Origin of the sequence: Sphaerochaeta sp. UBA5849, assembly GCA_002432715.1 — a bacterium.
Classification (GTDB): domain Bacteria; phylum Spirochaetota; class Spirochaetia; order Sphaerochaetales; family Sphaerochaetaceae; genus Sphaerochaeta.
Genome location: DJGJ01000049.1, coordinates 1 through 57,671 on the forward strand (window position 1 = coordinate 1; position 57,671 = coordinate 57,671).

The following is a 57,671-nucleotide window of genomic DNA, read 5'->3' on the forward strand; positions in this document are numbered from 1 at the left end:
GGTGAGGAATGTGGGTTGCAACTTTTTCCTCTTTTGGATATGGTACATGTATGCATTCCATACCATCTTCACTCGGAACCGAGCGAATCGGCAGGCTCTTGGTACGCCTATGCGTCCCTACCATTCTATCCCAGCTGATCAACGCACTTTACACCATAATAGACCGCATCTATATCGGCCACATTGCAGTGGACGGACCGCTTGCCTTAACCGGCATCGGCCTCAGCTTTCCCATCATCATGCTGCTCTCTGCATTCAGCATGCTTGTCGGCTCAGGAGGTGCCGTACACGCCTCGATCAAGCTAGGGCAGAACAAGATGGATGAGGCAAATCAGCTGCTCAACCAATCATTGGGAACACTCTTGCTGTTTTCCTGCATTCTCACCCTCTTTTTCCAGTGGCTCAAAGAACCCTTGCTGCTCCTCTTCGGAGCAAGTGCTAACACCTTGCCGTTCAGCTTGGACTATCTGGGCATCTATCTCTGGGGGACGCTGTTCGTCCTGATTTCCATGGGAATGAATCCCTTCATCACAGCCCAAGGCTTCAGCACAGTCAGCATGCTGACCATGCTGCTCGGCTCGGTGATAAACATCGTCCTCGACCCGATCTTCATCTTTGGCTTTGGCTTGGGAGTCAAGGGAGCCGCATATGCGACGGTGATAAGTCAAGCCGCCAGTGCTGTATGGGTCATATCGTTTTTGTCCTCAAAACGTTCCAGTCTCAAAATCTCACTGCCCAACCTACGGCCTACGCGAAAGATCATGCTTCCTGTCCTGGCTCTTGGCATATCTCCATTCTTCATGATGAGCACCGAAAGCCTGGTGAATATCGTGCTCAACTCCACACTCCAGCGAACCGGTGGCGACATCGCAGTGGGAGCCATGGCTATTCTCTCCTCGGTCATGATGTTCAGCCTTGCCCCGCTGCAAGGCCTCACCCAGGGGGGACAACCCATTCTTTCCTACAACTGGGGGGCGGGGAACAGCAAGCGGGTGCAACAAACCTTTACATACATCCTGCTTACGAGTGTGACTTTCACCACCATCGTATGCCTGGTGCTGGTCTTGGCTCCTGCCATGGTGGTCGGCTTGTTCACTAAAGACGAGATTCTGCTGGAAACAACAGCACGAGCGATGAGAATCTACAGTTCAGGCTTCTGGATTTTGGGGATACAGATTGCCTGCCAACAGGCATTCATTGCCTTTTCACAGGCAAAAATTTCCTTTTTCCTGGCCTTGCTGCGAAAAATCATACTCTTGATTCCCCTGGTTTTCCTGTTGGGCGGTTTGCTTGGCATGCAGGGAGTATTCATAGCTGAGCCGATCGCCGACATACTGGCAGGTCTTACAACCGCAACACTTTTCTTTTTGAACTTCAAGAAAATACTTTCCAAACACGCCGATGCCTGACAAGGAAGGACCACGCATACTGCATACAAATCTTTATGCAGGTTCTTTGCAAGCGGCTTGCGCGCTGAAGCTGGATATACTACGATGTGTCCACTATGGCTGACTATGATTTGTCTCCGAGGATGAAACGGCTGGTCTCCCTGATCAACAAGGTTGCAATTACCGATCCTGAAGGGCTGACTCCCAAACGCATCGAGGAACTGAACGATATATCGATTCCCAACAATATCCTGATACGCAAACTTCTTGGCAAGAGTGCGAGAAACATTGCGACCAAAACCTTCATCATTCCCGTCACCGATGGAATGGTTACCGGATATTTCTTTGAACGACAGGGTTCAAGAGGCATCAGCGACCTGACCCCCTTGATCATCTTCTACCATGGAGGAGGCTGGGTCTGGGGCAACATGGACCTGTACAACTTCCTCTGCGCACACCTTGCCGACATCACCGGGGCGGCGGTGCTCTCGGTCGACTACCGCCTGGCCCCGAAGTACAAGTTTCCCACTGCGGTTGAAGACTGTTATGACACCCTGCTGTGGGCTGCATCGGGCTGCAGATACTGGAAAACCAACCCCGACCGTATCTTCTTGGTGGGGGACAGCGCCGGGGGCAATCTTGCCGCCGTGGTAAGCCGACTGGCCCGAGACCGCAAGGGCCCGGCCATCGCCGGCCAGGTCCTGCTCTATCCGGTGACCGATGGACGCATGCGGACGCAGAGCTACGAGAAATACAAGGACTCCCCGACGCTGACCGACAAGCAGATGGCTTTTTTCATCAACAATTATCAACGCGAACCGAAGGACATCCTCAACCCCAGCTTCTCGCCGCTTTTGGGAAAGGACCACAGCAGGCTTCCCCAAACGCTGATCATCGGAGCGGAGTACGATCCGCTGCATGACGACGGCATGCTCTATGCCGACGCCCTTGCCTCGGCGGACACCCCGGTCAAATACCTGGAAGTGAAGAAAACCGTGCACGGTTTCATCAACTATCCCAAGGCTACAGGAACCGAGGAGACCGAGTGTGCGATCATCCAGTTCATCGGCGGCAGGCCGGTCGAGCAGGTAGCCCTTATCAGCCGAAAAGAGTGGGTGCGGGCACAAAAACGAGAACTGAAGAAAATCAAGAAACAAAGCAAGCATTTTGTGGATGCGCAGATAGGTTGAATTACTGCTGATTCTGCCTGACGAATCTTGGTAGACCGGACCCGGGCAGTCTAGTGCTTCAAAAAACCAAAGAATTTTGCTCGAGAGGCTTCTTACGCATATTCAGCGGGAATTTGCGGTTTCTCCGTATCCCCGAACACCGGGAGGATCAAGGAATACAATGCCTTTGCAAGCGAAGCGTGTCCCTCCTGGTCCATATGAAGCTGGTCGATCGGACTGCTTGTTGCCACCGTTGCAGCATCGAAGAAAAGTATATGTTGCTGTTCAGCCATGTTCCTGATGGGGTTTGCCAGACGCTTGCTCAACGCAGCGGAGCCTCTATCGAACGAAGCGAAAACGGAAGATTCAATATCGTCACCGATATGAATCGGGGAGATGACCAGAACCTGGGGAATAGGGTAACCAGGCCCGTAGGCATGGGTTTTCACCATGATAGCCAGCTTTTCCAAGCCCTTTGCTATAATGCGCTCATTGGCGCCGTTGAGGCTCTTGCAGTCATTAGTCCCCAGGCTGAGGATGACCAGGTCCAGCGGGCGGTGACTTTGCAGTGAGACCGGAAGGTACTCCAAACCGTTTTTCTTGGGTTCCAGCGGGTCGTCAAAAACCGTGGTACGGCCGCCGAGGCCTTCCTCTATGATGCGGTATGAACCGCCCAGCATTGAGCCAAGAAGACCAGTCCAGCGCTGGTCAATGTCCCACCTTCCCCCGCCGGGGTTGGTGCCGAAGGTATTGGAATCACCATAACAAAGAATTGTATGCATGATTGCAGTATAGCAAGAGACGGCTTTTAGCAGAAGTAGTTTGAATAAGTTTCCCTGATTGCCTGCACGCATACAACACAATACAGCGCACAAGAAGGCCAGTGATCGGGAACTATCACTGGCCCAAGGGAGATGTGTTGCAATCATCGTAGAAACTCCGGGTGCAATATTGGTTGCAACCAAACAAGAGGAAAACACCCATCAATGATGTAGAACAGGTATGTAGAAACCTTGGTGGGCACTGAAGTGAAGACTTCCCAATCGTGGTACCTCTTTCTTCCTCTTCATCATATCCCTTCCTAAGGGAAGGATACGCTGGATTGTCCGAAATTGTCAATAGAGCCATGACTATACTATTATCTTATATAATTTTATCGATTCATCATAGCACGATATTATTATTTTTCTTCCAGAAAGAATTACCTCTGTCAGAACAATTTATGAAAATTTTGGAAATTTTACAGGTTTTTTCATTTGTGAATAATATTGTCTATTAGCCATGTCACAACTTTTTATTCACTCTTTTTTTATCTACATATTGACGAAACAGGAAACCGACACTATAGTTGTTCTTGGCAATTATTGCCATAATTAAACATTTGGAGCCTTGCATGATCGACTTATGTGCAATCCGAAAGTTGCAGACTTCGCTTCGCAACTTCGAAGTCAAACTCAAAGAGCAGACCGGACTTTCATTCAATGATGCACTGTTGCTCTGTGCAGTCAACAAAGGAATCTTTGAACCGAGCGCCCTCGCAAAGGAGCTCGAACTCTCCCCTTCCCGCCTCACCCGCATTCTGGACAGCCTGGAAGCCAGGGCCCTCATCAAACGGACACTGAGCAGCATGGACCGAAGGAGCCTTACGGTATCCCTGACAGAAACAGGAAGAGAGATGGTCAAGGCCTATAGTTGCTCCGAACTTCATATTCCCGAAGAACTGTTATTCACCCAAGCCACCAAATAGGAGGACCTATGGCAAAATATCTCATTGTTGGAGGAGTCGCAGGAGGTGCAGGCACCGCCGCAAGACTCAGGAGAAGGGACGAGAACGCCCAAATCATCATGTTCGAGCGCGGACAGTACATCAGCTACGCGAACTGCGGACTCCCTTACTATGCGGGAAATGTCATCACCGAACGTTCCCGTCTGTTTGTGATGACTCCCGAACGCTTCATGGAATCACTGAATGTGGAAGCGAGGGTGCAAAGCGAAGTGATTTCGATCAATCGCAAGGCAAAAACCATCCGCGTGAGGGACTTGAAGAACCAGAGCGAATATGACGAGCGTTACGACACCCTCATCCTCTCTCCCGGAGCAAGTCCGGTACGTCCTCCCATCCCCGGCATCGAGCACAAGGCCATCTATTCGCTTAGATCCGTTTCAGACATCGACCAGATCAAAGAGAAAATCGACAGTCCCGCCACCAAACGCGCAGTGGTCGTCGGCGGCGGCTTCATCGGTCTGGAGATGGCCGAGAACTTGAAGGAGCGAGGACTCGAGGTAAGCGTGGTGGAAGCCCTCGAGCAGGTGATGAACATCATCGACTACGACTTGGCCGCCGAGGTGCAACAGCACCTCAGAGCGAAGGGAGTGAATCTGTACCTGAAGGACGGGGTGTCAGCCTTTGAGGACCATGACAGCATTGTCAGCGTCCGACTCTCCTCGGGCACCCTCATCGATGCAGATATCGTCATCCTCTCCATCGGTGTTCGCCCCGACACCGCCTTCCTCAAGCAATCGGGCATCGAGCTGGCCAAGAACGGGGCAATCAAGGTGGATGAGTTTTTCACCACCAACGACAAGGACATCAGGGCGGTTGGAGATGCCATCGAGTTTGCAAGCCCGCTGACAAAACTCGCCTGCACCGTTCCGTTGGCTGGTCCCGCCAACAAGCAGGCGCGCTTGTGCGCCGATGCCATCATCGACGGCAACAAGCGGCCGTATACAGGGACGATCGCCACGAGCATCGCCAAAATATTCGATATGACGGTAGCCTCAACCGGCCTCACGGAAAAGGGGCTCAAGGCTGCAGGCCTTCCCCATCGGACGGCAGTCACCCATGCAGGAAACCATGCCGGGTATTATCCCAACAGCCGTCAGCTCACCCTCAAGATTCTCTATCATCCAGAAAGCGGCAAGCTCTGGGGTGCGCAGTCGGTCGGATACGACGGAGTTGACAAGCGGATCGACGTCATCAGCGCCTTCATCGGAAAAGAAGGCACCGTCTACGATTTGGCGGAATTTGAGCAGGCTTATGCACCGCCCTTCTCCAGTGCAAAGGACCCGGTGAACATGGTCGGCTTCATCGCCGTCAACACCCTTGAGGGATTCAGTGACACCATCAATTGGGAGGAAGCGGAAGCAGGGCGCAAGAGTGGTGCTTTCATGCTCGATGTACGAACCGAGGAGGAGTATGAGCTTGGTGCAATCGAAGGGTCGGTCAATATTCCCCACACCATCCTGAGGCAGAAGCTGCTGATGGTTCCCACCGATCGGTTGGTCATCGTCTATTGCGCCATCGGCCTCAGGGGCTACCTTGCAGAACGGGTGCTCAGGCAAAACGGCTATACAAACGTACGCAACCTCACCGGTGGATACAAGACGTATGAGAGTGCGGTTCGTGAGCGATACCTGCTGGAAAACAAGGACAAGCTATCGGTCAAGGAGAGCGGTGGGGTCATCAACCACCTCAATGAGGACGGGTCGTTCCGCAAGCGGTCCGAGAACAAGATTCTCACCGTCGACGCCTGCGGCCTGCAGTGTCCCGGCCCGATCATCCGTCTCAAACGGGAGATCGACAACCTTGAGGAGGGGGACCGCATCGTCATCAAGGCCTCCGATCCCGGCTTCGGCCCCGATGTCCAGGCCTGGTGCAAGCTCACCGGCAATGAGCTGGTAAGCGTAAAGACCACCGACGGCATCATCGAGGCTGTAGTAGGCAAAGGCAATGCCAGTGTCTGCAACATGCCCGATTCAGCAGGAGAGAAACCTGCCATCTGCGATAGCGACAACGGTGCTACGATGATTGTTTTCTCCAATGACCTGGACAAGGCTCTTGCCTCATTCGTCCTTGCCAACGGGGCTGCCGCATCCGGCAAGTCGGTGACGATGTTCTTCACCTTCTGGGGGTTGTCGGTGCTTCGCAAAAAGGATGCCCCCAAAGTGAAGAAGGACTTCATGGGAACGATGTTCGGGGCCATGCTGCCCAAGGGCATGGACAACCTTGCCCTCTCTTCCATGAATATGGGAGGCATGGGGGCGAAGATGATGAAAGGCCGCATGAAAAAGAAACATGTCGACCAAGTAAAACAGATGTATGAGGATGCCCGCAAGAGCGGGGTTCGCATGGTAGCCTGCCAGATGTCCATGGATATCATGGGCATCACGGCTGAAGAACTGCTTGACGGCGTTGAAATCGGTGGCGTCGCTACCTACATGGGAGCTGCCAGCGAGAGCAAGATCAATCTGTTCATCTAATCAATAATGGGGTGGCCTCTGATCGTCGATCATGCCATCCCGATCTTCTTCGGCCAAGTCCGTTACGCGTTTTTCCAGTTTTTCCAGACGAGCGGTCAAGAGTGCGATCTCCTTGGCCTGATCTGTTACGACCTGGTCGAGAGTCACTATCGTCTCTTCTGCATAGGCTAGTTTCATCTCAAGCTTCGTAAGCCGTTCATCCATTGTTGTCGCTCCTTGTCCTGTATCTGTATCCTAGCATGAAAGAGACAGCTCGACAACTCGCCCCATTGTTGCAGAAGGTTTCTCGATTTGCACATTTAATGCTTGCCAGATACCCTTGTCGTGCTATACTGACATGTATTTTGTTGCAGAATGGTGCAAATAAGAGGAATTGTATGAAAGGTGAACGCGTTGCGCAACTGGAACTGTTGCTACATTCCCATCCAGAAGGACTCAGAAGAGCGGATATAGCACGTCGATTGGGAGTCCATCGCTCGACCATCAGCAGGTATGTGGATGAACTGAAACAATACATCGACATCTATGAGGAGAACAGCCTCATCAAGATCAAGAACCGCGAGGAGGATGAGAGCATCGCCCTCAGCGTGTATGAGAGTCTGGCCTTCAACCTCTCCGCCGAAATGCTTGCAAACAGCACCGAGTTTCAGAACCCCCACCTGGCTTCCGGCTTGAGAAAAATCGCCATGAACATGCGGTCCTACGCACCGAAGATCAGCGAGAATGTCATCGGCCTGGCCGAGCAGATCGACAAGCAGCTGCAGGAGAAGAAGGAGAGCAGCAAGTTCAATACCATTCTTGAAGTGCTCATTGACAGCTGGGTGTCGGGACGCATCGTACGCATCGTACAAAGCCTCAAAGGATTCGACCCGATCGAGACCGAACTCGCCCCTTACTTCATCGGATTTCGGGAAGAAGATAGCGGCGGCAGACACCCGATCAGTGTCACCGGACGCCTTCGGCACACCACCGAGATTGTCACCATCGATATCAGTACCATCACAAGCGCCACCATTCTCAACGAAACCTATACGATTCCCGACAACCTCAAACCTTTCAAGTTCCCCGAATCCAAGGAGCGCTATGAGAGCATCGATATGATTCCTCTCAGCCTGAAGCTCAAGGAGCGTTCCGCTATGAACGTCTTCAGGTCGGTGGTGCATGGAACTCCGGTTTTCGAAAAGCAGAACGATGGAACATTGGTCTGCAACATGGATGTCGAGAACTCCATCGAGTTGTATCTGCGCATCATCCAATGCGGAGATTCGGTGGAAATATTGGGCCCTGAGAGCTTCAGAAAGAAATTCTGCAAAATGCTTACCAAGATCCTGGCTTTGTACCAATAATATTTTTCTTGCCGCTTGGCTTGAATATCGCTATGCTTCAGATGTAGGAGGAAACGACAATGAAAGAGTATGAATGCGATCTTTGCGGGTATGTATACGACCCGACAGTTGGTGATCCCGACAACGGAATCAAACCAGGAACAGCCTTTGAAGACCTTCCAGAAGATTGGGTATGCCCTCTCTGCGGGGCTCCTAAGTCTGACTTTTCACCGCGCGACTAACAAGGGTTGCGGTTCACAAGACGGGGATGGCACGGCCTTCCCCGTTTTTTAGGTCCAAGGAGCAGCTATGCAGTTCAGGACAATGAGGAGAAGCAGGCAGCTGCTATCCAAAGAAGAAAGCGAAGCAGTACTGAAGCGGGGCAGCCATGGAGTACTTGCCTGTCTCGGAGACGGGGATTACCCCTATGCAGTTCCGCTGAACTACGTGTACTACGAGGAAAAGATTTTTCTCCACTCTGCACGGGAAGGCCATAAGGTTGATGCAATACTCCGACACCCCAAAGTATGTTTCACTGTTGTTGATGAGGACACCATTGTCGCAGCACAGTATACCTCCTACTTTCGCAGCGTGATTGTCTATGGAAAAGCAACGCCTGTCGAAGGGCTGCTTTGGGAGAAGGCCTTCCTTGCCATGGCTGACAAGTACTGCGCCTCCCAGCCGGTTGCACAGCGTATCGAGAAGACCAAAGCCTGCAGCCAGACACTAGGCATTGTCATCGAGATCGAGCATTGCACCGGAAAAGAAGCCATCGAGTTCGTACAGGCCAAGACTGATACTGCTTTGGTACCCTAGTCAGAAGGCTTTTCAGACAAAGAATTCAAAGCACACAAGAGAGCCCCTCTTTTTCACACGATTGCAAAACTTCGTGGTACATTGACCTCATAATGGAGGAAACACCAAGCTATGTTGCGAGCAATTGAAGAAAGAAGAGCGTATCGAGCCCTCGATACAAAACCCATTGAAAAAGAAGTGCTGGTACGTCTCGCCGAGGCTGCCCATACCGCCCCTTCATCCATGAACAACCAACCTTGGCGGTACATCACCGTAACCGACCAGGCAATCCTTTCCAAGGTCAAGGAGACCCTGTCTCCGGGCAACTACTGGGCGAAGAAGGCCCCCGCCATCGTGGCGGTGGTCACCAACAATGCTTGGGGCATGTCCCTGGGCGACCGCCATTATGCCCCTTTCGAACTGGGCATGGCCACCATGGCGTATCAGATCCAAGCCGTCAGTGAAGGCCTATACGTCCACCCCATAGCCGGCTTCAATGCCGACGAGGCGAAGAAGGTGCTGGGAATCGCTGAAGGCGATACGCTTATGATCATGCTGGTACTCGGCTATCCGGGATCGGACTTTGAACTGAGTGCAAAGCACAAAGAGAGCGAGAAGTGCGATCGGATCCGCATGGATTTGGACAAGGTGCATGCGTTCAACACCTGGAACGAAAGCCTGCGGCCACAGGCAAAGTAGGGAGTATCGACGGTTACTGCAGATGGACGATTTCCTGCTCTATGACCTCTTTCAGCCGCTCTTCCTCGGTTACAATCATCTCACTTTCCTTCAGGAAGCTGCTTCCGATCATGGAAGCAGCCAACAAGGCTGCAAGGGTTGAGAGGACCATCGGGGAGTACTCATCCGTTGCCACCAGACTGATGAGCAGGATTACGGCACAAGAGGCCTGGCTGAAGAGCAGGAGCAAACCTTGGATGACCTCTTCGCTGATGCCGATGCCCAGCTCTGCAGCATACTGGCTGCCGATGGGTATGGAAGCAAGGAGCGACAGGCCTACGATGGAAGCCCCGATCAGGGCGATGGCCTCGCTGGAAAGCAGGACAGCACCGATTTGCTGGCAGAAAACCAGCAAGAGGATTCCGGGAATCGAGCAAACGTTGCAAAACACAAAGAACAGCTTCCGCTTTCGATAGCGGTCCGAGAGGGCCGGCAGTACTATGGCTCCCACCATGCCGCCTGCAAACATGGCGATTCCCAAGAAACCGGAGGAGTCGTCAAACCCCAGCAGCGCACTGATCTCGTCGACCTTGATGAAGAGTGTCATAAGAACACCCCACCCGATGGAGAAGATGATCATCAAGCCCCTGAGTGAGGAGTTCTGGTTCATAATCTTGAACGAGGTCCGAAAGCTCTGACTCTTCGGCACCTGCAGGGTGGAGGACGGCGTCGGGGGATTATCCTTGATCAGGAATGCCGGAATCAGGGCGAGGACCGAGCTTGCAACAGCATAGATGCTCATCATCCGCTCAAAGCCCTGTCCCCAGGCCGGATCATTTGCACGGGTCACCACCAGCATGGGGGAGACTATCATCACGACTGCCAGCGAAAGGTATTGGCTTGCTGATGTGATGCCGACAGCCATGCCTCGTTCCCGGATGGGAAACCAACGCGCGACAATTTCCGTGATGCTGGTAAGTACCAAGGCCTGGCCCAGGGCCAGAAAGAACTGGCCGAACAGGACTGCCGAAAGACTTGCAACGTAGAGCCATTTCGTCATTGATCCAAAGACAATGAGGCCGCTTGCAATCCAGACGGCCCAGCGCGGGCCCAATTTGTGCAACAGATAGGAGGAGGGAATGCTCGCCACCACGAAGACCAGTAGATAGGTCAGGGAGAGCAAGTCCACCGGAGAAGCATACCGCAATGACAGCTGTCCTTGATAGTAGCGGTTGGCGACCCTGCCAACCGGTGCAAGGTTCAACCACTGTATCTCGACTGAGAAAATCAGCAGCACGAGACACAGAAGAATCAAGTATCGATATCGGTAGGCTTTCACACTCTTCATAGTTACAGGATATACGATACACAGTGATTTGTATATCTTCTCTGGAAGAAGAGCGGACTTTGTCCTATACTCCACGCATGCATGAAACCTTACAGCTCTTGAACAATCGTCGATCGGTACGCAGCTTTGAGGACCGAATAATCGAACCGGAAGCCGTCATCCAGCTCAAGGAAGCGACCTTGCGTGCCCCCACCGCCGGCAATATGGCCCTCTATTCCATAGTCGAGGTCCATGATTCTTCCAAGAAAGAGAAGCTTGCCAAAATCTGCGACGAGCAGAGCATGATCGAGAAAGCACCCTTGGTCTGGGTTTTCCTTGCCGACATGCAGAAGTGGGTCAATTACTTCTACGAAAGCGGCGCAGTAGACAGGGCTGCGAAGGCAAACCTCGCCTCCTTCAGGAAGCCCGGACTGGGAGATCTGCACCTCTGCCTGCAGGATGCCGTCATCGCAGCCCAGAATGCCGTGGTTGCCGCCGAGGCCCTGGGTATCGGCTCCTGTTACATCGGTGATGTCATCGAGCATTTTGAACAACTGAGGGAACTGCTTGAGCTCAAGCAGTACACCATTCCCGCCTGCATGCTCATTTTCGGATACCCCAAGGCCAAAGGTCCGGTCAGGCTGACCCCCCGATGTCCCCAGGACACCATATTCATGCAGGACCGCTACATGGAGCCCCACCTCGAGCAAATGGAAAGAGCCTACAGTGTCCATGAAGAGGATCGGCGCAGAAGCCAATCCCTGCCCTACCAGAATACCGGCACCCTTGCCGACTACTACTATCTGAGAAAACATACCTCCTCCTTTATGGAGGAGATGAACCGCTCTACCACGGTTATGTTTGATTGGTGGTGCAAAGGGTAATTTTCTTGCGTCCTTGAGCCTTTGCCACTACCATATACCCTATGCCGTATACGATTCTTTTGGTTGATGATGAGACAGCAGTACGTGAAGGGATTCGCAGCCGCACCCCGTGGGAGCGGTATGGCTTTTGCGTAGTGGGTGAAGCCGGCAACGGCATCGAAGCCTTGGAGATGGTAGAGGAGCTGCATCCCGATGTCGTAATCACCGATATCAGGATGCCTTACCTCGATGGAATCGAGTTGATCCAGAAAATCCGCCTCACGCATCCGACCACAACCTTGGTCATACTCAGCGGGTATGACGAATTCACCTATGCCCAGCAGGCGATGCGCTACGATGTCAGTGAATATGTACTCAAGCCGGTTTCGGTGGAAGACTTGTGCAATCTGCTCAAGCGCCTGGGAAAGCATCTGGATGAGGAGATCAAGCGCATCCAGGACCAGGACAGGCTTAATCAGGCGTACCAGCAGGCCCTTCCGCTCATCAGGGAGAAGTTCCTGGTATCGCTGCTGACTGCAGTGCACCCTGCCTCCGATGCTGCCTTGCTTGCAAAAGCGGCGGAGTACGGCTTCAATCTGAACAAGGATGAATTCATGGTTGCCGTTATCGAGACCGATCATGTGATGGATGACCCCTTGCAATCGATGGCCATGTTTGAGATTGTTGAACAGGTAGTGAAAAAGGACGACGGAGTGTTGCTCTTCCAATTCGAAAACCAGATTGTCATTATTTTCAGCTCCCAAAGCCATGGCCAGGATCATTACGATTCAGTGTTCCGCAAACAGACATACCGCAAAGCCGAGCAGCTGCAGGCATACCTGCAGAAGTACTCCTTCCAGGCTGTCCTCGGAGTAGGAAACCTCGTACACTCCCCTTCGGCCATCAAGCAGTCATATCATCAGGCGCTGACAGCCCTCAACTATAGTTCCTGTTACCCTGAGCAATCGCTCCTGTTCATCAGTGACTTGGAGAAGCTGCCGGTCGAGGAGCATCAACAACAATTGGAGGAGTTGAAGGCAAATGTACTGGTTGCTGTGAAGATGGGCAGTGAGGAGCAGGTGACCGAGGCGGTGAATCAACTGCTCGGCGAGCAGCTTGCCTCCCTGAACCTGGAACAACTGCAGACATTGCTGTTGGAACTGGCTTTTCTCCTTCAAGACCTTACCCATTCATACGGGCATACCCTCTTTTCTGTGGTTGATGGAGAGGGAAGAAACCTCTTCTCCGAGCTTGCAACCCTCTCAACGTTGGGGAAGGCCAGGCGTTACTTCATCCGCCTTTGCCTTCTGGTGCGGCAATTGATTGCCGGACAGAGGGCTCAGTCGCATATCCAATTCATCGGTCAGGCCAAGGCCTTGATCGCAAAGCACTTCACTGAATCCGGATTTGGACTGGAAGAAATTTGTGAAATGATTGGGGTAAGCCCTTCATATTTCAGTTCCACCTTCAAGAAGGAGGTTGGCGTCAGCTTTGTACAGTACTTGACGGCTCTGAGAATGGACAGGGCGAAGGATCTGCTCATCAAGACCGAGGGCAAGACCTACGAGATCGCACAGGCGGTCGGGTTTGCAGAGCCGAACTACTTCAGCTTCTGTTTCAAGCGGCATGTCGGCCTCTCTCCCTCCCAATTCAGACAGAGAAACCGATGAGAAAGCCGGATCACCCCCACTCCATCAAAACCATTCTCACCTTTGCCATCGCGTTCGTCTCCCTCTCCGTCACCTTGCTTATCTCGGCAATCCTGTACAGCCAGTTTTCTTCCACCATCCGGGAGAACGCCACCGTCTCAACAAGGGAAATCGTCAGACAGGTAAACGCCAACCTCAACTACTATACCAACGATATTCTTACCATCGCCGGCTACGCCCGCGACCTTGCCAAGCAGACCAACGAACTCTCTCGAACCGAAATCGAGAAGAGGCTCTCCTCGATCGTCGACAGCCGCCAGGATATCGTCTGTCTGCTTCTGTTTGACTTGGAGGGCAATGTACTGCTCTCCACCACCGATGCCCCGAGAAGGGAGGCGACTGAGATAGCAAAGCAGACATGGTTCACCAGGGCTTTGGGTGGTGAGGGTAACTTCTATTTCACCGGCCCGCATGTCCAGCAGCTCTTCACTTCAAGCTATCCGTGGGTCATCACATACAGCCAGCAGATCAGCTACACCAATGAGGAGGGGGAGCTGAGCCAAGGTCTTTTGCTGATCGACATGAACTTCAGGACGGTCAGTGAACTGAGCCAAAGCGCGAAGCTTGGGGCGACAGGGTACGTATATTTCATCGACAACAACGGCAAGATCGTGTACCACCCGTACCAGCAATTGATCAACTCCGATTTGTTCAACGAGGACCTCGACTCCGCCCAGGAGTATATTTTCGGTACGTTCACCAACACCTTCGAGGGAAGGCAGCGACTTGTCATCATCGATACGGTCAACAACGCACGTTGGCGAATTGTCGGGGTGGCATTCATGGACGAGCTGATGGCCGGTCTCGATCAGTACACCACCATCATGCTTATCGTCCTGGGATTCTGCATTGTCATCACCATTGTTCTGGCACGTATGGTTTCGGCGTACATAAGCCGACCGATCAGGGAGCTCGACCGATTGATGAACAGCGTGGAACGCGGAGACTTCTCCGCTCCGCCGACAGTGGGAGGCAACCAAGAGGTTGCTGCCTTGTCCCAGACCTTTGCAGTGATGGTCAAACGCATCCGGCAGCTGATGGATGATATTGTCACCAGCCAGGAGATGAAACGCAAGTTCGAACTTGATGCACTGCAGGCAAAAATCAACCCACACTTCCTGTACAACACCCTCGATTCCGTTGTCTGGATGGCAGAGCAGAACGATACCGAGGGAGTGATCAGGATGATCACCGCCCTGGCAAAGCTCTTCCGCATCTCCATCAGCAAGGGTCGGGACATCATCACCCTTGCCGAGGAGCTTGAGCATGTCCGCAACTACTTGATCATCCAGCAGATCCGCTACCAGGACAAGTTTGAGTTCTCCATCACCTTGGAAGAGGGTATGGAGAATCTGCCGACGATCAAGCTCATCATCCAGCCGATTGTGGAGAATGCAATCTACCACGGGATCAAGTATCTGCAGGAGATGGGTCATATCGATATCAAGGTGTTCAGGAGAAAACCCGGGGCCGTGGTCATCGAGGTGCGTGACAACGGGGTGGGGATGGATGAACAGAAACTGGCCACCATCCTCAGCTTCGACGGACAACACCCCAAGGGTGCGGGAATCGGGGTGAGGAACGTCCATCAGCGCATCCAGCTCTATTACGGTTCCGATTATGGCCTGGAACTTTCCAGTGAGCTCGATGTTGGGACGCTGGTCCGGCTGGTTATCCCCGAACAGAGTCCAATCCAACCGATCAAGGTGGTGCAATCATGAAGAAAGGCATCCTGATTCTCCTACTGCTATCCCTTCTCGCAGGCTGCTCGAACAAGAAGAGTGAAGCCACTACCTCCTATCGGATCGCCGTCATCACCATGATGCAGGGAGGCGAATTCTGGGGGTCCCTGAAGAACGGTGCCCGTAGTGCCCGCAGCTCCACCGGCGCGGTCCTTGAGTTCCTTGCTCCGGTGAATGAATCCGACTACGAGGGACAAATCAGTGCCGTCCAAAGGGCCATAGACCAGCGTTTTGATGCGATAGTACTCTCACCAAGCCATTATTCACGGCTCGAGGATGTGGTTGCCAAAGCACGGAGCGCAGGCATCAAGGTGGTGCTCGCCGATACCGCACTACGCAACCAGACCGCGGATTTTTTGATCACCACCGATTACAGACAGATCGGCAAGGCGATGGCCGAACATGCCTTCACCCATTTTTCCGAGGGTGAGCCGATCAATGCCCTGGTCATCGGGTCCATGCCGAACACCACCAGCATGACCAATCTGGTGGAGTCCCTGGTGCAAACCTTCTCAGAGCGGACCAATGCAAGAATTGTGAGTGCAACCTACAGTTTCACCAATGAGACAATCGCTCGTGATATTACGCGCAATGCTTTGGAAAGCGATCCTTCAATCAATTTGGTCTTTGCCTTGGAAGAGTATACCGCCCATGGGGTGGCCAATGCACTGGGAGACTCGTCGGATATCCATTTCATTGCATTTGGAACAACACAGTTTGAAATCCAGCTTTTGGAGAAGGGAGTAATCGATGCCTTGGTGGTGGTAAACTCCTTCAACCTCGGCTATCGCTCGGTGATGGCTGCCATCGATCTGCTCAACGGCAACAAGCCCGTCCAAAAACTTGTTGACTTCGACCTGGTAACCAAAGAATCGATGTTCAGCGAGGAGCATCAGAGGTTGTTGTTCCAGACGTTCCAGTGAAATCGAGGCAGAATCAAGAGCTGCTGCCCTGCAAAGCCGGGCTCGATGCTTATGACACTCTGGGATGGATACCGCTTTTCATGCCGCTCCTTTAGATCACCTCCAGGGGCCTGATAACAAAGGGTGTATTGTCTGTATGAAAACTGAGGTATTCGGCCCCGGCATCGACCAGCTCCTGGACATTGTCCTTCAGTTCCAACAGGTTGCAGTTTGCCAAGGAAGGCGAATTAATGACGATGGGTTTCACAAGTACTCCGTTCGTTGTCCAATAGTTGGTCCATGATACGGTTGATATTTGCCAGAGTGACATAGGTCGCAAAAAAGAGGCAGGATCGCTCCTGCCTCACATGCGTGGAAGAGAAACGAGACTACTTCTTCTGGACGTACTTGCGGATATCGAACGATACCGCCGATACGATGATCACACCCTTGATGATGTTCTGCCAATAGGGGTTCACCCCGATGAACGTAAGGCCGTAGTTGATGAAACTAAAGATGATGACACCGGCGATGACTCCACTCACCGTTCCCACACCACCGGTGGTGGAAACTCCACCAACGACGCAGGAGGCGATGGCATCGAGCTCGTATCCGTTTCCGTAGTTGTTGGTTGCTCCTCCCGTACGGGCGGCTTCCAGAACACCGGAGAGGGAGATGAGAAATCCACAGACACCGAACAGGCCTACCAGCGTCTTGGTGATATTGATACCGGAGACTGCTGCAGCCTCAGGGTTGCCACCGACTGCATATACGTTCTTGCCGAACACAGTCTTGTTCAATACAAACCAGACTATAATTGAAACAATGACGGCGAAGATGACAATGACCGGGACAAAACCGATGGAACCTGAACCCAGGAAGGTGAAATCGGCCCTGAGTCCGCCGATGGGCTGGCTGTTGTTGGGAGCCATGTTGAAGTAGATGGAGTTGATACCATAAATAATCAACATGGAAGAGAGGGTGGCAATGAAGGCAGGAACCTTGAATTTTGCCACAATCAGGCCGTTCATCATTCCAAACAGCGTTCCAACAAACACCGCGAGCAGTATCGGGAGGAGGATGGGAATTTGTCCCATATCCGGATAAAACCGCCTGACGTAATCGGCAGTCTGCAGCATGGAGGCGGAAACAACAGCCGCCATACCAACCAAACGACCTCCACCAAGGTCTACACCACCGGTAAGAATGACAAACATCATGCCCAAGGCCATAATGATCTTCGTCGAACTCATCATCAAAATGTCCCGAAGTACCTGCAGACGCAGAATGCGTGGGTTGATGATGGCGATTACGACCACCAACAGCAACAGAACAAGGAAGATTGCCTTGTCCATGACAAACTGTTTTAGACTTTTTTTACTCATTATTGATTTCCCAATGCCTTGCATGCTTTCCCCCTACCCAACGTACTTAGTCGCCAGTTCCATAATCTCTTCCTGGCTTGTCTTCTTGCTGTCCACGATACCTGCTACACGACCTTCACTCATGACAACGATTCGATCGGTCATTCCCAAAAGCTCCGGCATCTCACTGCTGATCATGATCACACCCTTGCCCTGGGCCGCAAGCTCACGCATGATGACATAAATCTCATACTTGGCCCCGACGTCGATACCCCGCGTCGGTTCGTCCAGAATGAGAATTTCAGGAGTAGTGAGCAACCAACGGGCGAAGAGTACTTTCTGTTGGTTTCCTCCGCTGAGGCTCTTGATCAGGGTTCTCGCCGACGGCGTCTTGATATCCAAATCCTTGATGCTCTTCTTGGTGTCTTCAGCCATCTTTGCTGCATTGAGGAGCCCGCTCTTGTTCACATATGAGGTTATGTTGGCAATGACCAGATTCTCCTGTACGGAAAGAACCGGGAATATTCCCGTCGCTCTCCGTTCCTCGGTGAGCAGGGCCATTCCTAGTTTTTTGGCCTCGTAGGCACTGTTGCAATGCACCTGCCTGCCTTTCACATACAAGCTGCCTTTGCTGTGAAGTCTGAGCCCGAATACTGCCTCCATGACTTCAGTGCGCTGGGCTCCGACCAATCCTCCGATTCCCAGAATCTCACCCTTATGCAGGGTGAAGGAGACATCCTTGAAACTTCTGGGGTTCGGCGATGTATACTCTTCGACTCTGAGCAGCTCGCTGCCGATGTTGCTCTCAGCCGATGGAAAGCGATGGGTAAGATCGCGGCCTACCATTCGCTTGATGATGACGGCGGTGGTCAGTTCACTGGAAGGCCAGGTCCCCACATACTTACCGTCACGCATGATGGTTACTTCATCGGAGATTTTGAGAATCTCCTCCATTTTATGGGAAATGTAGATGATCGCAACCCCACGGGCCTTCAACGAGCGGATGATGGTGAACAAGTGTTCAACCTCATTCTCCGTCAGAGAGGAGCTGGGCTCATCCATGATGATGATTTTTGATTCATAGGAGACAGCCTTTGCAATCTCGACGCTCTGAGCCTTGGAGACTGAGAGGGTGCGCAGCAAATCGGTCGGCTGTATAGTGGTGAGATTGAGATCCTTCAACAAGGAAGCTGTCATCTCATACATTCTCTTGTGGTCCACGACAGGACTCTTGGGCCCACCGATGCGTGGATAACGGCCAAGCCATATATTCTCCATCACCGACCGGTAGGGGATGAGATGGAGTTCCTGGTGAATCATGGAGATTCCCAGGCTGAGTGCCTCTTTGACACTGGTAATCTTGACGGGTTGTCCATTGAAGGAAATCTCCCCCTCATCCATGGAGTACAAGCCGAACAGACATTTCATCAACGTGGACTTGCCTGCCCCATTTTCACCCATCAAGGCATGCACTGTTCCCGGCTTTACTTTCAAGCTTACGTCGTCCAGCGCTTTTACGCCCGGGAACGACTTGGAAACATGGTTCATTTCTAATACATACATGACTTCCCTCGCCTCCCCGGCTTTCCCGGGGTATAGTCCCTTCAAAAAACCCTCCGGATCATCGAACAACCCGGAGGGGGAATTTCTACAATTCAAACCTTATTTGAACTGCTTGTAGTTCTCCTTGGTGACCTTCTGGTAGGGAACCCATACGTACTTGCCATCAGTAATCTTGTAGCCGATGGAAGCTTCGGTGGGGGTGATGCCCCTTGCCAAATCATATGAGAGCTTGAACGTTGCGCGGCCCTGGTTGACGGCGTCGTTGAGGACGGTGCCAAGCAGAGTGCCTTCTTCGAGAGCCTGGAGAGCGGGAGCGGTGGCGTCAACACCAACGACGGGCATGAACTTGCCGTCCTTGAAGTAACCAGCAGCCTTGAGGGCTTCGATTGCACCAAGAGCCATATCATCGTTGTTTGCGAAGACTGCTTCAATCTTATCGCCCTGGCTGGCGATGAAAGCGGCCATTTTCTCCTGTCCCTTTACACGATCCCACATGCCGGTGTCTTCAGCAAGCTTCTGCACCTTGATTCCGTTGTCCTGCAGATTCTTGATGGAGTACTCAGTGCGCAGTTCTGCGTCCTGGTGGCCGGGTTCGCCCTTGAGCATGACATACTGCAGAACGCCGTCGCCATTCTTGTCCATGGACTTGTTGGCTTTCCAGTAGTCGGCAATGATCTGGCCGCTCATGGTACCGGACTCTTCAGCACGGGCGCCAACGTAGTAGACCTTGTCCCACTTTGCCATATCTTCAGCAAGCGGCTCGCGGTTGAAGAATACTACGGGAATGTTGGCTTTCTTCGCCTTGTCGATGATGACACCGGCTGCGGTGCGGTCGACAGGGTTGATCTGCATGGCTTTCATGCCCTTGGTGATGAACAAATCGACCTTCTCATTCTGTGTGGCCTGGATGTTCATGGAGTCGACGACCTCAACCTTTGCATCGGTTTCGGCTGCGGCAGCTATGATTGCGTTGCGGACACCGGTCATGAAGGTGTCGTCAAACTTGTAGATTGCGCATCCGATTTCAACACCTTTGCTCTCACCTTGCCCTTGGGCGAAGACGGGAGTTGCGAGGACGAGTGCCAAGCACATAACGACCATTAATTTTTTCATAGATCCCTCCTGATGAATTTTCTCTGTATCCAGTTTTGCACGGTACTGGAAGGCCGTACATGCAATTTTTTGCTGACAATCTTGGTTTTTTTTCGATTTACATAAAAAACTTCTATACAAGATTCACAATCCACCAAGAAGACATGCTTTGCTTATTCCTAATCAGATAGGCATCTATGCTGGTTTCGGTTTTACCTATTCAGCATCGTTTTGAGCAGATCCACCTCATGCGTGGTTATTGAATCAACTCCCATGCCAATGAGTTCTTTCATCCTGACAGGATCATCGACCGTCCATACAAATATCGGAATCCTCCTGTCCTTGCAGGATTTCACCAAAAGCGGCATGACATCTTCGTGGCAGATATTCAATCCGTAAGCTTTTGTCATGACAGTACGATCCAACATCTGCGCTGCAAACTCAGCATAGGGTTGTTCTCTCTTGTACCTGTCTGCATTGAAGAGCACCTTGCAGCCGGGAAGAAGGCGGTGGATGTCCGAAATCTCATCTTCCTGACAACCGCTGAATATGACTTGGTTCCTGTATTTATGAAAGGCCGGCAACCTATAAACCGATTCGATCGCTTCGCTTGTCTTGATATCGAGATTCACCTGGATTCCCGCATTGCTGCACATCGCAAGTACCGTCTGAAGCGAAAGAAGTGACGGATGGGCAGCCTGTATTGCATCATACGCAAGATCTTTGATAGGAAGCACACTCTGTGGTAGATGCTCATCATGCCAAAGAACAATCTTTCCATCCCTTGAGGAGCGCACATCCACCTCAAGGATATCAGGCAGCTGCAGGCAAGCTTGTTCAAGATACTCGATACTGTTCGATTTTCCGGTGCTTCCACCACTATGTACGGTCACCAATATCCTTGATCGCATTGTCTTTCCTCCACCCGCCCTTACAGCTGTTCATCATCGGATGCATGGGTGCAAAAGTCAAACTGCAGGGGTATCGAATCGAGAGCATTGATGGAAAGAGGGCTGCCTTTCGGCAGCCCCCGTAACAAACATTGTGGTGATGAAGCTTACATCAAAGGCCCAAGTTTCTCGAAGAAACTCCAGCGCTTGTGTGCATCTTCCTCAGCCTTTGCAAACAAGTCCTCGGCATTCTCAGGGTTGGTCTTGTACAGGGAAGTGTAGCGAACCTCACCCTTGATGAAGTCCTGGAAGGAGCCGGAAATCGGCTTGGCATCCCAGCTGAATCTCTTGCCTTCCTCGAGTGCGGGGTTGAAGCGGTAGAGCGGCCAGTAACCGGCTTCCACTGCCTTCTTCTCCTCAACCTGGCTGAAACGCATGTTCATGCCGTGGTTGATGCACGGGGAGTAACAGAAGATGATCGAGGGGCCCTTCCAAGCTATCGCTTCCTGCAGAGCCTTCTGGGCATGCAGGCGGTTGGAGCCGAGAGCAATGGATGCAACATAGGCGTGGCCATAGGTCATGCACATGAAGCCCATGTTCTTCTTGCCGATCTCCTTGCCGGCGTTTGCAAACTTTGCAACTGCGGCAATCGGAGTGGACTTGGAAGCCTGGCCACCGGTATTGGAGTACACCTCGGTATCGAGTACCAGGATGTTGACGTTTCTGCCGGAAGCAATAACGTGGTCAACACCACCGTAACCGATATCATAGGCCCATCCGTCACCACCGATGATGAAGACGACCTTGTCGGCGAAGTAGTCCTTCAGCTCGTCAATCTTGACAAGCACTGCCTTCTGTTCGGCATTGGCAACAGCCATTGCCTCTACAAGGGCGGCCTGGACAGCCTTCTGGGCTGCATTGGCAGCTTCGGAGGACTCTTCCCATAGCTCGAGGGACTTCTCGATTGCACTCTTCAGGGCCTCGGTGGTACCAAGGGCAAAGAGCTGGTCGATGTAGATGCGAAGCTGTTTGCGGTTGGAATCTACGGCAAGGCGCATGCCCAGACCATACTCGGCGTTGTCCTCGAAGAGGCTGTTGCCCCAAGCCGGACCATGGCCGTCACTCTGCCTGACAGTGTAGGGAGTGGTCGGGAAGGTACCGCTGTAGATGGAGGAACAACCGGTCGCGTTGGCAACAATCATGCGGTCGCCGCAGATCTGGCTTACCATCTTTACATACGGAGTCTCACCACAACCTGCACAGGCACCGGAGAACTCAAAGAGCGGCTGCTTGAACTGCAGGCCCTTGATCGAGGTCTCGGGAGCACCATCGAGTACGTCGTAAGGCAGCGCCTCGAAGAACTCGGCATTGGCGATCTCGCCGGCTTCACGCTCGGTGGCAATCGGGCTGAACTCGAGGGACTTGACCTTGGAAGGACAGGTTTCGATACACACACCACAACCCTGGCAGTCCTCGGTATAGATTTGAATCTTGAACTGGAGGTTACGGGTGTTCTTGGTGTTTGACTTCAAGGTCTTGAAGGTTTCTGGAGCGCCCTCGAGGTCCTTCGGATCGATCTGTTTTGCACGAATGGCTGCGTGCGGGCAGGACTGTACACACTGGTTGCACTGGATGCAGTTCTCAGCAATCCAATGAGGTACGAAGGGAGCAACACCGCGCTTCTCAAACTTGGCGGTACCGGTCGGCAGGGTTCCATCGAACGACATCTTGGAAACAGGAATATCATTGCCCTTCAGGTGCATGATGGGTTCCATGATATCCTTTGCAAAGTCATCGGCATCGGCAGGAATCAAGCGGGCGGGCTCGTAGCTCTTGGTAATCTTCGCAGGAATGACAACCTGGTGCAGAGCATCGCTTGCGCCGTCGATTGCAGCCCAGTTCTGCTTGACGATATCCTCGCCCTTCTTGAGGAAGGTCTTCTTGACATACTGCTTGACCAAGTCAATGGCCTCAGCCTCGGGAAGAACCTCGCTGATCTTGAAGAAGGCAGCCTGCATAACGGTATTGATGCGGCTTCCAAGCCCGGCCTTCTCGGAAATCTCGAGAGCGTTGATGTTGTAGAAGCGGATCTTCTTCTCGATGATCTGCTCCTGCATCTCACGGGTCAGGTGCTCAAATACTTCGTCGGAAGGAATCTGGCTGTTGAGCAAAAATACACCACCCTTCTTGAGCGGGCCGAGCATGTCGTAGCGACCGATGTATGCGGGGTTGTGACAAGCGACGAAGTCGGCATGGTCGATCAACCACGGCATCTCGAGAGAGCTCTTGCCGAAGCGCAGGTGACTTACTGTGATACCACCACTCTTCTTGGAGTCGTAGGAGAAATAAGCCTGTGCGTTGAGGTCGGTATTGTCGCCGATGATCTTGATGGAGTTCTTGTTTGCACCAACGGTACCGTCGGAGCCAAGACCCCAGAACATGCAGGACACAACATCCTTGGGGGAGACGTTGATGGTCTCGTTGACGGGGATGGAGCGATTGTTGACGTCATCGTTGATGCCAACGGTGAAGTTGTTGAAAGCCTTGCCTGCAAGGTGGTCATACACAGCCTTGGCGTGGCTGGGGGTGAAGTCCTTGCTGGACAGACCGAAGCGTCCGCCGATTACCTTCATGTCGGTTCTGCCCATCTGGCTGAGGGCGGTGACGACATCCTGGTAGAGGGGCTCGCCGAGGGAACCGGGTTCCTTGGTGCGGTCGAGTACGGCGATTCTCTTCACCGAGGCGGGAATTGCCTGTACAAAGTGTTTTGCACTGAACGGGCGATAAAGGCGCACCTTCAAAACACCGGTCTTTCCACCCTTCTCGTTCAGGTAGTCACTGGCCCATTCAAAGGTATCGGCACCGCTTCCCATGACAATGACAATATCGGTTGCATTGGGATCGCCGACATAGTCAAAGAGGTGGTAGGCACGGCCGGTAAGCGCGGCAACCTGATCCATGTACTTCTGCACCATCTCAGGAAGTGCTTCATAATACGGGTTTACGGTCTCACGACCCTGGAAGTATACGTCCTCGTTCTGGGCGGCGACTTTCAACTTCGGGTGCTCGGGGCGCATGGCACGCTCGCGGAAGCGGCGGACATACTCTTCGTTTACCAACGGCTTGAGATCTTCATAGGTAATCTCCTCGACCTTCTGAAGCTCATGGGATGTCCTGAAACCATCGAAGAAGCTGAGGAACGGAACCTGTGCCTCGAGTGTGGCCAGATGGGCAACCACGGACAGGTCCATGGTCTCTTGAACGTTGTTTGCACAGGTCATGGCAAAGCCGGTGTTACGGCAGGACATGACGTCGGAGTGATCTCCGAAAATTGAGAGAGACTGTGCAGCAAGCGATCTTGCAGACACGTGGAAAACGGTAGGAATCATTTCGCCAGCAATCTTATGCATGTTGGGGATCATTAAAAGCAATCCCTGACTAGCAGTGAATGTGGTGGTCAAAGCACCAGCAGACAGGGCACCATGAACGGCACCTGCCGCACCAGCCTCGGACTGCATTTCCATGATCTCCACCTTCTTACCCCAGAGGTTCTTCCGGCCGGTGCTGGCCCAAGAATCAGCAAACTCTCCCATCGGGGAGGAGGGGGTGATCGGATAGATTGCGGCTACTTCGCTGAAGGCATATGCAATATGCGCTGCAGCGGTGTTTCCGTCAATAGTAACCCTTTTTTTGTTACCCATTTTGACACTCCATAAAACAGTATTTGATGCGACCTTGAAGAGGTCACCCTATGCACACACAAAAAAAAATCCTCGCAGATTTTCCCGTGAATCATCATAAACCAATAAGGAATCGATTGCAACCTTGTCCAGATTGAATTCCTTGATTAGCAGTCCTTTAGAAGTATATCAACTCTTCAGGTATTTATTTAGTGCAATATAACCGCACCCAAGCAGGAAGCAGATCCCGCAGGCAAGCAACCACAGCTGACGATAGCCGGTGTCCAGCAGCACCAAGCCCCCCAAGGCGGGAGCCAACGAGTGTCCCAGGCTTGAAAACACATGCATCCAGGCATTGCACTGCGAGCGGATACGCTCATGTGCATAGACATTGAGAAACACGTTGGAATTGGTCGCCATCAGGATCTCTCCGAGGGTCCAGATGCAGGTGGCCACCAAAAACAAGCTGAAAGACGAGCAGAAGGCGTAGACCAAATAGCCGGCAACGTACAGAAACAAAGCCACTGCCATCGAAACCAATTGGCCCAACCGATGAGTCCAGGCAGTGAGCAGCGTGGTGCACACCAGAACCACCACTGCATTGACCATCATCAGCTTTGCATAGCGGCTCGCGCCCAAAACATCGCCGTACAGCGAGTTGAACTGCAGCGGCAGGGTAAAGGAATTTTGGCCGTAGGTGAGGGTATACAAGGCGTTGAAGACGAAAAAAAGCCAGAGGATGGGAGGAATGTGCACCCTTGCCTGCTGCATCTCCTTGCTTGGCCGTTCTGGTGCATGCCTGTTGGGCACCGTCATAAGCAACAGGAGGGTGGATAAGGAAAGCAGTACGGCCGAGATTGCAAACAACAGCAAAAGCGAGCGGGCAAACAACAGCGATGCAACCATCGGGCCGAGCGCCACCCCGATATTGGTCCCCAGATACAGCAGGCTGAAGGAGTGGGAAAGCCTTCCTTGCGGGCTGAATTCGGCAACCATGGTATTGGTCAACGGAGCGGTTCCCCCGCGAAACGGACTGGCTGCCAGAATGATGTAGGGGATCAGATTCGGACGGACCACCACCAAAAGGGCGCAGAAGAGATAGGAAAGACTGACCATCACCTGACAAAGAACCAGCAGCGGCTTCTTTCCCCACTTGTCGGCAGCCATGCCGATGGACATCTGCCCCAGCATGGTGGCGATAATGCTCGCTGAGACAAATATCCCTGCATCCTTGGGAGAAAGACCGAGCCTGACAGTCAAAATCAGGACCAGGAGCAGCTGCACGAAGTCCCCGAATCGATTGATGACCCGGATTGCAAACAGCGCATAGATGCTGGACCCCAAGCCCTTGTAGACGGAAAACCCCGTCAACAAAGGACGGGGTTGTCGTATAGTGTTCATACCACCCTACCCAAAACAGAGGGTACGGATAGTCTTGGTCTTGGTCAACACTCGCTATGCCCGCAAGAGAAACATTTCTTGCAGCCTTCGATGTTGACAAAGGAGACATTGCCGCAGATCGGGCAGATATCGGGCTTTACGCTGGCCGTGGAAGAAGGAAGCCCCAAATCAAGCTGACCGCCATCCTCATCCTCATCCTCCTCATCGGGAAGGCGTGAAGCTTCGCGTTCACTGTCGGATGAGCCGATATGCTGCTGCAACACCTGGGCTACAGCATCAGGAAGACTCATGACACGATTCTTGCCGAAGCCCATCGACCGACCGCTGCCGATCCCCGAAAGCTGACCGATGATCGCCTGCGCCCGCTGGTCCGGAGTCAAAGGTGAAGGCATGCGCAGGATCAAGCTGATCAACCTGCCAAGCCCCTCTGCATCAGCGGCTACATCGGAACCCACCTTGGCCACATTGATGAAAACTTCAAAAATATCGCTGGGATTCGGTCCATCGCAGTTGACCGTAATGTACGCAGTCCCGATCGGCGTAGCCTTGCGATAGGTAGTTCCCTGCAAAACGGTGGAGCGCACCCGCGGCTTGGGCTCGGTGGAGCGGGAAACCACCGGTTTCTCCTCCTTCGGCTCTTCCTTCTTGGCCGTCAATACCTGGGTGTCACGCGAACCATCGCGGTAGGTCGTACCACCCTTGCAACCCAGATCATAGAGCAGCTCGTAGAGCTTGCCGGTCTGCTCCACGGTATACTCCTTGGGAGTGTTGCCCGTCTTGGAAATCGAAGAGTCAACCCACCTCTGGATGGCGGCCTGCACCTTCACATGCCCTTCCGGGGCTAGATCCATGGCCGACACAAAGTAGGAAGGCTTCTTTTGGCCGGGATGGGCCTTCACCCAATCATCGTAGACTTTCACCCGTTCGATGTTTGTTCCCATGCGACCGGTTCTTTCCCACTCCCAGAAGTAGTAGGGCTCGATACCGGTGGAAGTATTGACCATGGTGCCGGTGGTGCCGGTGGGGGCCTGGGTCAGCAGCGTGACGTTCCTGAGGCCCTGCTTGCGCACCTTCTCCCTGAGCTCTTGGGGCATCTGCAGCATGAAGCCGCTCTGCAGCAGCTTCTCAGCATCAAAATAGGGGAAACTTCCCTTCTCTTGAGCAAGGTCGCTGCTTTCATTGTACGCCTCAATGCAGATGAACTTGTACAGCTCATCGATGAAAGCAAGAGACTCGTCACTGCCGTAGGGAAGTTCCATCTTGATCAGCATGTCTGCAAGACCCATGGTCCCCAGCCCGATCCTCCGCTCGGAAAGCTGCTGCTTCTTGTTTTCCTCGAAGAAGTAGGGAGTGTCGTCGATGACATTGTCCAGGAATCGAACTGCGTTGCGCACAGCACGGCCCAAGTCCTCGTACAGGACCTTCTTGTCCTCTACAAACCGGCTGAGGTTGATCGACCCAAGGTTGCAGACACCCCAAGGAGGAAGTCCCTGCTCACCGCATGGGTTGGTGCTCTGGATGGTGGAATAGTACCAAGAGTTCGACATCTTGTTGTAGCGGTCGATGAAGAATACACCGGGTTCTGCACTCGCCCACGCACTCTCGACAATCGCATCCCAGATTTTCTTGGCCTTTTGTGTCTGGTAGACCACAACCTTATGACCGTTTGCCTTCCACTTGGCGATATCGCCATCCCATTCAGCGTTGTAGGCAGGGTCGGAAGTATCGGGGAAGCAGGTCTGCCAGTCGGCGTCCTTGCGAACCGCCTCCATGAAGTCATCGGTGATGCCGACGCTGATATTGGCATTGGTGATCTTGCCCATCTCCCGCTTGGAGTTGATGAAGTCAATAATGTCCGGATGCCAGACATTGAGAATCAACATCAAAGCCCCACGGCGTGAACCGCCCTGCTCAATCAGCCCGGTGACGAAGCTGAAGAGCCCGCCCCAGCTTACCGACCCACTGGAACGACCATTGACGCCTTTGACGTAGCTGTGACGGGGCCTGAGGGAGGAGATGTTCATCCCTACTCCGCCACCTCGGCTCATAATCTCGGTCATCTGTCCCAGTGAAGCAATGATGCCACCACGACTGTCCTTCGGGGAAGGGATCACATAACAATTGAAATAGGTCAGATTCTGATCCGTTCCGGCACCGGTAAGAATCCTGCCTCCAGGGACGAACTTCCAATCCTCCAGGAGCCAATTGAACTCTGCTTCCCATTTCGTTCGAACCTCCTGCTTCTCGATTGAAGCAATACCTTTCGCTACACGGGCCAGCATCTGTGCGGGTTCAATCTCAAGCGGCTTGTCCACATCCTCACGCTTGACGTGCAGGACCATGCCATCATCGAGCTTGACGGTGATCCCATCGGCTGCTTTCAGTTCGGTGACCACACCGATTTCACGCTGTCCGGTCTTGGGATTGCTCACGGCAACCACGACGTCCCCGACTTTCAGCGTCTCTTTCTTCACATCCTTCAACGCATACCGGTCAAGAAAAATCTTGCGACCCAATGCACTCAATTCATTCTTTGCTGAGCTCATGTAATCCCTCTATATATTGAATTTACGCAATTAAATATTCTCGATTCTCCACCCCGTTTTCCGAGGCCAAGCCAAAGGGTCGACCAGCGTCGACCCTCATTTACCATAGCATGGAGAAGTAAGATTGGCAAGGCATGATTACAATATTTATAGCGCTATGGAAAGTTGAATAACGCTATATATAGTGTTATATTGGTTTAATAGCACTTAGGTATCGTCTCTTGAAAAAAGTGTATCGGAAAGGACGGAAAGGGTCAAATATGAAAAAGAAAATTTGCATCAATTCCTTGCAAGTTATACCCAAGACACTTCACACCCGGCACATTGTTTCTTTCGCTGCCGGTCGGCTTCACCACAGAAAAACCCTTTGCAAAGAGACCGACAACACAACGATTTTGTCTTGGCTCTAGTGCCAAAAAGAGAGCCTTCCAAACTGGAAGACTCTCTTGATACACGATCCCGAAACAATTTTCTTTACTAGTAGCCTAGTTGCACCATGGTATCGGCAACCTTCTTGAACCCTGCAATGTTTGCACCCTTCACATAGTTGATATACCCATCAGCTTCCCTGCCCTCGGTGACACATGCCTGATGGATCTTGACCATGATGGAGTACAGCCTCTCATCGACCTCCTCGGCGCTCCAAGAGAGGTGCATGGCATTCTGGCTCATCTCAAGCCCGGAGACCGCTACACCACCGGCATTGGCAGCCTTGCCTGGTGCGAAGGGGATGCGGTTTTGGATGAAATAGTTCACCGCATCGGCTGTACAGCCCATGTTGGAAGTCTCCACCACATACTTGACGCCGTTGGCGACAAGCGTCTTTGCATCCTCAAGGCTCAGCTCATTTTGGATGGCGCAGGGGAACGCAAGATCCACAGGCACCTCCCAGGGCTTCCTGCCGGCAACAAACTGGGCACCGAATTTCTTCGCATAGGGGGCAACCACATCGTTGTTCGAAGTGCGCAGGTAGTTCATATATGCCCACTTTTCCGGAGTACCCACCCCGTCCTTGTCATAGATATAACCATCCGGACCGCTGATGGTCACCACCTTCGCACCAAGCTGGGTTGCCTTCACTGCAGCACCCCAGGCAACATTGCCGAAGCCGCTGACCGAAACTGTCTTGCCTTCCATGTTGTCGCCTTTGGCCTCAAGCATGGCCTTGGCAAAATACATCGTCCCATAGCCGGTGGCCTCGGGGCGAACCAAGGAACCTCCGAAGCCAAGGCCCTTTCCGGTCAACACGCCGGTATTCTCCCCCTTGATGCGCTTGTACTGCCCGTACAAAAAGCCGATCTCCCTCGCCCCCACCCCGATGTCGCCGGCGGGAACGTCGGTATCGGGACCGATGTACTTTTGCAGTTCGGTCATGAAGGAACGGCAGAAACGCAGAATTTCTGCGTCACTTTTCCCACGGGGGTTGAAATCACTCCCACCCTTGCCGCCGCCCATCGGAAGGGTGGTGAGGCTGTTTTTCAGGGTCTGTTCAAAACCAAGGAACTTGAGCGACCCAAGGGTTACGCTGGAGTGGAACCTCAAGCCGCCCTTGTACGGCCCGATGGCATTGTTGAACTGTACCCGGTAGCCTCTGTTCACTTGCAGGTTGCCCTCATCGTCCTCCCACTCAACGCGGAACGTATAGATGCGGTCAGGCTCGGTCATTCTCTCCAGAATCCGGTGCTTCTCATACACAGGATTGTCATTGACCACGTCGATGACACTCTCCAAAACCTCTTTTACCGCCTGAATGAACTCAGGTTGGGCAGGATTCTTTCGTTCCAGTTCTTCCATCAAGGCATCAACGCTATACATACTTGGGTTTATCTCCTTCATCTCAGCTACAATTCGTGTTGCTTGTCTAAAAAGACTAAACCCGCCATTTCAATCTGTCAATGTTTAAATTGAGCTAAACGTTAGTATTTATTTTATTATTACTCGATTGTTCAAATTATTGTATATATTTTGAATTTTTTATCAATATTCTACGCACTTTGAAATTCTATTCAAAATCAGCCGCTCATGCTACACTACGTTTTATGTACACCCTCGATCCAACCTGGCTGCCCTTCAGCAACCTGATGCTGAAACACATTTACAACGTATTGCTGATCTGCAATGACTACGACCGCTTTCTGCTCGAGGAAGACGGGCGGGTGGAAGAAGAGCTGTATCTGGAGTACACCCAGCTCGGATTGAACAACCCACCGAAAATCACCCACACAAGCAGTGGGGAGGAAGCCCTCAAACTCATCGGCGAACGCAAGTTCGAGCTTGTCATCACCATGCTCGACCTCGGACCGGAATCGGTGGAGCAGCTGGCCTCCTCCATCAAGGCCCTGGACCAGGACATGCCGGTCATAGCCCTCTCCCCCTCTTCCAGCCACCGGCGCAACAAGCTGATCAAAGGTTCGGACTGCCAGGACATCGACTACTTCTTCTATTGGCAGGGCGACCCGACCATATTCCTTGCCATGATCAAGTTGGTGGAAGACCGGATGAACCTCGACCACGACACCAAGGAAGCCGATGTACAGGTGATCATCCTGGTTGAGGACTCGATTCGTTTCTACTCATCCTACCTTCCCATGATGTACACCTGCCTCATCCAGCAGAACCGCTCTGCAATCCTGGAGGCGCTGAACAACTGGGGTAAAACACTGAGGATGCGCGGACGGCCCAAGATTGTGCTTGCAAGGACGTACGAAGAGGCAATGCAGCTGTACACCACCTACCGGCATAATATTTTAGGAGTCATAACCGACATGTCCTACCTGCGAGGCGGAGAGCAAGACAAGTATGCCGGACTCGCCCTCACCCAACAGATCCTCCAACAGGATCCGGAGATACCGGTGTTGGTGCAGAGCAGCGATGCAAACGCCCGTGACATGGCACAGGACAACGGCGCCCACTTCATCTGGAAAAACAGCTCTTCGCTGTTGTTCGAACTGAACAGGTTCATGACCAGCCATTACGGCTTCGGCCCGTTCATCTTCCGCAATCCAGAGAATATGGAAGAAATCGCCCGGGCCGAGACGATGCGCGACCTGCAGCGAATCCTCCCCTCCATTCCCGAGGAAAGCTTTGATTTCCACTGTCGCCGCAATGAGTTCTCCCGTTGGCTCAGGGCCCAGAGCCTCTATACCCTGGCGGCAAGAATCAAGGGTTTGCAAATACCGCAACAGGGAAGTGCCAAAGAGGTGCAGAGGGAGCTCATTGAGATCATCAGGACCTATCGAAGCGAGCGGACCAAGGGTGTCATCGCCCAGTTCAGCAGAAACAATTACGATGAAACACTCTTCTTCAGCCGCATCGGCGGAGGCTCGCTCGGCGGCAAGGGCCGGGGCCTTGCGTTCATCGACATGGTTCTCAGGGCGGCGAAGCTGCAGGACAAATACCCCGAGGTCTACCTCTCCATCCCCCGTACCGTTGTGGTGACCACCGATCAGTTCACCCAATTCATCGATGAGAACAACCTCAAGGACATCACCACAGCCGACCTGCCGGATGAGACACTGTTAAAGATTTTCCTCTCAAAACCGTTGCAATCCGATTTGGTGCTCAACCTTGCAGAAATCATCCAGGTCATCCACCAACCGATTTGTGTACGCTCTTCCAGCCTGCTCGAGGACTCCCACTACCAACCCTTTGCCGGAGTCTATGAGACTTGCATGCTCCCCAATCGAGGCGACGACCAGCGGCGACTGGAAGAGCTGTGCGATGCAGTACGAGCGGTATGGGCCTCCACCTACTTCAGGAGTGCAAAGGAGTATCTGAAGGCCACCGAGCATATGCTGGAGGATGAGAAAATGGCGATCATCATCCAGCAGGTCATCGGCAGCGAGCACGGCTCGTACTGGTACCCCAACATCAGCGGAGTCGCACGGTCGTTGAACTACTACCCGCTCGGCGGAGAGAGGCCCGAGGACGGGGTGGGGATGCTCAGCTTCGGCTTCGGCAAATCGGTGGTGGACAACGGATCGGCCCTGCGGTTCTCACCCACCCATCCCAAGCGCCCGGCCCAGTTCCTCGGGGGAGACCAGACAAGCAGCCAGCATATGTTCTATGCGCTGAACCTGGAACATGGCTATCATCCCTTGGAAGAGGGAGGGCTGGAGAATCTTGAGCTCCTGGATCTCGATGAGGCCCTCAAGCATCCAGAGTCGCTGAAGTTCATCGCAAGCACCTTCGACCTGCAAAGCGGGACACTCAGCGAATCGGTACGGGCCGAGGGACAGAAAGTCATCACCTTCAACGGGGTGCTCAAGTACGACGCATTTCCTTTGGCAAGCATCGTCAAGGATGTCCTGACCCTGGGGACCCAGGCGATGGGCAAACCCGTTGAGATTGAGTTTGCCGTAAACCTCAACCGTAAAGCCCCCAAGAAACAGGAGTTCAGCCTCCTGCAAATCAGACCCATCGCAGCAGGAAACGAAGAGAGCGACGTCGCAATCTCCGTTGAGGAGAAAGAGGCGGCAGCCATCTACTCAACCGTCGTGATGGGAAACGGAAAAATCGAGGACATTCAGGATATCATCTATTTGAAGGTAGACAGTTTCGATGCCTCACACATGAAGGATATGGCAAAGGAGTTGGACAAGCTCAACGCCCAGATGGTGCTTGCCGAGAAGGACTATGCCTTGCTGGTTGCAGGCAGGCTCGGGTCCTGCGACCCGTGGCTCGGAATCCCCGTCACCTGGTCGCAGATATCACGATCGAAGGTGATCATTGAAACCGGGCTCAAGGGTTTTCAGGTCGAACCAAGCCAAGGAACGCACTTCTTCCAGAACATGACCAGCCTGGGGTGCATGTACCTGACCATAAACCCCGACCGCCGTTCAGGGAGGCTTGATCTTGAGAAACTGAAACAGCTGGAGATCTATGACGAGACCGAGCATTTCGTGCATGCCCGCACCAGCGGGAATCTCACCATAAAGGTGAATGGATTCAAGGGAGAAGGAGTGGTGCTGCTGCCTTAGCCGACGTTGTGTGCCGCCTGATAGCCTGAAATCCAGATTGCGGTATGCTCCCTGACTGCTTCGACCGCTTTGTCGGCATCCCGATCCATGATCGCCTGATGCAGCCTCTGGTGCACCTCGGCTACCCCGACATGGATGGGGTTGATCGTCTTGGTGAAGAGCTCGATGACAAAGTTGTAAATATTCTCCACGATGCTGTTGTGTGAGAAACGGGCGAGCAGCCGATGATAGCGCAAGTCCAAGGAGCCGGCATGCTGGGCCGAGGCATCGGGTTTTGCCAACTCGGCCTGAAACTTCTGCATCGTCTGGTCGAGCAGGGCAAGTTCGTCGTCGCTGACACTCTCGATGACAAGCTTCACAATGCCTTCCTCAAGCAGCTGCCTGACCTGGGTGAGGGACTTGTAGTCCCTGTCCTGGACCAGGATCTGAAAGAGCTGAGGGTCGAACAGGCGTTTGTTGGAAGCGCTGGAGACGTAGGTCCCATACCCCTGCTTGATCTCCACCACCCCGTACGCTGAAAGAATCTTCAGTGCCTCACGCACCGTACCCCTTCCAACCTTCAGGCTCTCTGCAAGGGAAATCTCATTGGGAATCATATCCCCAGGGGTGAGTTTTTGTTCGATCAACAGGGCCTTGATCTTCTCAATCACCCCTTCAACCGCAGAAGGCCGGGCCTCGCGGACTGCGAATATGTCTTCCATGAGAAAGCACCCCCCTAAAGATTAGCACACCTATCATACCAACACCTTCGCTCGAAAGCAAGAAAGGCCGGGCTCAGTCCTTGTAATCATCCCGCGAGGGAGCAAAACATTCAATCAGCTCGGTATCCTCAAGGATATCCGAACCATGGGGATCGTTGGAGGCGAAGTAGTAGGCATCACCGGCATGCAAGTCCAAAATCTCCCCGTCTCCTTTGATGAAGTGGATATGACCCTTTATCACAATACCGCTTTGGCTCTGGACATGGGTGTGAAGTTCAAGCTTCGAACCCTTTTCGAGGTAGAAGTAACACATCATAGTGTCCTTGTCATAAGTAAGGGTGACCCGATCAATCCCCTTCGCCCTGCTGACCCGTGTATCCGTAGAAAGACTTCCCCGATGTTTCTTTTCCAGCATCATGCATTTCTCCTGCGTTCGGCGATCAGGGCGAGCAGCTCATTCCAGCCTTTCTGGAAGGAAGTCCTGAACAACTCAACCCCGCCGTAGTCGTAGTACTCATCCACCTGCATCCCGTCGACCTCCAAGGCCCGCCCATAATCGGGAAGCCGATCTTTGAGAATCTGTATCTCCTCTTCACTCAAATTGTCTTCGATGCGGCTGACTACCAGGCCATCCGCCTCGATAAGCGTATCGGCTGTTCCCTTCCAGTTGATGGTGATATGCAGGTCCCCGCCGACCAGTTCGGTGAAGTCCTCCAGCTTGCGGGCGCCTCCTCCGATCATGATACCGGGGTAGTTTCGGCTCTTCAGCAGTTCATACTCTTTCTTCGCAATGGAAAGACCGGCATATTTGACCAGTTTCTCATCGAGCTTAAGATTGTTCGCCTTGATGACCCGCTTGAAGTGGTCGTCCAGGATACCGGTGATGTGGGTGACAAAAAACGGAGGGGTGTTGCCGCTCTCGCTGCTCGCCTTCTGATACTCCTCGCAAATGGAGACAGCCTGGGAGAGACCCATCACCTCGGTGGCCATGGTGGGAATATTTTTTTCAACCATCGCCCGTATGGCTTCGATCCCCCAGGTAGTCACCGGAATCTTGATGCAGACATTCTCACCGATCTTCCGGTTCTCCAGTCCCTCCTCAACAATGAGGGCGGTATCGGTTTCTGCAAACGGATCTCCTTGGATGGTCACCAAGCCTTCCCTGCCCCCGCTTTTCTCATACAACGGCAAAAACAAGTCTGCAAGGCGGGCAACCATCATCTGCTGCACCTTCGAAGCTACAATCGAGTCATTCTTCTCATAGGGCAGCAGCAGGTCTATCGCCCTGTTCACCACTCGCAAATCCTCTTCACTGCCGAAGAGCTTGGAGACATAGCTTGGGTTGGTGGTACACCCTATCGCCCCCGCCTCGATGGCGAGCCTGGCTTGCTCAAGGGTGGGATTGTTGATCCAGAACCTCGTCGGAGTCTGCTCATGCACACGGTGAAAATAGGTTTTCTTCATTTGTTACCTCGAAGCAAATACAAGATTGGGAAGCCACAGGGAAATCTGCGGAACATACGTGAGGACGATCAGGGCGACCAGCAGCGATGCCAGATAGGGAAGTACTGCCTTGAAGACTTTTCCTACAGGCAACCCAACGATGGGACTGAGCATGTATATGCTCATTCCCACCGGCGGGGTGATCATGCCGATCATCAGGTTGAACACCATCACCAGACCGAAGTGGACAGGATCCACCCCTGCAGCCACCAGGGGTGGCAGGAGAATCGGTGTCAGGATCATGATGGCGGCGGTAGATTCCAAGAACATGCCGGCTACCAAGAGAATTACGTTGGAAAGCATCAGAAGGATGACGGGGTTGTCCGAGATACCGAGCATGAGGGCGGAGACCTGCTGGGGCATCTGTTCGACGGTGAGCACCCAGGCAAAGATGGCCGCCGAGGCGACAATGAAGAGGACACTCGCCGTTGATTTCAATGTCTCAATACACGTCTTGAAGAAGGAAGAGAGTGTCAGTTCCTTGTATGCCAAGCTCAGTACGATGGCATAGGCCACCGCGATGGCTGCCACTTCGGTCGGACTGAACCAACCAGAGAGCATGCCGCCCATCATGATGACGGGCATCAACATGGAAGGAAGGCCGCGCTTGGTGATTGCTTGTATCTCAGAGAAGGAAAACTTGCGGTCCACTCCACGGGGGTAGTTGAACTTTCGGGCGAAGAATCCCACCTGCACCATCAATGCCATGGCGATGACCAGAGCGGGAAGAATTCCGGCGATGAGCAGGCGCATCGAGGACGTCTCGGCGGCCGCCCCATAGATGATCAGGGGGATGGATGGGGGGAAAATCGGACCGATTACTGCAGAGGCTGCCGTAATGGCCGCCGAGTGGGTGCGGGGATAGTTCTGCTTGTCCATCGCTTCAATCTCGATGTTTCCAAGCCCGCCTACGTCGGCAAGAGCCGCACCGCTGATACCGCTGAAGATCAAGGAAGCGACAATGTTGACCTGGGCCAAGCCTCCTTTCATTCTTCCCACCAACAGCTTGGCAAACTCAAACAGTCGTTCGGTGATCCCCGAGCTGTTCATCAAGCCGGCGGCAAGAATGAACAAGGGGACGGCAAGCATCGGGAAGGAGTTGAGGCTGGTCACCATGCGCTGAATCAGCTGGCTGGGCGGGATGTTTGCCATCATCAGATAGAGAGCCGAGGGGATGCCCATGCTCACGGCGATGGGAAGCCCGGTTGCCAGCAAAAAGAGAAAGAGAATAATCACCAATGAACCGCTCATACCGCCTCCTCCTTTCCACACAAGGTATTCCAGACTCCCAACAGGGAGAGGACGGTCATGGCAAGAATTCCCAAGGTGATGGGGATGTAGAACACGATGTTGGGCATATTCAAGGCTGGAGTTCTGACACTCCAGTTGCGCTCCATGATGGTGGCAATCGCCCACAGGACATAGATGCCGAAGCACATGACCAGAAGCTGGGTGACCACAGAAACCCATTTCTTTGCTTGTTTGGGCAGGTAGAGGAGCACGATATCGACGATGATGTGTTTCTTCTCATAGGTGAGGACGGGAATCATGAGGAAGACCAAAGAGACCAACGAAACCCGGGCAAGTTCCTCCAGCTGAATAGAGCCTGCATGGAAAACGTTGCGCATGATAATCTGGATGAAGACCGAAAGAAACAGCACCAGCAGAAAGACCACCGCCACTGCCTGATATCCCTTGGTCACCTTTTTTGCGAGGTTGTTCATAGGATTGTTCCTTGCTCATTGAAATCTGAGTGGATGGAAAGAATCTTTCCATCCACATGAAACCATACACAGCTATTTGATTGCGTTGATCATCTCATAGTACTTGCCCCAGGCAGCACCGAAGCGATCATTGACAACCTTGGAAACAGAGGCGCGGAACTCATCAACTTTCAGCCCATCCTCCTTGGTGATGATCTTCATGCCCTTGTCCTTGAGCGTCTGCACATCCTTGGCCTCACTTTGCAACACATAGTTGGAAGCCCAGTCACGGGTTTCGCGTGCCACTTCGGTAAAGATCTTCTTGTGTTCGTCACTCAAGGCCTGCCAAACCTTCTCATTGATGACAACAGGCTCGGAACCCATGATATGGTCGGTCATCATGGCATACTTCTGCACTTCGTAGATGTTGCTGGTGACCAGGGTGCTTACCGGGTTCTCCTGCCCGTCGGCTACGCCGGTGGAAAGAGCCACGGGTACTTCAGCCCAGTCGATGGGAACAGCGACTGCACCCATGCCTTCAACTGCTGCCAGATAGATCGGGGAAGGAATGGCACGGATTTTCTTGCCTGCCAGATCCTTGGGGGAGTACACAGGGAAGTTGGCGGTAAGCTCGCGGGTACCGAAGTAGAAGGAGTAGAGAATCCTGACGCCTCTGGTGTCGATGAGCTTCTGGTTCAGTTCCTTCAGCGCCGGAGAAGTTTCGGGATCGGTTGCCTTCAGAAGGTGGTCGACGTCGCGATACAGATACGGGGTGTCGAACAGGCCCAAGTCGTTGAGCAGGGGCTGAAGGCCTCCGTAGGTGTTGTGATGCATGGCGATCGATCCCATCGAGACGGCCTCGGCCATTTCAGAAATGGAACCAAGCTGGCTTGCAGGATACACCTCGATCTTGATGGCACCGCCGGTTTTCTCGGCAATCTTATCAGCAAAGTAGGTTGCCTGCAGTCCGTTCGGGCTGGAAGCGGGGTTCATGTGTGCATACCGAAGGACCAAAGGCTTGGCGGCGGTAGGACCGCTGGCTTCAGCCTGCCCGGCGGCAAACAGGAAACCGGCCAAGGAAACAACGAGCAGCAATGCGATAATCCTTTTTTTCATACAATGTTCTCCTTTTTATTCTACGAACTCCGGATGATCCGGAAACCGTTACAGTTTTTTATGCGCCACAGCCTTTTTGGCTGCACTGACAATGTCTTCAATGCGCATGCCGTACGCATCAAGCAACTCTTCAGGGAAACCCGACTCCCCATAGACATCCTGCAGCCCGAGACGAATCAGGTGCGCAGGAACGTTCTCAGCGATCACCTCGGCTACGGCACTGCCCAACCCATTGATGATCGTATGGTCCTCCACGGTTACAGCACAACCTGTAGCTCGCAATACTGCGACGAGCCCTTCCCTGTCCAGCGGCTTGATGGTAGCCACTTCCACCACCTTTGCCTTGATTCCCTCCGCCTTCAGTCTCTTGGCGGCCTCAATGACACGCCCCAGCACAAACCCATGGGCAAGCAGGGCGACATCATCGCCCTCATCGCTGAGTATGCGGATTTTACCCAAGGGAAACGGAGTTCCATCAGGGAACACCTTGTCCTCGCGGCCGCTGCCGATACGGATGTAGACCGGACCTTCAACATCCACACTTGCCAGCATGGCTTCATAGACCTGACCACCGTCGGCGGGACAGAGGATGGTGAAGTTCGGCATGCCCCTGAGAATTCCGACGTCCTCGATGAACTGGTGGGAGACCCCCTCTCGGTTGCCCCCGTGCAAGCCCCCGTTCGCTCCGACAAACCGGACCTTGAGGTTCGGATAAGAGACGAAGGTGCGCATCTGCTCGCAGGCCCTCATCGTCAAGAATCCTGCATAGGTACATATATAAGGAAGGAGTCCGCTTGCTGCAAGACCGCTGCAGACGCCCACCCCGTTCTGCTCGGAAATTCCTAGCTCCACCACCCGGTCGGGGAACCGTTCCAGGAAAGGCTCGCCTTTGACGACCTTCAAGGAGTCGGTGGAGACAAAGACCACATCCTCGCGCTCGCCGGCCAATTTCAGGAGGGCATCGCGGAATCCTATTCGTGTGCTGTCAACGGTGCTCATACTGCTCCTCCCAACTCTTTGATGGCCTGTTTGTACTCTTCTTCGGTATAGACACGCTTGTGCCACGAGTTTTCTCCCACCATGAAGGAGACTCCGTTTCCCTTGACGGTTTTGCAGACTATGGCACAGGGCTGGTCGACAACTTGATGGGCATTCTCCACAGCCTTCAGAATCTGGGCGATATCGTGCCCGTCGACGGTCTGGACATGCCAGCCGAAAGCCTGCCACTTATCCTCGATCGGATAGGGACCGGATATTTCACCTACGGTTCCACCGCTCTGGTAGTTGTTGTTGTCGATGAAAACAGTCAGGTTGCCTACCTTGTGATGGCTGGCGGCCATCGCTGCCTCCCAAATCATGCCCTCCCCCAGTTCCCCGTCTCCGGTGATGGCATAGACTTGGTATGCTTTCTTGCGAATCCTGGCAGCCAAGGCCATCCCCAGACCGATGGATACTCCGTTGCCCAATGAGCCGGTGGTTGCATCCAAGCCCTTGGTCTTGGGTGCATAGGGGTGCCCCTGCAGGTGGCTGTTGAGGTACCGCAGAGTGAACAACTCTTCTCGGGGAAAGTATCCCTTTTTAGCCAGTGCGGCATATAAGACGGGGCAGCTGTGACCCTTGGAGAGGACAAAGCGGTCCCGGTCCTCCCAATCAGGGTTGGATGGGTCCAGACGCATGACTTCAAAGTAGAGGGCTGTGATGATATCGGCAACCGAGAAGCTGGGGCTGGGATGCCCGTCCTTGGTCCGATAGACCATCTCAACCACATCGCGGCGAAGGGAACGGGAAATTTCCTGTAATGCCTGAATATCCATCACTTTGCCTCCCCCAGCATGTCCCTGACCATCAGTGCACCCAGCCGGGGGCTTGAGAGCACCGTCTTGCCGGTAAGCCTTGCAAGCGGTTCTTCCATCCTGGCCATCGAGCCTTGGGCAAGCAGAATGACTTCACAGCGGTCGGAGACCTGTTTTGCAGTCTCGGCAATGAGACGATCGTGTGTCTGGGCATCACCGGAGGTAATGGCGCTGAAGGCTCCATCGGCCAGGGCGCTGATGGTGCGGATCGACTTGCCCATCTCCGAAGCACAGCGTTCGAGCAGGCGGATGGTAGGATCGAGGGTGGTGGAAAGGGTTGCCAGCACAGCGATGGAATCGGTGAGCTCGATCGCCCGCCTGGCCATCGGCTCGTCGATGCGCACGATGGGAATGGGGAAGAATTCCCTCGCCCCATAGACTGCATCCCCGATTGACGAGCAGGTATTGAGAATCAATTCGGCACCGGAGGCACAGGCAATCTCATAGTAGCCGTACAGCCTGCGCTTCACCGCCTTGGTAAGGTACCCTGTCTCGATGATCTCGGCGATCATGCTGTCGTCAAGGATGTTCATCACCTTGTACCCAGGCAGCGTTTCCTTCAGCAAATCGGAAAGCGGTTTTACCAAAGCAGCTCCAGTATATATTGCGGCAATTTTATGTTCAGCCATGTTATGCACCCCCGTGTTCTATATCATCATACATCATACATATGAAGAATGAGGCACATTTTGCAATCTGTCAAGGAAAAACAATCCACCCTGTTTGGATGGATGGTTGATGGCAAGAGACGCCTTAATGAAAATTATTGCCGATTTCGTCAGGAATTTTCATTGACCTCTTTTCAAACGGATGTATACTACCATTGAATTTTATTGCCGATAACGGCATTTATTTTAAATGAGGTTGTTCATGGAAATACAAAGAGACATCTACCTGCAAGCGCTCATCAACAGAATGAACAACGGTATGATCAAGGTCATTACCGGTATGAGAAGGTGTGGAAAGTCATATCTCGTATTTCACCTATTTTATGACTATCTCATCTCTATTGGTATTCCTGACGATCATATCATCCAGTTAGCCCTCGATATTCCTGAGAACAGGGAATATCGAGATGCCTACAAAATCTACGAGTATGTCCTTTCAAGAATCAAAGACAAGAATGAACCCTATGTTGTCCTACTCGATGAAGTTCAATATGCGATTACGGCAGAAGAAATCAAGCAACCGGATAAACCTATTGCTTTGTATGATGTCCTGAATGGGCTCCTCCACAAAGGGAATATAGACACCTATGTAACCGGGAGCAATTCCAAATTTTTATCGCATGATGTTATGACAGAGTTCCGGGGACGAGGTGATGAGGTCCAACTCCATCCTTTGACGTTCAGCGAATTCATGCAGGTCTATCGTGGAGACAGACACCAAGGATGGTCGGATTACTTGATGTATGGAGGCTTGCCTTTAGTTTGCACCATGCAAAATGCTGATCAAAAAGTCACATATCTGACCAATTTGTTTGAAGAAACATATCTGAAGGATATCATCAACCGCTATCAATTACAGAAAAATGTTGAGCTTGGAGACCTTATAACAATCCTTGCTTCAAGCATTGGGTCTTTGACAAATGCTTATAGAATTGAAGCGACATTTAAAAGTGTTGCCCGCTCAAAAATCAGCATCAATACCATCTATCAATACATCCAATACCTGAAAGAAGCATTCATTATCAACGAAGCAAATCGTTACGATGTTAAGGGAAGACATTATATCGGTACTCCCATGAAGTACTACTTTGAGGATGTAGGCTTGCGAAATGCAAGGCTTGGTTTCAGACAGGTCGAAGAAAACCACATCATGGAAAATGTCATCTATAATGAATTGAGGGTTCGAGGATTCTCTGTTGATGTCGGAGTCGTAGAGACACGAGTGAAAGATGCTGAAGGAGTAGAAACAAGAAAACAACTGGAAGTGGATTTTGTAGCGAATCTAGGGAGCAAGAGATATTATATTCAATCCGCCTTCTCTCTCGGTACGAAAGAAAAAATCATGCAGGAACAACGTAGCCTTATGAATATTCCAGATTCATTCAAAAAGATACTTGTAGTTAATCATGAATCCAATCCCTGGCACACGCAGGAGGGAACCTTGGTCATTGGGGTTCAACAATTCCTTTTAGAGCCTAATAGTCTGGAATTGTGAAACTTTTTTATCACTGAAAATAATTGCCGCTTTCGGCAGGAATTTTCAGTGTCTATCTGAAACGAAGGCATTCCACAGCGCATCATCAGGCGGAGCTGCCGTGATGGTGATTTGTTGTTTTTTCACCGGATGGGTGAAGGAAATGGAGCGCGCATGCAGGCAGATGCCGCCATCGGGATTGGACCGGGCGGCTCCATACTTGAGATCTCCCTTGATGTGCAGACCGATGGCTGCAAACTGCGCCCTGATCTGGTGATGACGTCCGGTATGCAGATTCACTTCCACAAGGAAGTAGTTCTTGGAGGCTGCAATCATCTGGTAATCGAGTTTGGCAAGCTTGCCGCCATTTTTCTCCACCGAGAGCGCCACACTCTTGTTTGTCTTGGTATCGCGAACGATATAGTGGACCAACGTACCTTCGGTTTGGTTGGGCATACGATCTACAATCGCCCAGTAGGTCTTCTTCACCGAACTGCCCTTGAACAGCTCATTGAGACGGATCAAGGCCTTCTCGGTCTTGGCATAGACAACGATGCCGCTGGTGGGGCGGTCCAAACGATGGGGGATGCCCAGATACACGTTGCCCTGCTTGGCGTAAGTCACCCTCAGGTACTCCTTGACCTGATCGGCCAACGTTTCGTCCCCGGTTGCATCCCCTTGCACCAACTCACCGCACAGCTTGTTGATGATGATCAGATGATTATCCTCATAGAGAATCCTATCCTTGACAGCCATCATTCCTCCTGATTCTCATCATCGAACAGGGTAGGCTCCGCAGTATTGGCATGCACCACTTCCTTCACCGATCTCAGTTTCAAGGAAGCGACTTCCTTCACAGAAATCCTCACCCCGTTCGCCTTCACGCTCTTCACCAGGTAATCGGAGAAATAAAACTTCTCCTCAAGAATCCTCAGGCCCGGCTTGGGTTTGTACGTGAGCGTCAGCTCGGCGTTTTCATAGGTGCTGAGCTTGACCAGTTTGAAGTTGCCTTCAGGCAGCAAGGGATAAACCTTTTTCAATTGGTAACTGACAATCTGGCAACGCTTGAGGAAGAGATACTTGTACGTTTTCTCCTGATAGATGACCGAGAACACAAGCTTTGCAAGCTCACTCTTGTCTGCATATCCGCAGTAGAGCAGCCCCTTGCCGACAAATTCCTTCTCTGGTGCATCGATGACCTGATAGGTCCCGTCCTTGCGGATAATCAGGACACGGTCGAAGGTGCTCACCTCCAAAAGGGTATTTCCCTGCTTGACCGCGTAGCCGAGGTAGCCGTTGGCAGGGTCGTACTTGACCGCCAAGTTGCGCTCGGCCACCTCCTTGACATCAACCAACTCAAACGTCTTGATTGTGGTCTTTCGCTGATGTTCCTTGATACCGAGCATCGTCTTCAGCTCGGCAATATAGGCGAGGGCGTAGCCGACCAAGTCGGCAAGCTTGCGCTCGATCTCGGCAAGACTTGCGTTGATCTGGTCAATGTCCTCCCTGTTCTTCTCAATATCGAAAAGGCTGATGCGTCTGATGGGAATCTTCAATAGTCGTTCAACATCCTCAAGCACCACCTCCCTGAGCAGCTGCTCCTTGAAAGGCTTGAAACCGGTGATGACAGCATTGTTCACATCCTCGGCGCTCTTCTTCTGCTCGATTCGCTTGTAGATGCGCTCTTCGATGAAAATGCGCTCAAGGGTCCTGGCATGCAGCTTGTCCAGCAGATGGCCTTTCTCCAACTCAAGCTCAGCCTTCAGCACCACCACCAGATGACGGGCATGCCAATCCAGGATCTCATGGATTCCCATGATGGTCGGGACATTGTCCCGGATCACCAGCGGGTTGATGGAAAGCTTTGTCTCGCAATCCGTGTAGGCATACAGGGCGTCGACAATCTCCTGGGCGTAGGTATTGCGGGCCAGATTGATCTCGATGTTCACCTTTTCTGCGGTATAGTCGTTGATCGAGCTGATCTTCAACTTGCCCTTCTTGGCAGCTTCCTCCACCGAGCGAATCATCGCCTCGCTGGTCGTACCATAGGGAAGCTCCTCAATGATAATACGCTTCGGATCGGAGGTGTTCAGCTTGGCGCGAACGGAAACCGAACCCTTGCCATCACGGTAATCCTCAACGTCAACGATACCCCCGCCGAGGAAATCAGGATACAATTGATAGCTCTCCCCCTTCAAGGAGGCTGCCATTGCATCAAGTACTTCCAAGGGGTTGTGGGGAAGAATGTAGGTGCTCATCCCTACGGCGATACCGCTGACGCCCTGGATCAGGACGACGGGAATCTTGGCCGGGAAGGTCACCGGCTCCTTGTTTCTTCCGTCATAGGAGTCAACAAATTCAGTCAGCTCCGGGTTGTACAATACCTTTTTTGCAAAGGGAAGCAAGCGGCACTCGATGTACCTTGCAGCCGCGGCACTGTCACCGGTAAGCGTATTGCCGAAGTTGCCCTGCCTTTCAATGAACAGGTCGCAGTTTGCCAGGTTGACCAAGGCCTCATAGATTGATGAGTCCCCATGCGGGTGATAGCGCATCGCCCAACCCACAACGTTTGCAACCTTGTGAAATTTGCCGTCATCCATCTCAAACAGGGTGTGGATGATGCGCCTCTGTACCGGCTTGAATCCATCGACAAGGTCGGGTATGGCCCGCTCCTTAATGACATAGCTGGCATATTCAAGAAAGTTTTGTTTGAAAATTGAGTGTGCCTGGGTCATTAGATTAGGTTCTCCATGATGAATTCGCGCCTATCGGGAGTATTGCTGCCCATATAGAACTCCATGGTCTTATGCATCTCATTCATCCCGGCGATCGAGACGGGAATGAGGCGCATATCCTCACCGATGAATTGGCCGAACTCCTTGGGGTCGATTTCCCCGAGGCCCTTGAAGCGGGTCACCTCGCTGTTCTTGATTTGCGCAATGGCATCATCGCGCTGGCGCTCGCTGTAGCAGTACACCGTCTGGTTCTTGTTGCGCACCCGAAAAAGCGGGGTTTCCAGAATGTAGAGTCGGCCCGCCAAAACCAAATCTTCAAAGTACGTCAAAAAGTATGTCATCAGCAGATTGCGGATATGAAAGCCATCGGTATCGGCATCGGTTGCGATGATGACCTTGCCGTACCTGAGCCCCTCCACCCCGTTCTCAATGCCCAAGGCTACCATCATGTTGTACAGCTCGGCATTCTTGTAGATTTCCGTCTTCTTCTTGCCGTAGACATTCACAATCTTGCCCCTGAGGCTGAACACCGCCTGGGTCATAACATCACGCGTCTTGGTGATGGTCCCCGAAGCACTATCGCCCTCGGTCAGGAAGATCATGGATTGTTCACACTCCTCCTGATGGGTGGTACTTTGGCCTAGATGGTACTTGCAGTCCTTGAGCTTGGGAATATTCAACGAAACCTTCTTCGCCGACTCCCTCGCCCCCTTTTTTACCTCATTGAGCTCCTTGCGCAGTGCCTCGTTGTTGATGATCTTCTGATATATCTTCTGGGCATCCTCGGCATTCTTGAGCAGGAAGTCTACGATGGCGTCCCGCACCTCGTTCACGATCCAGGTACGGATTTCGGTATTGGAGAGCTTGTTCTTCGTCTGTGACTCGAACACCGGTTCCTTCACCTTCACCGCAACGGCTCCCACAACCCCCTCGCGGACGTCCTGGGGCGCCCAATTCTTCTTAAAGTGTTCGTTGATGCCCTTGAGAATTCCCTCCTTGAAGGCGCTCTGATGCGTCCCCCCATCGGTGGTATGCTGGCCGTTCACATACGAAAAATAGTTTTCTCCGTAGGAACCCGCCACATGAGTAAGCGAGAACTCCAGCTGCTTCGCCTGATAATGGATGATGGTGTAGAGGTTTTCACTCCCCACTTCTTTTTCCAACAGGTCGAGCAAGCCGTGAGCCGACTTGTAAATCTTATTGTTGTAGTCGAGCGTGAGACCGGTGTTCAGATAGGCATAACTCCACAACCTGGAGATGATGAAGTCTTCGTTGTAGGCATAGTCGCCGAACAATTCGGGATCGGGGACGAAGGACACCTCGGTACCGTCGGCTTCCTTGGTAGACCCGGTCTCCTCGTTCACCAGGATTCCCTGGGAGAAGGTGGCACTGTGGAAGGTTCCGTCCCTGAAGCTTGTGACCATGAAGTGGGACGAAAGTGCATTCACAGCCTTGGTTCCCACCCCGTTCAAGCCGACGGAAAACTGAAATACATCGTCGCTGTATTTTGCACCGGTGTTGATGATCGAAACACACTCGACCACCTTGCCAAGCGGTATGCCGCGGCCGTAGTCGCGCACCCGCACTTCGCACTCCTTGCGACGGATGACAACCTTATTGCCAAAGCCCATGATGAATTCATCGATGCTGTTGTCCACCACCTCCTTGAGCAGGATGTAGATGCCGTCATCGACATGCGTACCATTTCCCAACCGCCCGATATACATGCCTGGACGCTTTCGTATATGCTCCAGCGCACTAAGCGTTTGGATTTTTGATTCATCATAGGTATTTGCCATATCTCGCGATTATAGCAGAATTCAGCAATGATGGCAAAATAGTCTCACATTTCTCCCTTGCGCTGGAGAACCCGCTCCAGTACCCTGCACGTATGGATACGATACTCATACTGTATATAGCATTGGCACTGCTCCATCTAAATCTGAGAGCGGAAGGTTTGAATCGCCTCGGCTCATTGGTCAAGGTTCTTTTGATGCCGACGCTCATGGTGTACGTACTGAAAAACGGTGCACAGCCTTTCTTGCTTATCTCATTGTCATTTGCAACGTTGGGCGATTACTTTCTCACCGACAGCTCCAGAAAACCTTACTTCATCCTGGGCATGGTCAGCTTCGCATTAGCCCACCTGCTCTATTCCGCTCATCTGTTGCTGCGTCCGCTCCAATGGCCCCGCCTTTTGATCGGGGCGCTGCTGATGCTCATCCCCATGACCTATCTTCTTCTGCTTCTTAAAACATCCCCCGTCAAACTGCGATATGCCCTCTATGGTCTCAACCTGTTCATCATGACAGCCTTGTGCTTTGGCAGTGGTTCACCTCTTGCATCGCTTGGAGCCTTGGCTTTCATCATCTCCGACGGTATGATTGGCATGGAGGCTTTGCATCGGCGCCGATTCAGCGTCATCACCGAGATGGCCGTCTACATTCTGGCCCAACTGTTGTTGGTGCTGGGTTTTGTGAATTTGTAGGAGAACGCATGCACGAAAAGAAAGTATCGCTGCCCTATGCGCACAAGAAGAAAGAAGGGCTTGCAGCAGGAAGTCTCATCTACGTCGGAGACACCCAGCCCCAACAGACATCCATCCGCACACACATCTACCATGCAGGATCGTATCGGGTGGAGCAAGGATACACACGTGCTGACAAACAGCATGTCCTGTGGGTGGAAATCACCGGGCTGGAAGATATCCAGGCCATCGTACAGATTGCCAAAGAGTTCCAGATTGCCAATCTCAGTCTTGAGGATGTGTTTTCCACCGACCAGCGTTTGAAACTGGATCAGTACGATTCCTACCTTTCGGTAACCTTGAGAATCCTGGCTCATCAAGGGACACAGGAGCAGCAGCTCACCCTCTTTTTAGGCGATGGGTGGGTGCTCTCGATTGCAGAGTACAACCACCAGAGCTTCGATGCGGTAATCCGTCAGCTGTCCTCGGCAACCAGACTGCAGGGTGCCGGTTCCAGCGCCCTGCTGCACGCACTCATCGACCGGGTGGTCGACCAGTATCTGGTCGAGGCCGATGAGCTGGAATTGAAAACCGAGAATCTGGAGGAGCTGGTCATTACCAATCCCCAAGAAACATCCGCTTCGGTCATCCATCAGCAAAAGACTGATATTCTTACGTTGAGAAGAATGACAAACCCGCTGAGGGAAATCCTTACCACCCTCATACGGACGGAAAATCCATTTCTGGACCGAAATACGACGTTTTTACTACGGGACGTCTACGACCACGCCCTCTGGCTTGCCGAGGAGTGTGATATGATGCGTGAGACGGTGTCGGGTATCATGGAAGTCTACCTCTCAAGCCTCGATATAAAGATGAACGCCATCATGAAGGTGTTGACCATCATCTCAACCATATTCATCCCGCTCACATTTTTGACCGGCTTATATGGCATGAACTTCTCCTATATGCCGCTGACAGATGCGTATTGGGGTTTCTTTGCAATCCTGGTCTGCTGTATTTTGGTTGTCTGCGGCATGGCCATCTATTTCAGGAGAAAAAAATGGTGGTGACAAACACGCTCAAACATACGGACATGGAGGATCTCCTTCCTGTTTTCAATGAAGCTTTCAGCGATTACGATATACCGATTTCCATGACAGCTGAGGCGTTCGCCTCCCATTTGGAAAGTCTCTCCTACAGCAAGGATGACTCGGTTGGCTTGTTCGACAAACGACGGCTGGTAGGCTTTTTGCTGATCGGCCGTCGAGGCAGCGTCGCCTACGACGCAGGAACCGGCATCATCCCTTCCTATCGGGGAAGGGGTCTCTCACACACACTCATCGATGCTGCAGCCGCCCTTCTTGCTGCAAGAGGCTGCACCACCTTCGTCCTGGAAGTCCTCGATACCAATACCAAGGCAAAGAACCTCTATCAAAGCCATGGATTTGCCATCAGGCGCAACTTGTTGTGCTTTTCAGCCAAGCAAGACGAACTTGTTGGGCAGTCCGATCTTTTGCTGGAGCCCTACGAGGATGGATACCGCGTCCCATCATGCTATGAAAGCAGCTACCAGAACAATGACCAGTCGGTTGTGGAGGGGTTGTATACGTGTTCCGACATCGTCGAAAAGGGAACAAGAAAAGGAGTCGCCTGGTACCACCATACCCGTGGTTCGATAGCCCAAATCAACATAGAGCCTCAGTATAGAGATGAAAACTTTATGAAAGAGGCTATCATTTCCTGTGCCAGAGCGTGTACTACGCAAACAGTGCGCATTCTCAATGTCGATGAGGCGGACACGGTAGTCATCAACGCCCTGCAAGCTGCAGGTTTCACCAAATTCACCACGCAAAGTGAAATGGTTCTCATCCTTGAAGAGCAGAAACAATGAGCACATACTCCATTTCAGTCATGAAAAAAGAGCAGGAAGCCGAGACAAGAGAGCTCATGCAGCGATGCTTTGACAAAAGTCTTGCCTCGATCTTCTTTCTTCATCCCGACACCACGCTGGTCGTCATCCATGAAGACAGGATCGTTGCCGGTTTGAATCTCGATGTCTACCAGGTAAACAAGCAGGTGAAAATGGGATATCTGGGATGGCTTTACACCGATAAGGAACACCGGGGCAAGGGTCTTGCAGGCAAGCTCCTGTCCGAAGCTCTGGTCTTCCTTAGGAGCTTGGGCTGCACCGATGTTGCGGGGTGCGTGGAGGGGGACAATCCAGCATCCTTCAAGCAACTTGAAAACAAGGGTTTTTCCCGTCTCTCGCTGCTTGGCCAGGTAAGGCGCTTTCGCTTCGGGCTTTTCCGGGTTTGGAAGCATGCCTCCCGATTCTTCGATATGGGATACTTTTTTTGGCATTTGAGCCTCGACGATACCCGTACGCAATCCTATCCGGAAAACCTCAAAGCCTTTCTGTTGGGAGTTGTTGCAAACACCCTGCTGTTCATCCCGGTCCTCTTTGGCTGGAACCTGGTCTCTCTTCTCAACTTCTCCTGGATGCAGTTCTCCCACGAGACCGGATCGCTCCTCTTCGCACTCCCCCTGGTGAGTTTGCTCGTACGCACCCTGCCTTCCCTTGTGTTTGCACACATACAGAAAATACGGCTCGTCTACAGACAGTGGGATACTGCGTATTTCACAGCCCTTCTGCTGCCGCTTCTCGTGGGTCTGCCGTTCCCTGTACCCGGAAACCTCTATATACAAGGAAGCAACTGGTCATTGAAAACCCATGCAAAAGACCTAGCGCGCATGAGCCTGATCTCAAATACCTCGCTCGCCCTGCTCTTCATCCTGCTTCCCAATCCCTATACGTTGTTCCTGTTGACGCTTGATACGTTTTTTTTCTTCTATCCATTCTGTGGATTCAACTCCTCACGTATCAAACGGGAAGGTTGGAATTACCGCCTCTTCAGTTATGTTCTTACCCTTGCCTGCTACGCATTTCTCTTGGTATACTGATTGCATTATGGATGACCCGTTACCTAGTAAAGGGTGTTCAGGCGAACACTCGTTTTTTTCGTTTGTGGCCGGGAGGTGTACATGCAAGTACAACTGACCGCCATCGTTATTCTGCTGTTGTTCTCTGCTGTCTTCTCAGCAACGGAAACAGCCTATACCTCCCTCTCATTCGTGCAGCTCAAGACCTTGGAGAACCGCAAGAAGCGCTCAAGCAGGCTTGCCTACAAGCTCAGCCAGAACCGCGATGCCCTGCTTACAACAGTACTTGTCGGCAACAATGTGGTGAACATCTCCGTCTCCGCCTTGGTGACCACCTTCGCCATTGAATATTTCTCAAGCCAGGCGGTAGGCTATGCCACCGGCATCCTTACGCTGGTGATCCTGATCTTCGGTGAGATAACCCCCAAACAGCTTGCACTGACGCACAATATGAAGATAGCCGTCTTCATGGCCTATCCGATTCGATTCTTCTCCATCGTTCTGTTCCCCGTCGTGTGGCTGCTCAGACAATTCTCCTCCTTGATCACCCGCCTGTTCGCCTCCCATGCGGACCCGGCCATCACGACCGAGGGGGTGATGCACATGGTGGATGCCGCCGAGAATGAAGGGTTGGTGGACCAATACGAATCCGATTTGATGCAGAGGGCCATCCACTTCAGTGAAACCCAGGTCCGCACCATCATGACCCACCGCACCAATGTGTTTTGCATCAGTGACGAGCTGACAATCCGTGACGCATTCCCTTCCATCGTGAAGTCGGGCTTCAGTCGTGTTCCAGTCTTCCACGGCAGCGCCGAGAATATCATAGGGATTGTGCTGGTCCGTGACATCCTGCGGGCCCAACTGGAGAAGCGGATGGACAAGAGCATCTCCACCATTCTCAGGAAGCCTATCTTTGTGCCGGAGCAGATGCACCTTGACGATGTCTTCTTCCTGTTCAAGAAGGACAAGTTGCAACAAGCCATCGTGCTGGATGAATACGGCGGTTTCAGCGGAGTGGTCACGATGGAAGATGTGGCTGAGCAACTGTTCGGCGAGCTCTATGACGAGCACGAGCGAAGGTTCCCCGACCGAATCGTCGAGCGTGAGCAGATGCCTGGAACCTTCCTGGTCATGGCGGACACACCGTTCCAGCAGTTTGTCGATGAACTGGATCTTTCGGCCGACTGTCAGAAGCAGAGGACTTCCACGGTTGCCGCCTATGTATTGGAGTTGACCGGAGACATCCCCCAGGAGGGGGAAGTCGTCCAGTCTCCTTTAGGAACCTTTCGCATCATTTCCATGAAGGGAAACAGGATGGAGGCAGTGGAATTTTCTCCGACCATCGATGATGGAACCCTTCTGTAGCGTTGACTGAAGCGTGATGCGAAGGTATGATGGCTCCCATGAGCAAATATCCCTTCCATGAAATAGAGACGAAATGGCAACGGTACTGGGACGAGCATCAGAGTTTTGCCGTCACCGAGGATCCAAGCATCCCCAAGGACAAGCGGATGTATGTCCTGGATATGTTCCCGTATCCTTCAGGGGCTGGACTGCATGTCGGCCATCCTGAAGGATATACCGCCACCGATATCTACTGCAGATTCCTCAGGATGAACGGATACAACGTCCTCCATCCGATGGGCTTCGATTCTTTCGGCCTGCCGGCGGAGAACTATGCCATCAAGACCGGCACCCATCCACGGACGACCACCGAAAAGAATATCGAGAACTTCCGCAAACAGATCAAGAGCCTGGGCTTCAGCTACGACTGGAATCGTGAGATTTCCACCCACAGAAGCGATTATTACCGCTGGACCCAGTGGATATTCATCCAGCTCTTCAACAAGGGGCTTGCCTATGAGTCACACACCCCGATCAACTGGTGCGAGGCATGCAAAACAGGCTTGGCCAACGAGGAAGTGAAGGAAGGGAAGTGCGAACGGTGCGGAACCACGGTGGTTCGCAAGAACATCCGCCAGTGGGTGCTGAAGATCACCGAATACGCAGACAAGCTGCTTGCCGACCTGGACAGCGTGGACTGGCCGGAGTCGGTGAAGCTCATGCAGCGCAACTGGATCGGCCGCAGTGAAGGTGCCTCCGTCTCCTTCAAGGTCGATGGGATGGACGCCCAGCTGGAAGTGTACACCACCCGTGCCGATACGCTCTTCGGGGCAACGTACATGGTCGTCGCTCCTGAGCACCCGTTGGTTGCCCAACTGACCAAGGCTGAGCAGAAAGAGGCCGTTGAGGCATATCTTGAGTCAAGCGCACGCAAGAGCGATCTTGAGAGAACGGATCTTGCCAAAGAAAAGACCGGTGTCTTCAGCGGCAGCTATGCGATCAACCCGGTAAACGGCAAGCGCATTCCCATTTGGGTTGCCGACTATGTCTTGATCAGTTACGGTACCGGCGCAATTATGGCGGTTCCCGCCCACGATACCCGCGACTGGGAGTTCGCCAAGAAGTTCGGCCTGCCCATCGTCGAGGTACTCAAGAGCGAAGTCGACGTACAGAAGCAGGCTTGGACCGAGGATGGAGTGCATGTGAACAGCGACTTCCTCGACGGTCTGAACAAGGAAGATGCCATCAAGACAATGCTCGATTGGCTTGAGGAGCACAAGCTTGGTTCGAAAGCGGTCAATTACAAGCTTCGCGACTGGATATTCAGCCGACAGCGCTACTGGGGCGAGCCCATCCCCCTGGTGCACTGTCCCACCTGCGGCACGGTTGCCGTTCCCGAGGACCAGCTGCCGCTGCTGCTTCCCGAGGTGTCCAGCTATGAGCCCAGCGGTACCGGTGAAAGTCCGTTGGCAAAAATTGAGGAGTGGGTCAATTGCTCCTGCCCGGTTTGCGGGGGAAAAGCAAAACGGGAGACCAATACCATGCCACAGTGGGCGGGTTCCTGCTGGTACTACCTGCGCTATCTCGATCCAAAGAATGACAAGCAGTTTGTTTCAGCCGAGAAGGAAGCATACTGGATGCCCGTCGACCTCTATGTCGGAGGCGCCGAGCACGCAGTGCTCCACCTGCTGTACGCCCGTTTCTGGCACAAGGTTCTCTTCGACCTCGGCCTGGTTTCCACCTCCGAGCCCTTCAAGCGATTGGTCAACCAGGGCATGATCACCAGCTATGCGTTCCAACGCAAGGACAAGAGCCTGGTCCCCACCGATATGGTCGAGGAGAAAGAGACCAATGTCTTTGTCGAGAAAGCAACCGGAGAGATCCTTGAGCGGGTCATCGCGAAAATGTCCAAGAGCTTGAAGAACGTCATCAATCCCGATGAGATCATCAGCGAGTACGGCGCCGACTCGATGCGCATGTATGAGATGTTCATGGGGCCGCTTGAAGTTTCCAAGCCTTGGGCTACGACCGGTTTGGTCGGTGTATATCGTTTCCTCGACCGCATCTACAGGCTCTTTGATGAGCGGACCATCACCGATGAACAGCCTTCGGATGAGTTGAACAGGACGCTGCACAAGACAATCAAGAAGGTGACCTATGATACCAATACCCTGAACTTCAATACGGCGATCAGCCAGATGATGGTATTGGTCAACGAGCTGTACAAGGTCGAAACCCTGCCCAGGGTGGTGGCCGAGACTTTGGTCAAGCTGCTCGGCCCGTACGTTCCCCACCTTGCTGAAGAGCTGTGGGAGCGCCTTGGCCATAGTGGAGGTCTCTCAACCGTAGCATGGCCGCAGTTTGTTGAGGAGTTGACGGTCGACAACCAGATTGAGATGGTCTTCCAGGTCAATGGAAAGGTTCGTTCCAAGGTGATGGTTTCCAAAGGACTTGGCAAGGATGAAGTCCTGGCAATGGCAAAGAAGGACGAGAAGCTTGCGAGCTGGCTCGAGGGCAGGACGATTGTCAAGGAGATTGTCGTTGCCGACAAGCTGGTGAATATCGTTGTAAAATAACGAATCATGCATCACCACGCGAGAGGGAGCTCACGCGTGGTTTTTTTTCTGTTCATTTCTCCAATACCAGATTCAACCTGAGCGTGCTGCTGTACTGCTGTGCATCACCCTTGAAAGGCTTGATCAAACGCGCCCAGAGCCGGCCGATGGAAACCTCCTCGTGCAGGGCTCCCTGTACATAATAGAGAAAGGGTTCAGAGCGTTCGAAATCCAATCCATTCTCCGATACCAACTGGTACATGACCATTTCCAACGGACTGGACAAGGGGGTGTGTTCAATATACACCCTGCCAAAGCCCGGGTGCTTGGCAACCAAGGAAACATCGCAAATCGGGATAAGAAGGGAAGCATCCAAAGTATTGAAAGGAAGGGGTTCTATGACAATGACCACATCGGTTGAAGGAGTCTGAAGGGAGATTGCCGCTCGAAGATCAGAGGGAACCAAAAGACACAACAAACACAAAAGAAAACCGCCATAGGCTGCCTTGCATAGCTGAATCCGCCTCCATGTCCTTGATATATGTTCCATACGCTCTTAGTACAGTATCTTAGGTAAAAAACCTGTGTCAAGTGTTTACCTATACGCTCAAAGCAATTCCTTGAAGAAATCATAATCACCAGAGAGTTATTTGTAAAGACAATCAAATTACATATACTATTTGTTTCTTGTATAGTGAAATAATATGGTATCTTCAAAACACCATTCTTATGACACAGCAAAGCCTAGCCGAGCACCTTTGCCAGACCACCCTTGCTTGTCTCCCGATAGAGGGATGGAAGTGCTTGCCCTGTTTCCATCATGACTTCGATGACACTGTCAAAGCTTACCTTGTGACGGCCGTCACCAAGCAGGGCATAGGAACAGTGGTCGAGCGAGCGCATGGCCGCCAAGGCATTGCGTTCTATGCAGGGAATCTGGACCAGACCCCGCATCGGATCGCAGGTAAGCCCCAGATGATGCTCAAGGCCCATCTCCGCCGCATACTCGATCTGATGGATACTGCCTCCCAGAAGATGGGTGGCGGCAGCACCAGCCATTGCGCAGGCGACACCGATCTCACCCTGGCACCCCACCTCGGCACCGCTGATCGATCCATTGGTCTTCACTACATTGCCGATGATACCGGCGGTGAGGAGAGCCCTGAGGATTTTCACCTTGGGCAGCTTGTACTGCTTTGCCAAAAAGTAAAGGACCCCGGGGAGAACCCCGCAACTTCCACAGGTGGGTGCGGTGACGATCAAGCCGCCCCCGGCGTTCTCTTCGCTCACAGCCAAGGCATAGCTGAGAGCCAAAGCGGTACTCCCGAGCGGGCCGGAAAACTCGGTTGCCTTGGAGTTGTACTGGCTTGCCTTGCGTGCCAGCTTGAGTCCGCCGGGAAGAACGCCCTCGGCATCCAAACCGCGTTCAACGGCACTGCTCATGACATTCCAGACTTCCTCCATGTAGGTGAGAATTTGTGGACCCTCCCATTGGACGGCGAACTCCCACAGCTGAAGTCCTTCCTCGGAGCAATATTCGAGTATCTGCTTCATCCTGGAATACTCTTTGGGATAGACACGCTTGGAAGCCTCTTCCTCGACCCCTTCAATAATGATCTTCCCGCCGCCCACACTATAGTAGGTCTGCTCATGGGTCACATTTCCTTGTGCATCATAGGAGCGGATGGACAAGGCATTGGGATGAAAGGGCTTCTCGATATCGGGATACCAAACGATCTCAACTTCGCTGCCCTCCTTGGCAAAGACCTCCCGCAGAGCCTTGTCGGTCAGGTGGCCTTTTCCCGTGGCGGCAAGGCTGCCGTACAAATCCGCCTCATACCGCGCCTGATGAGGATGCAATGAAAGAAAATGAGCCCCCGCAGAGCGCGGTCCCATGGTATGACTGCTGGAGGGGCCATAGCCGATCCGGAAAAGTTCGCGAAGGGATTCCATAGCCGAACTCTATCGGTTTATCCATAAAAAGGGAAGGTGTTTTCTACCAGAGGGGGGCTTTGGAAAGCGAGGTGGAGAAGGTGCCCTCAACCAGGTCCGCGTAGAGAGTCAGGCAAAGCTGCATCTCCTGATTCCACCAACGCTCGACAAGTCCTTCAGCTTCCACCTCGATGGCATCGTTCCAGAGAAAATAGAAGGATCGCTGGTCGCTTCTCTCGTTGATCCAGTACCCTGCAGGAAGATCGGCAAGCGTGATTGCGAGCTTAGGCAGAAGAATCAGGCTCTCTTGGTCCACAGTACCATTGAGCAGGTCAACCAAGAATTTCGAGGTGTCCAACAGAGCAACATCACAGGCCATTGCGACCAATGCCTCGCCATTGAGATTCTCTATTGCCTGGGCATTGTGGGGGTAGGCATCCAAGAGGAGACTGGCAAGCCGTCCCTGCTTCTGGTCCAGGACGATCGGCGTCCTGCACCCCGGATAGAAAAATCCTCCATAGGGAAACAGGCTTGAGAGAGGATAGGCGCAGAAAACAGTGAGCCGATCCCGCCTGACGGCGATGGTCGCCTTCGTTGTCCCGCCTTCCAAGTGCACATGCTTTAGATCCCCTGAGGCGTCATAATAGACGAGGGTATGCCACAGCGGACGATGGCTGACTTTCTTCCAAGGATGCTCTTCGGTGATGACAATCTCCACCTGCCTCTCAGAGAGAGGGTTGAACTCACAACTGATGCAAAGAGCCAGAAGAGCAAAGCATACAAACCATTTCACACCACCTTAGGTGCAAAGACCGCCTTCCTGCTTCAACTGCTGCCGGTAATCATCCCTGAATTGTTCAAACAACGTTCTCACCCCTTCACTTTGGTAATCGGCATAGGTCCACTTCAAGCCATGGAACGCGTGGTTTTCATAGTGCAGCGTCACTTCGGCGTATATGCCGTCACTGAGGGGGATGCGATGACTGCGATTCTTCGTGGTG

General features: G+C 52.7%; 48 protein-coding genes (1 of these 48 running past the window's edge). 20 read left to right on the forward strand and 28 right to left on the reverse strand.

Annotated features, from left to right (window positions below; translation table 11 throughout):
* The first annotated feature begins 50 nt into the window (after positions 1–50).
* Together B3K89_RS08450 and B3K89_RS08455 are read left to right on the forward strand one after the other, a co-directional pair.
* Positions 51–1,409: an MATE family efflux transporter gene (locus tag B3K89_RS08450; RefSeq protein ID WP_293892346.1), complete on the forward strand. Its 1,359-nt coding sequence runs from the start codon at positions 51–53 to the stop codon at positions 1,407–1,409.
* A 95-nt stretch (positions 1,410–1,504) separates the two neighbouring features.
* Complete coding sequence (locus B3K89_RS08455) at positions 1,505–2,578, forward strand: alpha/beta hydrolase (RefSeq protein ID WP_293892343.1); 1,074 nt, start codon at positions 1,505–1,507, stop codon at positions 2,576–2,578.
* Positions 2,579–2,670: 92 nt separating this feature from the next.
* Here the strand turns inward: B3K89_RS08455 and B3K89_RS08460 are convergent, their stop codons facing one another.
* Positions 2,671–3,339, reverse strand: a complete 669-nt coding sequence (locus tag B3K89_RS08460) for an SGNH/GDSL hydrolase family protein (RefSeq protein ID WP_345907278.1) — start codon at positions 3,337–3,339, stop codon at positions 2,671–2,673.
* Between the two features lie 611 nt (positions 3,340–3,950).
* Between B3K89_RS08460 and B3K89_RS08465 the strand changes: the two genes are divergently transcribed.
* Positions 3,951–4,304, forward strand: a complete 354-nt coding sequence (locus tag B3K89_RS08465) for a MarR family winged helix-turn-helix transcriptional regulator (protein WP_293895865.1) — start codon at positions 3,951–3,953, stop codon at positions 4,302–4,304.
* Between the two features lie 8 nt (positions 4,305–4,312).
* Positions 4,313–6,817, forward strand: a complete 2,505-nt coding sequence (locus B3K89_RS08470; RefSeq protein ID WP_293895862.1) for an FAD-dependent oxidoreductase — start codon at positions 4,313–4,315, stop codon at positions 6,815–6,817.
* Here the strand turns inward: B3K89_RS08470 and B3K89_RS08475 are convergent, their stop codons facing one another.
* The gene (locus tag B3K89_RS08475; RefSeq protein WP_293895859.1) at positions 6,818–7,021 is read right to left on the reverse strand and encodes a SlyX family protein; all 204 of its coding nucleotides are present in this window, start codon (positions 7,019–7,021) and stop codon (positions 6,818–6,820) included.
* A 173-nt stretch (positions 7,022–7,194) separates the two neighbouring features.
* On the opposite strand from B3K89_RS08475, the gene B3K89_RS08480 reads away from it, so the two are divergent.
* The 4 genes from B3K89_RS08480 (at position 7,195) to B3K89_RS08495 (ending at position 9,636) form a co-directional block, all read left to right on the forward strand.
* Positions 7,195–8,163 (forward strand): helix-turn-helix transcriptional regulator, encoded by a 969-nt coding sequence (locus B3K89_RS08480; protein ID WP_293895856.1) that lies wholly within the window; start codon positions 7,195–7,197, stop codon positions 8,161–8,163.
* Positions 8,164–8,222: 59 nt separating this feature from the next.
* Complete coding sequence (rd, locus tag B3K89_RS08485; RefSeq protein WP_013605781.1) at positions 8,223–8,384, forward strand: rubredoxin; 162 nt, start codon at positions 8,223–8,225, stop codon at positions 8,382–8,384.
* Positions 8,385–8,451: 67 nt separating this feature from the next.
* Positions 8,452–8,958 (forward strand): pyridoxamine 5'-phosphate oxidase family protein, encoded by a 507-nt coding sequence (locus B3K89_RS08490; protein ID WP_293895848.1) that lies wholly within the window; start codon positions 8,452–8,454, stop codon positions 8,956–8,958.
* A gap of 111 nt (positions 8,959–9,069) precedes the next feature.
* The gene (locus B3K89_RS08495; protein WP_293895845.1) at positions 9,070–9,636 is read left to right on the forward strand and encodes a nitroreductase family protein; all 567 of its coding nucleotides are present in this window, start codon (positions 9,070–9,072) and stop codon (positions 9,634–9,636) included.
* 13 nt (positions 9,637–9,649) lie between these two features.
* On the opposite strand, the gene B3K89_RS08500 is transcribed toward B3K89_RS08495, so the two are convergent.
* Positions 9,650–10,963 (reverse strand): MFS transporter, encoded by a 1,314-nt coding sequence (locus B3K89_RS08500; RefSeq protein WP_293895842.1) that lies wholly within the window; start codon positions 10,961–10,963, stop codon positions 9,650–9,652.
* A 77-nt stretch (positions 10,964–11,040) separates the two neighbouring features.
* Here B3K89_RS08500 and B3K89_RS08505 point away from each other — a divergent pair, with 77 nt between their 5' ends.
* From B3K89_RS08505 to B3K89_RS08520, 4 genes are read left to right on the forward strand one after another with little or no spacing between them, the layout of a single operon-like run.
* Positions 11,041–11,826 carry a nitroreductase family protein gene (locus B3K89_RS08505; RefSeq protein ID WP_293895839.1) on the forward strand — a complete coding sequence of 262 codons (786 nt, stop codon included), beginning with the start codon at positions 11,041–11,043 and terminating at the stop codon, positions 11,824–11,826.
* Between the two features lie 41 nt (positions 11,827–11,867).
* Positions 11,868–13,475, forward strand: a complete 1,608-nt coding sequence (locus B3K89_RS08510; RefSeq protein WP_293895836.1) for a response regulator — start codon at positions 11,868–11,870, stop codon at positions 13,473–13,475.
* The gene (locus tag B3K89_RS08515) at positions 13,472–15,235 is read left to right on the forward strand and encodes a cache domain-containing sensor histidine kinase (protein WP_293895833.1); all 1,764 of its coding nucleotides are present in this window, start codon (positions 13,472–13,474) and stop codon (positions 15,233–15,235) included. Before B3K89_RS08510 ends, B3K89_RS08515 begins: the two co-directional genes overlap by 4 nt.
* Positions 15,232–16,179: a substrate-binding domain-containing protein gene (locus tag B3K89_RS08520; RefSeq protein ID WP_293895830.1), complete on the forward strand. Its 948-nt coding sequence runs from the start codon at positions 15,232–15,234 to the stop codon at positions 16,177–16,179. The genes B3K89_RS08515 and B3K89_RS08520 overlap by 4 nt, the downstream gene beginning before the upstream one ends.
* Before the next feature lie 91 nt (positions 16,180–16,270).
* Here the strand turns inward: B3K89_RS08520 and B3K89_RS08525 are convergent, their stop codons facing one another.
* The 9 genes from B3K89_RS08525 to gdhA form a co-directional block, all read right to left on the reverse strand.
* Entirely contained in the window at positions 16,271–16,426 is a 156-nt protein-coding gene (locus tag B3K89_RS08525) for a hypothetical protein (protein ID WP_293895827.1), read from the reverse strand.
* 121 nt (positions 16,427–16,547) lie between these two features.
* Positions 16,548–17,543 (reverse strand): galactose/methyl galactoside ABC transporter permease MglC, encoded by a 996-nt coding sequence (gene mglC / locus B3K89_RS08530; RefSeq protein ID WP_345907279.1) that lies wholly within the window; start codon positions 17,541–17,543, stop codon positions 16,548–16,550.
* 33 nt (positions 17,544–17,576) lie between these two features.
* Complete coding sequence (locus tag B3K89_RS08535) at positions 17,577–19,085, reverse strand: sugar ABC transporter ATP-binding protein (protein ID WP_293895821.1); 1,509 nt, start codon at positions 19,083–19,085, stop codon at positions 17,577–17,579.
* A gap of 99 nt (positions 19,086–19,184) precedes the next feature.
* The gene (locus B3K89_RS08540; RefSeq protein WP_293895818.1) at positions 19,185–20,198 is read right to left on the reverse strand and encodes a galactose ABC transporter substrate-binding protein; all 1,014 of its coding nucleotides are present in this window, start codon (positions 20,196–20,198) and stop codon (positions 19,185–19,187) included.
* Positions 20,199–20,389: 191 nt separating this feature from the next.
* Complete coding sequence (locus tag B3K89_RS08545; protein ID WP_293895815.1) at positions 20,390–21,088, reverse strand: glycerophosphodiester phosphodiesterase; 699 nt, start codon at positions 21,086–21,088, stop codon at positions 20,390–20,392.
* 146 nt (positions 21,089–21,234) lie between these two features.
* On the reverse strand, positions 21,235–24,768 hold the full coding sequence (gene nifJ / locus B3K89_RS08550) for a pyruvate:ferredoxin (flavodoxin) oxidoreductase (protein ID WP_293894313.1): 3,534 nt from the start codon (positions 24,766–24,768) through the stop codon (positions 21,235–21,237).
* 168 nt (positions 24,769–24,936) lie between these two features.
* On the reverse strand, positions 24,937–26,148 hold the full coding sequence (locus B3K89_RS08555) for an MFS transporter (RefSeq protein ID WP_293894311.1): 1,212 nt from the start codon (positions 26,146–26,148) through the stop codon (positions 24,937–24,939).
* A 44-nt stretch (positions 26,149–26,192) separates the two neighbouring features.
* Positions 26,193–28,694 carry an adenosylcobalamin-dependent ribonucleoside-diphosphate reductase gene (locus B3K89_RS08560; RefSeq protein ID WP_293894309.1) on the reverse strand — a complete coding sequence of 834 codons (2,502 nt, stop codon included), beginning with the start codon at positions 28,692–28,694 and terminating at the stop codon, positions 26,193–26,195.
* 477 nt (positions 28,695–29,171) lie between these two features.
* Complete coding sequence (gdhA, locus tag B3K89_RS08565; protein ID WP_293894307.1) at positions 29,172–30,509, reverse strand: NADP-specific glutamate dehydrogenase; 1,338 nt, start codon at positions 30,507–30,509, stop codon at positions 29,172–29,174.
* 224 nt (positions 30,510–30,733) lie between these two features.
* Between gdhA and B3K89_RS08570 the strand changes: the two genes are divergently transcribed.
* Positions 30,734–33,673 (forward strand): PEP/pyruvate-binding domain-containing protein, encoded by a 2,940-nt coding sequence (locus tag B3K89_RS08570; protein ID WP_293908563.1) that lies wholly within the window; start codon positions 30,734–30,736, stop codon positions 33,671–33,673.
* Here the strand turns inward: B3K89_RS08570 and B3K89_RS08575 are convergent.
* The 9 genes from B3K89_RS08575 to B3K89_RS08615 all read right to left on the reverse strand — a co-directional run bounded on the left by B3K89_RS08575 (position 33,670) and on the right by B3K89_RS08615 (position 41,178).
* A complete protein-coding gene (locus tag B3K89_RS08575) occupies positions 33,670–34,374 on the reverse strand; it encodes a FadR/GntR family transcriptional regulator (RefSeq protein ID WP_293894303.1) in 705 nt (234 codons plus the stop codon). The genes B3K89_RS08570 and B3K89_RS08575 overlap by 4 nt on opposite strands.
* A 73-nt stretch (positions 34,375–34,447) precedes the next feature.
* The gene (locus tag B3K89_RS08580) at positions 34,448–34,792 is read right to left on the reverse strand and encodes a cupin domain-containing protein (protein ID WP_293894301.1); all 345 of its coding nucleotides are present in this window, start codon (positions 34,790–34,792) and stop codon (positions 34,448–34,450) included.
* The gene (locus B3K89_RS08585) at positions 34,789–35,838 is read right to left on the reverse strand and encodes a transaldolase family protein (protein ID WP_293894299.1); all 1,050 of its coding nucleotides are present in this window, start codon (positions 35,836–35,838) and stop codon (positions 34,789–34,791) included. The genes B3K89_RS08580 and B3K89_RS08585 overlap by 4 nt, the downstream gene beginning before the upstream one ends.
* A 3-nt stretch (positions 35,839–35,841) precedes the next feature.
* Positions 35,842–37,128, reverse strand: a complete 1,287-nt coding sequence (locus tag B3K89_RS08590; protein WP_345907280.1) for a TRAP transporter large permease — start codon at positions 37,126–37,128, stop codon at positions 35,842–35,844.
* A complete protein-coding gene (locus B3K89_RS08595) occupies positions 37,125–37,601 on the reverse strand; it encodes a TRAP transporter small permease (protein ID WP_293894295.1) in 477 nt (158 codons plus the stop codon). The genes B3K89_RS08590 and B3K89_RS08595 overlap by 4 nt, the downstream gene beginning before the upstream one ends.
* Positions 37,602–37,673: 72 nt before the next feature.
* On the reverse strand, positions 37,674–38,696 hold the full coding sequence (locus B3K89_RS08600) for a TRAP transporter substrate-binding protein (RefSeq protein WP_293894292.1): 1,023 nt from the start codon (positions 38,694–38,696) through the stop codon (positions 37,674–37,676).
* Positions 38,697–38,744: 48 nt separating this feature from the next.
* The gene (locus B3K89_RS08605) at positions 38,745–39,695 is read right to left on the reverse strand and encodes a transketolase family protein (RefSeq protein ID WP_293894289.1); all 951 of its coding nucleotides are present in this window, start codon (positions 39,693–39,695) and stop codon (positions 38,745–38,747) included.
* Positions 39,692–40,510 carry a transketolase gene (locus B3K89_RS08610; protein WP_293894286.1) on the reverse strand — a complete coding sequence of 273 codons (819 nt, stop codon included), beginning with the start codon at positions 40,508–40,510 and terminating at the stop codon, positions 39,692–39,694. The genes B3K89_RS08605 and B3K89_RS08610 overlap by 4 nt, the downstream gene beginning before the upstream one ends.
* A complete protein-coding gene (locus B3K89_RS08615) occupies positions 40,510–41,178 on the reverse strand; it encodes an aspartate/glutamate racemase family protein (RefSeq protein ID WP_293894283.1) in 669 nt (222 codons plus the stop codon). Before B3K89_RS08615 ends, B3K89_RS08610 begins: the two co-directional genes overlap by 1 nt.
* Positions 41,179–41,419: 241 nt before the next feature.
* Between B3K89_RS08615 and B3K89_RS08620 the strand changes: the two genes are divergently transcribed.
* Positions 41,420–42,712 carry an ATP-binding protein gene (locus B3K89_RS08620; protein WP_293894280.1) on the forward strand — a complete coding sequence of 431 codons (1,293 nt, stop codon included), beginning with the start codon at positions 41,420–41,422 and terminating at the stop codon, positions 42,710–42,712.
* Positions 42,713–42,757: 45 nt separating this feature from the next.
* On the opposite strand, the gene B3K89_RS08625 is transcribed toward B3K89_RS08620, so the two are convergent.
* Genes B3K89_RS08625 through B3K89_RS08635 form a run of 3 tightly spaced genes read right to left on the reverse strand, consistent with a single transcriptional unit; the run spans position 42,758 to position 47,225 of the window.
* The gene (locus B3K89_RS08625) at positions 42,758–43,447 is read right to left on the reverse strand and encodes an RluA family pseudouridine synthase (protein WP_293894277.1); all 690 of its coding nucleotides are present in this window, start codon (positions 43,445–43,447) and stop codon (positions 42,758–42,760) included.
* Positions 43,447–45,426, reverse strand: a complete 1,980-nt coding sequence (locus B3K89_RS08630) for a DNA topoisomerase IV subunit A (RefSeq protein ID WP_293894273.1) — start codon at positions 45,424–45,426, stop codon at positions 43,447–43,449. The genes B3K89_RS08625 and B3K89_RS08630 overlap by 1 nt, the downstream gene beginning before the upstream one ends.
* Entirely contained in the window at positions 45,426–47,225 is a 1,800-nt protein-coding gene (locus B3K89_RS08635; RefSeq protein WP_293894270.1) for a DNA topoisomerase IV subunit B, read from the reverse strand. Before B3K89_RS08635 ends, B3K89_RS08630 begins: the two co-directional genes overlap by 1 nt.
* Before the next feature lie 92 nt (positions 47,226–47,317).
* On the opposite strand from B3K89_RS08635, the gene B3K89_RS08640 reads away from it, so the two are divergent.
* The 6 genes from B3K89_RS08640 to leuS all read left to right on the forward strand — a co-directional run bounded on the left by B3K89_RS08640 (position 47,318) and on the right by leuS (position 54,759).
* Positions 47,318–47,914 carry a lysoplasmalogenase gene (locus B3K89_RS08640; RefSeq protein WP_293894268.1) on the forward strand — a complete coding sequence of 199 codons (597 nt, stop codon included), beginning with the start codon at positions 47,318–47,320 and terminating at the stop codon, positions 47,912–47,914.
* 8 nt (positions 47,915–47,922) lie between these two features.
* Positions 47,923–48,966, forward strand: a complete 1,044-nt coding sequence (corA, locus tag B3K89_RS08645) for a magnesium/cobalt transporter CorA (protein ID WP_293894265.1) — start codon at positions 47,923–47,925, stop codon at positions 48,964–48,966.
* The gene (locus B3K89_RS08650) at positions 48,957–49,787 is read left to right on the forward strand and encodes a GNAT family N-acetyltransferase (RefSeq protein ID WP_345907281.1); all 831 of its coding nucleotides are present in this window, start codon (positions 48,957–48,959) and stop codon (positions 49,785–49,787) included. Before corA ends, B3K89_RS08650 begins: the two co-directional genes overlap by 10 nt.
* A 20-nt stretch (positions 49,788–49,807) precedes the next feature.
* The gene (locus B3K89_RS08655; RefSeq protein ID WP_293894258.1) at positions 49,808–50,857 is read left to right on the forward strand and encodes a GNAT family N-acetyltransferase; all 1,050 of its coding nucleotides are present in this window, start codon (positions 49,808–49,810) and stop codon (positions 50,855–50,857) included.
* Positions 50,858–50,938: 81 nt separating this feature from the next.
* The gene (locus tag B3K89_RS08660; protein WP_293894255.1) at positions 50,939–52,204 is read left to right on the forward strand and encodes a hemolysin family protein; all 1,266 of its coding nucleotides are present in this window, start codon (positions 50,939–50,941) and stop codon (positions 52,202–52,204) included.
* A 38-nt stretch (positions 52,205–52,242) separates the two neighbouring features.
* On the forward strand, positions 52,243–54,759 hold the full coding sequence (gene leuS / locus B3K89_RS08665) for a leucine--tRNA ligase (RefSeq protein WP_414712346.1): 2,517 nt from the start codon (positions 52,243–52,245) through the stop codon (positions 54,757–54,759).
* A gap of 52 nt (positions 54,760–54,811) precedes the next feature.
* On the opposite strand, the gene B3K89_RS08670 is transcribed toward leuS, so the two are convergent.
* The 4 genes from B3K89_RS08670 to B3K89_RS08685 form a co-directional block, all read right to left on the reverse strand.
* On the reverse strand, positions 54,812–55,288 hold the full coding sequence (locus B3K89_RS08670) for a hypothetical protein (protein WP_345907283.1): 477 nt from the start codon (positions 55,286–55,288) through the stop codon (positions 54,812–54,814).
* A 194-nt stretch (positions 55,289–55,482) separates the two neighbouring features.
* Positions 55,483–56,691 carry an L-serine ammonia-lyase gene (locus B3K89_RS08675; protein ID WP_293895070.1) on the reverse strand — a complete coding sequence of 403 codons (1,209 nt, stop codon included), beginning with the start codon at positions 56,689–56,691 and terminating at the stop codon, positions 55,483–55,485.
* 43 nt (positions 56,692–56,734) lie between these two features.
* Entirely contained in the window at positions 56,735–57,463 is a 729-nt protein-coding gene (locus B3K89_RS08680) for a hypothetical protein (RefSeq protein WP_293895067.1), read from the reverse strand.
* Positions 57,464–57,469: 6 nt separating this feature from the next.
* Positions 57,470–57,671 carry the end of a DUF4416 family protein gene (locus tag B3K89_RS08685; RefSeq protein WP_293895064.1) on the reverse strand. Its footprint extends 341 nt past the window's final position, so the window shows 202 of its 543 coding nt (coding positions 342–543); the start codon falls outside the window, past its right edge — the gene reads right to left on this strand; the stop codon is at positions 57,470–57,472.

Coding starts and splice junctions, on each gene's coding strand:
- B3K89_RS08450 (WP_293892346.1), top strand. CDS start 51: ATGCATTCCATACCATCTTCACTCGGAACCGAGCGAATCGGCAGGCTC.
- B3K89_RS08455 (WP_293892343.1), top strand. CDS start 1,505: ATGGCTGACTATGATTTGTCTCCGAGGATGAAACGGCTGGTCTCCCTG.
- B3K89_RS08460 (WP_345907278.1), bottom strand. CDS start 3,339: ATGCATACAATTCTTTGTTATGGTGATTCCAATACCTTCGGCACCAAC.
- B3K89_RS08465 (WP_293895865.1), top strand. CDS start 3,951: ATGATCGACTTATGTGCAATCCGAAAGTTGCAGACTTCGCTTCGCAAC.
- B3K89_RS08470 (WP_293895862.1), top strand. CDS start 4,313: ATGGCAAAATATCTCATTGTTGGAGGAGTCGCAGGAGGTGCAGGCACC.
- B3K89_RS08475 (WP_293895859.1), bottom strand. CDS start 7,021: ATGGATGAACGGCTTACGAAGCTTGAGATGAAACTAGCCTATGCAGAA.
- B3K89_RS08480 (WP_293895856.1), top strand. CDS start 7,195: ATGAAAGGTGAACGCGTTGCGCAACTGGAACTGTTGCTACATTCCCAT.
- rd (WP_013605781.1), top strand. CDS start 8,223: ATGAAAGAGTATGAATGCGATCTTTGCGGGTATGTATACGACCCGACA.
- B3K89_RS08490 (WP_293895848.1), top strand. CDS start 8,452: ATGCAGTTCAGGACAATGAGGAGAAGCAGGCAGCTGCTATCCAAAGAA.
- B3K89_RS08495 (WP_293895845.1), top strand. CDS start 9,070: ATGTTGCGAGCAATTGAAGAAAGAAGAGCGTATCGAGCCCTCGATACA.
- B3K89_RS08500 (WP_293895842.1), bottom strand. CDS start 10,963: ATGAAGAGTGTGAAAGCCTACCGATATCGATACTTGATTCTTCTGTGT.
- B3K89_RS08505 (WP_293895839.1), top strand. CDS start 11,041: ATGCATGAAACCTTACAGCTCTTGAACAATCGTCGATCGGTACGCAGC.
- B3K89_RS08510 (WP_293895836.1), top strand. CDS start 11,868: ATGCCGTATACGATTCTTTTGGTTGATGATGAGACAGCAGTACGTGAA.
- B3K89_RS08515 (WP_293895833.1), top strand. CDS start 13,472: ATGAGAAAGCCGGATCACCCCCACTCCATCAAAACCATTCTCACCTTT.
- B3K89_RS08520 (WP_293895830.1), top strand. CDS start 15,232: ATGAAGAAAGGCATCCTGATTCTCCTACTGCTATCCCTTCTCGCAGGC.
- mglC (WP_345907279.1), bottom strand. CDS start 17,543: ATGAGTAAAAAAAGTCTAAAACAGTTTGTCATGGACAAGGCAATCTTC.
- B3K89_RS08535 (WP_293895821.1), bottom strand. CDS start 19,085: ATGTATGTATTAGAAATGAACCATGTTTCCAAGTCGTTCCCGGGCGTA.
- B3K89_RS08540 (WP_293895818.1), bottom strand. CDS start 20,198: ATGAAAAAATTAATGGTCGTTATGTGCTTGGCACTCGTCCTCGCAACT.
- B3K89_RS08545 (WP_293895815.1), bottom strand. CDS start 21,088: ATGCGATCAAGGATATTGGTGACCGTACATAGTGGTGGAAGCACCGGA.
- nifJ (WP_293894313.1), bottom strand. CDS start 24,768: ATGGGTAACAAAAAAAGGGTTACTATTGACGGAAACACCGCTGCAGCG.
- B3K89_RS08555 (WP_293894311.1), bottom strand. CDS start 26,148: ATGAACACTATACGACAACCCCGTCCTTTGTTGACGGGGTTTTCCGTC.
- B3K89_RS08560 (WP_293894309.1), bottom strand. CDS start 28,694: ATGAGCTCAGCAAAGAATGAATTGAGTGCATTGGGTCGCAAGATTTTT.
- gdhA (WP_293894307.1), bottom strand. CDS start 30,509: ATGTATAGCGTTGATGCCTTGATGGAAGAACTGGAACGAAAGAATCCT.
- B3K89_RS08570 (WP_293908563.1), top strand. CDS start 30,734: ATGTACACCCTCGATCCAACCTGGCTGCCCTTCAGCAACCTGATGCTG.
- B3K89_RS08575 (WP_293894303.1), bottom strand. CDS start 34,374: ATGGAAGACATATTCGCAGTCCGCGAGGCCCGGCCTTCTGCGGTTGAA.
- B3K89_RS08580 (WP_293894301.1), bottom strand. CDS start 34,792: ATGATGCTGGAAAAGAAACATCGGGGAAGTCTTTCTACGGATACACGG.
- B3K89_RS08585 (WP_293894299.1), bottom strand. CDS start 35,838: ATGAAGAAAACCTATTTTCACCGTGTGCATGAGCAGACTCCGACGAGG.
- B3K89_RS08590 (WP_345907280.1), bottom strand. CDS start 37,128: ATGAGCGGTTCATTGGTGATTATTCTCTTTCTCTTTTTGCTGGCAACC.
- B3K89_RS08595 (WP_293894295.1), bottom strand. CDS start 37,601: ATGAACAACCTCGCAAAAAAGGTGACCAAGGGATATCAGGCAGTGGCG.
- B3K89_RS08600 (WP_293894292.1), bottom strand. CDS start 38,696: ATGAAAAAAAGGATTATCGCATTGCTGCTCGTTGTTTCCTTGGCCGGT.
- B3K89_RS08605 (WP_293894289.1), bottom strand. CDS start 39,695: ATGAGCACCGTTGACAGCACACGAATAGGATTCCGCGATGCCCTCCTG.
- B3K89_RS08610 (WP_293894286.1), bottom strand. CDS start 40,510: ATGGATATTCAGGCATTACAGGAAATTTCCCGTTCCCTTCGCCGCGAT.
- B3K89_RS08615 (WP_293894283.1), bottom strand. CDS start 41,178: ATGGCTGAACATAAAATTGCCGCAATATATACTGGAGCTGCTTTGGTA.
- B3K89_RS08620 (WP_293894280.1), top strand. CDS start 41,420: ATGGAAATACAAAGAGACATCTACCTGCAAGCGCTCATCAACAGAATG.
- B3K89_RS08625 (WP_293894277.1), bottom strand. CDS start 43,447: ATGGCTGTCAAGGATAGGATTCTCTATGAGGATAATCATCTGATCATC.
- B3K89_RS08630 (WP_293894273.1), bottom strand. CDS start 45,426: ATGACCCAGGCACACTCAATTTTCAAACAAAACTTTCTTGAATATGCC.
- B3K89_RS08635 (WP_293894270.1), bottom strand. CDS start 47,225: ATGGCAAATACCTATGATGAATCAAAAATCCAAACGCTTAGTGCGCTG.
- B3K89_RS08640 (WP_293894268.1), top strand. CDS start 47,318: ATGGATACGATACTCATACTGTATATAGCATTGGCACTGCTCCATCTA.
- corA (WP_293894265.1), top strand. CDS start 47,923: ATGCACGAAAAGAAAGTATCGCTGCCCTATGCGCACAAGAAGAAAGAA.
- B3K89_RS08650 (WP_345907281.1), top strand. CDS start 48,957: ATGGTGGTGACAAACACGCTCAAACATACGGACATGGAGGATCTCCTT.
- B3K89_RS08655 (WP_293894258.1), top strand. CDS start 49,808: ATGAAAAAAGAGCAGGAAGCCGAGACAAGAGAGCTCATGCAGCGATGC.
- B3K89_RS08660 (WP_293894255.1), top strand. CDS start 50,939: ATGCAAGTACAACTGACCGCCATCGTTATTCTGCTGTTGTTCTCTGCT.
- leuS (WP_414712346.1), top strand. CDS start 52,243: ATGAGCAAATATCCCTTCCATGAAATAGAGACGAAATGGCAACGGTAC.
- B3K89_RS08670 (WP_345907283.1), bottom strand. CDS start 55,288: ATGGAACATATATCAAGGACATGGAGGCGGATTCAGCTATGCAAGGCA.
- B3K89_RS08675 (WP_293895070.1), bottom strand. CDS start 56,691: ATGGAATCCCTTCGCGAACTTTTCCGGATCGGCTATGGCCCCTCCAGC.